The sequence below is a fragment of the Kosakonia sp. MUSA4 genome (genome assembly GCF_013085925.1).
Lineage (GTDB): Bacteria > Pseudomonadota > Gammaproteobacteria > Enterobacterales > Enterobacteriaceae > Kosakonia > Kosakonia sacchari_B.
In genome coordinates, this window is sequence record NZ_CP025697.1 from 3295200 (window position 1) to 3352870 (window position 57671).

The 57671-nt window shown below is 55.9% G+C and carries 46 protein-coding genes, 2 tRNA genes and 1 pseudogene (2 of these 49 cut by a window edge); 14 read left to right on the top strand and 35 right to left on the bottom strand.

What is annotated here, in order from left to right:
- On the top strand, nucleotides 1-1338 hold the 3' portion of the coding sequence (locus C0557_RS15640; protein WP_208659317.1) for a cytosine permease. Its footprint begins 6 nt before the window's first position; the window shows 1338 of its 1344 coding nt (coding positions 7-1344); the start codon falls outside the window, past its left edge; its stop codon occupies nucleotides 1336-1338.
- 226 nt (nucleotides 1339-1564) lie between these two features.
- Here C0557_RS15640 and C0557_RS15645 read toward each other — a convergent pair whose 3' ends face one another.
- The 9 genes from C0557_RS15645 to C0557_RS15685 form a co-directional block, all read right to left on the bottom strand.
- Nucleotides 1565-2746: an acetyl-CoA C-acetyltransferase gene (locus C0557_RS15645; RefSeq protein WP_208659319.1), complete on the bottom strand. Its 1182-nt coding sequence runs from the start codon at nucleotides 2744-2746 to the stop codon at nucleotides 1565-1567.
- The gene (locus C0557_RS15650; RefSeq protein WP_208659323.1) at nucleotides 2736-4043 is read right to left on the bottom strand and encodes a nitrate/nitrite transporter; all 1308 of its coding nucleotides are present in this window, start codon (nucleotides 4041-4043) and stop codon (nucleotides 2736-2738) included. Before C0557_RS15650 ends, C0557_RS15645 begins: the two co-directional genes overlap by 11 nt.
- Before the next feature lie 52 nt (nucleotides 4044-4095).
- Entirely contained in the window at nucleotides 4096-4740 is a 645-nt protein-coding gene (locus tag C0557_RS15655) for a 3-oxoacid CoA-transferase subunit B (protein WP_074779699.1), read from the bottom strand.
- On the bottom strand, nucleotides 4737-5399 hold the full coding sequence (locus C0557_RS15660) for a CoA transferase subunit A (protein WP_208659328.1): 663 nt from the start codon (nucleotides 5397-5399) through the stop codon (nucleotides 4737-4739). Before C0557_RS15660 ends, C0557_RS15655 begins: the two co-directional genes overlap by 4 nt.
- Nucleotides 5400-5402: 3 nt before the next feature.
- Complete coding sequence (locus C0557_RS15665; RefSeq protein WP_208659332.1) at nucleotides 5403-6572, bottom strand: thiolase family protein; 1170 nt, start codon at nucleotides 6570-6572, stop codon at nucleotides 5403-5405.
- Entirely contained in the window at nucleotides 6569-7420 is an 852-nt protein-coding gene (locus C0557_RS15670) for a 3-keto-5-aminohexanoate cleavage protein (RefSeq protein WP_208659336.1), read from the bottom strand. Before C0557_RS15670 ends, C0557_RS15665 begins: the two co-directional genes overlap by 4 nt.
- Before the next feature lie 133 nt (nucleotides 7421-7553).
- Nucleotides 7554-8549, bottom strand: a complete 996-nt coding sequence (locus C0557_RS15675) for an enoyl-CoA hydratase/isomerase family protein (protein WP_208659338.1) — start codon at nucleotides 8547-8549, stop codon at nucleotides 7554-7556.
- 175 nt (nucleotides 8550-8724) lie between these two features.
- Complete coding sequence (locus tag C0557_RS15680) at nucleotides 8725-9639, bottom strand: LysR family transcriptional regulator (protein ID WP_253073728.1); 915 nt, start codon at nucleotides 9637-9639, stop codon at nucleotides 8725-8727.
- Between the two features lie 28 nt (nucleotides 9640-9667).
- The gene (locus tag C0557_RS15685; RefSeq protein ID WP_208659342.1) at nucleotides 9668-10696 is read right to left on the bottom strand and encodes an FAD:protein FMN transferase; all 1029 of its coding nucleotides are present in this window, start codon (nucleotides 10694-10696) and stop codon (nucleotides 9668-9670) included.
- Nucleotides 10697-10999: 303 nt separating this feature from the next.
- On the opposite strand from C0557_RS15685, the gene C0557_RS15690 reads away from it, so the two are divergent.
- The gene (locus C0557_RS15690; RefSeq protein WP_074779758.1) at nucleotides 11000-11686 is read left to right on the top strand and encodes a 4Fe-4S dicluster domain-containing protein; all 687 of its coding nucleotides are present in this window, start codon (nucleotides 11000-11002) and stop codon (nucleotides 11684-11686) included.
- 18 nt (nucleotides 11687-11704) lie between these two features.
- Entirely contained in the window at nucleotides 11705-12649 is a 945-nt protein-coding gene (gene nrfD, locus C0557_RS15695; RefSeq protein WP_208659345.1) for an NrfD/PsrC family molybdoenzyme membrane anchor subunit, read from the top strand.
- 32 nt (nucleotides 12650-12681) lie between these two features.
- Here the strand turns inward: nrfD and C0557_RS15700 are convergent, their stop codons facing one another.
- The 3 genes from C0557_RS15700 to C0557_RS15710 all read right to left on the bottom strand — a co-directional run bounded on the left by C0557_RS15700 (nucleotide 12682) and on the right by C0557_RS15710 (nucleotide 17600).
- Nucleotides 12682-14052, bottom strand: a complete 1371-nt coding sequence (locus tag C0557_RS15700; RefSeq protein WP_253073729.1) for a carbohydrate porin — start codon at nucleotides 14050-14052, stop codon at nucleotides 12682-12684.
- Nucleotides 14053-14261: 209 nt separating this feature from the next.
- Nucleotides 14262-16139, bottom strand: a complete 1878-nt coding sequence (locus C0557_RS15705) for an FAD-dependent oxidoreductase (protein WP_208659347.1) — start codon at nucleotides 16137-16139, stop codon at nucleotides 14262-14264.
- 45 nt (nucleotides 16140-16184) lie between these two features.
- Nucleotides 16185-17600, bottom strand: a complete 1416-nt coding sequence (locus C0557_RS15710) for an MFS transporter (protein ID WP_208659348.1) — start codon at nucleotides 17598-17600, stop codon at nucleotides 16185-16187.
- 267 nt (nucleotides 17601-17867) lie between these two features.
- On the opposite strand from C0557_RS15710, the gene C0557_RS15720 reads away from it, so the two are divergent.
- Complete coding sequence (locus C0557_RS15720) at nucleotides 17868-19352, top strand: sigma-54-dependent Fis family transcriptional regulator (RefSeq protein ID WP_208659354.1); 1485 nt, start codon at nucleotides 17868-17870, stop codon at nucleotides 19350-19352.
- A 191-nt stretch (nucleotides 19353-19543) separates the two neighbouring features.
- On the opposite strand, the gene araC is transcribed toward C0557_RS15720, so the two are convergent.
- From araC to C0557_RS15750, 6 genes are all read right to left on the bottom strand, one after another.
- Nucleotides 19544-20416: an arabinose operon transcriptional regulator AraC gene (gene araC, locus C0557_RS15725; protein ID WP_208659360.1), complete on the bottom strand. Its 873-nt coding sequence runs from the start codon at nucleotides 20414-20416 to the stop codon at nucleotides 19544-19546.
- Nucleotides 20417-20445: 29 nt separating this feature from the next.
- Entirely contained in the window at nucleotides 20446-22455 is a 2010-nt protein-coding gene (locus C0557_RS15730) for a beta-galactosidase (RefSeq protein ID WP_208659362.1), read from the bottom strand.
- Between the two features lie 18 nt (nucleotides 22456-22473).
- The gene (locus C0557_RS15735; protein WP_208659364.1) at nucleotides 22474-23697 is read right to left on the bottom strand and encodes an oligosaccharide MFS transporter; all 1224 of its coding nucleotides are present in this window, start codon (nucleotides 23695-23697) and stop codon (nucleotides 22474-22476) included.
- Between the two features lie 334 nt (nucleotides 23698-24031).
- Complete coding sequence (locus C0557_RS15740; RefSeq protein ID WP_208659365.1) at nucleotides 24032-25252, bottom strand: glycosyl transferase; 1221 nt, start codon at nucleotides 25250-25252, stop codon at nucleotides 24032-24034.
- Complete coding sequence (locus C0557_RS15745; RefSeq protein ID WP_208662985.1) at nucleotides 25249-26073, bottom strand: mannosyl-3-phosphoglycerate phosphatase-related protein; 825 nt, start codon at nucleotides 26071-26073, stop codon at nucleotides 25249-25251. Before C0557_RS15745 ends, C0557_RS15740 begins: the two co-directional genes overlap by 4 nt.
- 861 nt (nucleotides 26074-26934) lie before the next feature.
- Nucleotides 26935-28035: an aldo/keto reductase gene (locus C0557_RS15750; protein WP_208659367.1), complete on the bottom strand. Its 1101-nt coding sequence runs from the start codon at nucleotides 28033-28035 to the stop codon at nucleotides 26935-26937.
- 302 nt (nucleotides 28036-28337) lie between these two features.
- On the opposite strand from C0557_RS15750, the gene C0557_RS15755 reads away from it, so the two are divergent.
- From C0557_RS15755 to C0557_RS15775, 5 genes and pseudogenes are all read left to right on the top strand, one after another.
- Nucleotides 28338-28526: a YjfB family protein gene (locus tag C0557_RS15755; RefSeq protein WP_074779671.1), complete on the top strand. Its 189-nt coding sequence runs from the start codon at nucleotides 28338-28340 to the stop codon at nucleotides 28524-28526.
- Between the two features lie 158 nt (nucleotides 28527-28684).
- Nucleotides 28685-29361 (top strand): annotated as a pseudogene (locus C0557_RS15760) (TetR family transcriptional regulator C-terminal domain-containing protein).
- A 30-nt stretch (nucleotides 29362-29391) separates the two neighbouring features.
- Nucleotides 29392-30369: an MDR family oxidoreductase gene (locus C0557_RS15765; RefSeq protein WP_208659371.1), complete on the top strand. Its 978-nt coding sequence runs from the start codon at nucleotides 29392-29394 to the stop codon at nucleotides 30367-30369.
- A 131-nt stretch (nucleotides 30370-30500) separates the two neighbouring features.
- Nucleotides 30501-31955 carry an AMP nucleosidase gene (locus tag C0557_RS15770; RefSeq protein WP_074779665.1) on the top strand — a complete coding sequence of 485 codons (1455 nt, stop codon included), beginning with the start codon at nucleotides 30501-30503 and terminating at the stop codon, nucleotides 31953-31955.
- Between the two features lie 16 nt (nucleotides 31956-31971).
- On the top strand, nucleotides 31972-33747 hold the full coding sequence (locus tag C0557_RS15775; RefSeq protein WP_208659373.1) for an aminopeptidase P family protein: 1776 nt from the start codon (nucleotides 31972-31974) through the stop codon (nucleotides 33745-33747).
- A gap of 84 nt (nucleotides 33748-33831) precedes the next feature.
- On the opposite strand, the gene C0557_RS15780 is transcribed toward C0557_RS15775, so the two are convergent.
- Both C0557_RS15780 and C0557_RS15785 read right to left on the bottom strand, forming a co-directional pair.
- Nucleotides 33832-33907 (bottom strand) — tRNA-Asn (locus C0557_RS15780).
- Nucleotides 33908-33988: 81 nt separating this feature from the next.
- Nucleotides 33989-35440: an EmmdR/YeeO family multidrug/toxin efflux MATE transporter gene (locus tag C0557_RS15785; protein ID WP_253073838.1), complete on the bottom strand. Its 1452-nt coding sequence runs from the start codon at nucleotides 35438-35440 to the stop codon at nucleotides 33989-33991.
- A gap of 188 nt (nucleotides 35441-35628) precedes the next feature.
- Here C0557_RS15785 and C0557_RS15790 point away from each other — a divergent pair.
- Nucleotides 35629-35704 (top strand) — tRNA-Asn (locus tag C0557_RS15790).
- 149 nt (nucleotides 35705-35853) lie between these two features.
- Entirely contained in the window at nucleotides 35854-36186 is a 333-nt protein-coding gene (locus C0557_RS15795; protein WP_208659375.1) for a gamma-glutamylcyclotransferase, read from the top strand.
- 274 nt (nucleotides 36187-36460) lie between these two features.
- Here the strand turns inward: C0557_RS15795 and C0557_RS15800 are convergent, their stop codons facing one another.
- The 8 genes from C0557_RS15800 to C0557_RS15835 all read right to left on the bottom strand — a co-directional run bounded on the left by C0557_RS15800 (nucleotide 36461) and on the right by C0557_RS15835 (nucleotide 45364).
- Nucleotides 36461-37069 carry an ANTAR domain-containing response regulator gene (locus tag C0557_RS15800; RefSeq protein WP_208659377.1) on the bottom strand — a complete coding sequence of 203 codons (609 nt, stop codon included), beginning with the start codon at nucleotides 37067-37069 and terminating at the stop codon, nucleotides 36461-36463.
- Nucleotides 37066-38223, bottom strand: a complete 1158-nt coding sequence (locus C0557_RS15805; RefSeq protein ID WP_208659379.1) for a transporter substrate-binding domain-containing protein — start codon at nucleotides 38221-38223, stop codon at nucleotides 37066-37068. The genes C0557_RS15800 and C0557_RS15805 overlap by 4 nt, the downstream gene beginning before the upstream one ends.
- 43 nt (nucleotides 38224-38266) lie before the next feature.
- A complete protein-coding gene (locus C0557_RS15810; protein ID WP_208659382.1) occupies nucleotides 38267-39973 on the bottom strand; it encodes a nitrilase-related carbon-nitrogen hydrolase in 1707 nt (568 codons plus the stop codon).
- Complete coding sequence (locus C0557_RS15815) at nucleotides 39973-41466, bottom strand: cytosine permease (protein ID WP_208659383.1); 1494 nt, start codon at nucleotides 41464-41466, stop codon at nucleotides 39973-39975. Before C0557_RS15815 ends, C0557_RS15810 begins: the two co-directional genes overlap by 1 nt.
- Before the next feature lie 351 nt (nucleotides 41467-41817).
- The gene (locus tag C0557_RS15820; RefSeq protein WP_074779651.1) at nucleotides 41818-42192 is read right to left on the bottom strand and encodes a helix-turn-helix domain-containing protein; all 375 of its coding nucleotides are present in this window, start codon (nucleotides 42190-42192) and stop codon (nucleotides 41818-41820) included.
- A gap of 40 nt (nucleotides 42193-42232) precedes the next feature.
- Nucleotides 42233-43096, bottom strand: a complete 864-nt coding sequence (locus C0557_RS15825) for an HlyD family secretion protein (RefSeq protein WP_208659385.1) — start codon at nucleotides 43094-43096, stop codon at nucleotides 42233-42235.
- Complete coding sequence (locus C0557_RS15830; RefSeq protein WP_208659386.1) at nucleotides 43093-43311, bottom strand: DUF1656 domain-containing protein; 219 nt, start codon at nucleotides 43309-43311, stop codon at nucleotides 43093-43095. The genes C0557_RS15825 and C0557_RS15830 overlap by 4 nt, the downstream gene beginning before the upstream one ends.
- The gene (locus tag C0557_RS15835; protein WP_208659387.1) at nucleotides 43301-45364 is read right to left on the bottom strand and encodes an FUSC family protein; all 2064 of its coding nucleotides are present in this window, start codon (nucleotides 45362-45364) and stop codon (nucleotides 43301-43303) included. The genes C0557_RS15830 and C0557_RS15835 overlap by 11 nt, the downstream gene beginning before the upstream one ends.
- A 76-nt stretch (nucleotides 45365-45440) precedes the next feature.
- Here C0557_RS15835 and C0557_RS15840 point away from each other — a divergent pair, with 76 nt between their 5' ends.
- Nucleotides 45441-46235 (top strand): helix-turn-helix transcriptional regulator, encoded by a 795-nt coding sequence (locus tag C0557_RS15840; RefSeq protein ID WP_208659388.1) that lies wholly within the window; start codon nucleotides 45441-45443, stop codon nucleotides 46233-46235.
- Here C0557_RS15840 and C0557_RS15845 read toward each other — a convergent pair.
- Nucleotides 46227-47246 (bottom strand): NADP-dependent oxidoreductase, encoded by a 1020-nt coding sequence (locus C0557_RS15845; RefSeq protein ID WP_208659390.1) that lies wholly within the window; start codon nucleotides 47244-47246, stop codon nucleotides 46227-46229. The genes C0557_RS15840 and C0557_RS15845 overlap by 9 nt on opposite strands.
- Nucleotides 47247-47336: 90 nt before the next feature.
- On the opposite strand from C0557_RS15845, the gene C0557_RS15850 reads away from it, so the two are divergent.
- A complete protein-coding gene (locus C0557_RS15850; RefSeq protein WP_208659393.1) occupies nucleotides 47337-48239 on the top strand; it encodes a LysR family transcriptional regulator in 903 nt (300 codons plus the stop codon).
- Between the two features lie 110 nt (nucleotides 48240-48349).
- On the opposite strand, the gene C0557_RS15855 is transcribed toward C0557_RS15850, so the two are convergent.
- From C0557_RS15855 to fusA, 5 genes are all read right to left on the bottom strand, one after another.
- Complete coding sequence (locus C0557_RS15855) at nucleotides 48350-49972, bottom strand: carbohydrate porin (protein ID WP_208659395.1); 1623 nt, start codon at nucleotides 49970-49972, stop codon at nucleotides 48350-48352.
- A 518-nt stretch (nucleotides 49973-50490) separates the two neighbouring features.
- On the bottom strand, nucleotides 50491-51516 hold the full coding sequence (locus C0557_RS15860) for an LLM class flavin-dependent oxidoreductase (RefSeq protein WP_208659397.1): 1026 nt from the start codon (nucleotides 51514-51516) through the stop codon (nucleotides 50491-50493).
- A 152-nt stretch (nucleotides 51517-51668) separates the two neighbouring features.
- Nucleotides 51669-53084, bottom strand: a complete 1416-nt coding sequence (locus C0557_RS15865; RefSeq protein ID WP_253073731.1) for an efflux transporter outer membrane subunit — start codon at nucleotides 53082-53084, stop codon at nucleotides 51669-51671.
- Between the two features lie 244 nt (nucleotides 53085-53328).
- Complete coding sequence (gene ldtA, locus C0557_RS15870; protein ID WP_208659402.1) at nucleotides 53329-54273, bottom strand: L,D-transpeptidase; 945 nt, start codon at nucleotides 54271-54273, stop codon at nucleotides 53329-53331.
- A gap of 173 nt (nucleotides 54274-54446) precedes the next feature.
- The gene (gene fusA, locus C0557_RS15875) at nucleotides 54447-56549 is read right to left on the bottom strand and encodes an elongation factor G (RefSeq protein ID WP_208659404.1); all 2103 of its coding nucleotides are present in this window, start codon (nucleotides 56547-56549) and stop codon (nucleotides 54447-54449) included.
- 221 nt (nucleotides 56550-56770) lie between these two features.
- Here fusA and C0557_RS15880 point away from each other — a divergent pair, with 221 nt between their 5' ends.
- Nucleotides 56771-57082: a helix-turn-helix transcriptional regulator gene (locus C0557_RS15880; RefSeq protein WP_043953096.1), complete on the top strand. Its 312-nt coding sequence runs from the start codon at nucleotides 56771-56773 to the stop codon at nucleotides 57080-57082.
- A 91-nt stretch (nucleotides 57083-57173) separates the two neighbouring features.
- Here the strand turns inward: C0557_RS15880 and cobT are convergent, their stop codons facing one another.
- Nucleotides 57174-57671, bottom strand: partial view of a nicotinate-nucleotide--dimethylbenzimidazole phosphoribosyltransferase gene (gene cobT / locus C0557_RS15885; RefSeq protein WP_208659406.1) — the 3' end only. 561 nt of this gene lie beyond the right edge of the window; the window shows 498 of its 1059 coding nt (coding positions 562-1059); the start codon falls outside the window, past its right edge; the stop codon is at nucleotides 57174-57176.

A 57671-nucleotide genomic window follows, 5' to 3' on the forward strand; every position in this document is an offset into this window, starting at 1 on the left:
TCAGCTCCACAATCCCGCTCGGCGGAAAATGTTGGTCAGTCAGCGCTGCCGGAGCCGGCGCGCATGGGGAAATTCTCCCTGACCATGGCGTGGTGGGCGGTGTGCAGCGCCGTGTTTTACATTGTGGTTGGCGCGTCTTTGGCGCTGGCCTACGGGGCGATTAACGCCATTATCGGTATGGCGTTATCCGTTATTTCCTATGGTTTGATTAATGGCGTGATCAGTCGTTTTGCCATTCGCAGCGGCTTGTCTGTCGCCCAGTTCTCACGCCGCCTGTTCGGGCGGATGGGGGCATCGCTGGCGACGCTGATCTTCTTCTCCACGGCGATTTATTACGCCGTGTTCGAAGGCTCGGTGATCGCCTTCGCCCTCAACCACTTGTTCCCGGGTATGGTCTACTGGGCAGCGGCGGCACTGGTGGTGATATACAGCGTGCCGCTTATTTTCGGTAGCGTTCAGCACTGGCTGGATAAATTCAACGGTGTACTGCTGCCGTTTTACCTGGTGGGGTTGCTGGCGACGATCGTTGTTTCTGTGATGCATTACGGCTACCAGGCAAACTGGCTTGAGTATGGCCCGGCCAACCCTTCAGTGTGGGGCTGGTGGAACTGCTTCACCTATTACATGGGCGTGTGGGTTCTGATGATGTACACCTTCGACTACGCCCGCTTTGGCCGTGAGGAAGACAGCCAGTATCACGCACGCTTTAACTTTGGTATGCCATTTTATCTGGTCACCTTTTTCCTGAATGGCGTAGCGGGAATTTACCTCGCCAGCAGTCTGCACGACAGTGGGGCGCTCAGTGAAACCGCCGTTGTAGTGGCGATATTAAATCTGCTGGGCATTGCCGGGCTGGGGTTTGTCTGGGTGACACAGACACGGATCAACACTGCCAACTATTACCTGGCTACCGTCAATATGCAGGTCTTCTTCCACAGCTTGTTTAACCTCAAATTACCGAAACTGGTCTGGGCCTGTGTGGTCGGTGTGGTGGTGTACATTCTGATGCTGGCGGATGTGTTCGCCTGGCTATTGCAGGCGCTGGCTTACCAGGGGGTATTTGTAGTGGCATGGGTAGGCGTGGCGCTGGCCGGGATTGCCCACAATGTACCGCACGACCATGAGCATGTGGCAATTAATCCGCCAGGCGTGGGCGCGTGGTTTATCAGCGTGGCGCTGGGGATTGTGCTGATGCAGGGGCCTGCGTCACTGGCCTCGTTCTCGGCGGTGGCAACCTTTGTCTCGGCCTGCGGTTTGTACACGCTGTTCAGCCAGTGGGCGCGGATAAGTGAAAATAAACTGCTCAAGCCCCGGCGCTCAGCCAGCGTCCGCCGCTGACAACATCGGAAAGCAGAAAAGCAAAAAGCCCGCTAAAAAGCGGGTTTTTTGCTTTTCTGCATTTATCAGTAATATCCAGGCATCAGCTCAGAATAGCGTCCAGGCTGGCTCCAGACAAAATCCAGGATAAAAGTCGCGCTTATTCAGGCAGCCTGTTTTGCGTTGCCGTTTCTGCGAAGGCTGCCCAATGACACCGAATGACCTCCCGTCTGGCAGCGACTGAGCCTCAACAACGCTCAACGATCATCGCGACACCTTGCCCACCGCCAACGCACAGCGTGGCCAGCCCCAGCGTGCTATCTCTGGCTTTTAGCGCGTGCAGTAACGTAACCAGAATACGCGCGCCTGAAGCGCCAATCGGGTGACCGAGGGCTATAGCGCCGCCGTTTACATTGGTACGTTCCCAGTCCAGATCCAGTTCCCGACCGACAGCGACACATTGCGCGGCAAAGGCTTCATTGGCCTCGATCAGATCGAGGTCAGCGACCGTCAGCCCCGCCCGTTGCAGCGCCTGCCGGGTTGCCGGTACCGGCCCCAGCCCCATCAGCGCCGGATCGACACCGCATGCCGCATAGCCACGCAGGCGAGCCAGCGGTTTTATACCCAGTGCCCGCGCCCGCTTGCCGCTCATTAACAGTAACGCTGCCGCGCCATCGTTAATGCCAGAAGAGTTGCCCGCCGTCACCGTTCCATTAGGGGCAAAAGCTGGCGCCAGTCGCGCCAGATCCTCCATAGTTACTCCGCGGCGTGGATGCTCATCGACGGCGAAAATCACCTCCCCTCTTTTGCCGGGCACGGTTATCGGGACAATCTCCTGGCGAAATGCCCCGTTATCAATTGCGGCCACGGCGCGTTGCTGGGAGAGCAGCGCCAGCTGATCCTGGTGTTGGCGACTGATGCCGCACTGGCGCGCGACGTTTTCCGCCGTTATCCCCATATGGTAATGATTGATGGCGCAAGAGAGGCCATCATTGACCACGCTGTCAACCACGCGCTGATCGCCCATGCGGTAACCCCAGCGCGCGTTATCCAGCAAATAGGGTGCTGCCGACATATTTTCCATACCGCCTGCCAGCACCACCTCTGCCCCACCGGCGGCAATGGTTTCGGCGGCAAAAATAAGGCTCTGTAAGCCGGAACCGCAGACCATATTGATGCTGGTCGCGGAAGTTTCCTGCGGCAACCCGGCTTCAAGCATGGCCTGGCGCGCCGGATTCTGGCCCAGCCCGGCTTGCAACACGTTGCCGAAAATCACCTGCTCGATCAGCGCCGGATCGACATTCGCGCGTTGCAGCACCGCCGTCATAATTTGTGCGCCGAGCGTGGGGGCCGCGACCGTACTCAGGCCACCGCCAAATTTACCTATCGCGGTTCGTACTGCACTGACAATCACGATTTCAGTGTTCAATTTCCTTCTCCTTATCCATCGGCGAGATGTTGGTACACCACAGCAAAGCCAACGTGATGCCCCCCACTGCCACTAAGAGTTGATACGCGCCGGTATAGCCGCCGAGCCAGGAGAGGCCGAAAGAGAGAATCAGGAAGGCGCAGCAACGCACTACCGACTGGATCGGCATCACGATGGCGATGGCGCGAATGTAATGTTGACGAGGAAACTTGGCGGCAATCAGCGCAGTACTGAGATTGGTCGCACCGGGCATGCATAAACCGATCATCAGTAGCGACAGCCACAACATAAAGCCCTGCTGTGCGAACATGTTGACGATGATGGCAACGACCCAGCACAGGGTATACAGCAGAATGGTACGCTTAACGCCCAGCCGGTGATTGAGCCAACCCCAGCCATAAGCGCCCGGCGCGCCAATCAATGCCGCTACCGTCATATAAAAAATGGCGGTGCTTTGCGGATACCCCATCGCCATGATCCTGGGGACAAACTGACCAACGACGCCGACCAGCATGATATAGATGCCGCCAGTGGCGATGCCGATCAGCCATACGTCGCGCATTCTCAACAGTTGGCGGATGCTAATATCGCTCACGTAACCACGGGGCTTGTGCGTTCCTGCATTCAATGGTTCGTTGTCCGGTGTCAGTCCCACATCTTCCGGTTTATTGGCGATAAACACCCCTGCCCAGACGGCCATGATCAGCATCATCGCCGAGATACCCCAAAAGCCGTAACGCACCCCCAGCCAGACGAACAGCGCCGCCAGCGCGGGGACATAAAAGGCACTCGACAGCGTCTGACCAATCGCGCACCAGCCCAGCGCCAGGCCTTGCTTACGTACAAACCAGTTGGCTATCAGCGCGGTTCCGCCGACATACGCAAAGCCGGTGCCGAAAAAACTCACTGCGCCGAACAGCAGTACAAAACTGAGAAATGAGGAGCTGTAACCCAGGGCACCGAAACAGAGGGCGCAGCCAATTAAACAGACAATAATGTTGAATTTGACGCCCCGCTTTTCGCACAGCCACGCACAAGCCGGACTGGCAAAAATGGAGGCCCATGAAGCGGGCGTCGCCAGCGCCAGCAACGTGCTGTAATCCAGACCGTAGAGTCCGGAGAGCGTGGGTAATACGACATTCAGTCCATGGGTTACCGTGCCTGCGGCAATCCAGAACAGGAGTCCCTGAAAGATAATGACGTTCCAGCCCTGCGCGCCGAAGTGGTGCCTGCCGCGTTTTTCTGCGGCGACATCAGCGTGGTTGTTCAGCAGTGGGGAACTTTGCTGTTCGATCATAATGTGACATCTCCGGAAGAAACTGCGGCAGAACAGAGAAAACACCGACCACTCAGGCCGGCATCAATTTCGGTGGCGCAAGGACAATCAGGGTGGGTTCAACCTGGCGTTGAATATCCTGCGGCGTCAGTCCGTCCAGCAGTTCGGCAAGCACCAGCCCATCGGGGGTGACATCAATGACGCACTGCTCGGTGACGATATGATCGACGCAACGCTGGCCGGTCAGCGGGTAGCTACAGGTATTCACCACTTTCGGTTTGCCGTCTTTGGTGCACAGCTCCATGGTGACAATCACCTTGCGGGCGCCGCTTACCAGATCCATTGCGCCCCCCATGCCGAAAATACGGCCAGGCTGAGCCCAGTTGGCGAGGTCGCCATTCTCAGCAACTTGCAAACCGCCTAAAACTGTCGCCGCCAGCTTGCCGCTGCGCACCAGCGCGAAGGATTCCGCACTGTCGAATGCACTGGCTCCGGGGACGGGAGCAAAACGTAGCGCCGTAGCATTGGAAAACCCCTCAACCGCCAGCACGCCCTCCACCAGTGGCCCCATGCCGACTAAACCGTTCTCGGTATGGAACATCACCCCTGGCGGAGCGTAATCGCTACACAAACTGGGAATGCCAATCCCCAGGTTGATGACATCGCCGTCGGAAAAATAACCCGCAGCGCGGCGGGCAATACGTTCGCGAGCATTCATCGCAGTTCTCCTTGCCGGACCAGGATTTTGTCGACGTAAACGCCCGGCGTGACAATGCTGTCGAGCGCTAACTCGTCGACATCCACCAGCCGGTCGGCGTCCACCAGCGTCAGGCGGGTGGCTTTCGCCACCAGCGGGTTAAAATTGCGCATCGTGCCGCGATAGGTCAGATTGCCCAGCGGATCGGCAGTGCGCGCACGCACCAGCCCAATGTCGGCGCGCAGCGGCGTTTCCAGCAGCCACTCTTCGCCATTCACCACCATGTGCGGCTTGTCTTTGTCGACCAGCGTGCCAAGCCCCGTACGCGTCAGCACGCCGCCCAGCCCTGCTCCACCGCAGCGCATCCGTTCCGCCAGGCTACCCTGCGGCACCAGCTCCAGCTCGATTTTGGCTTCGGCAACCAGCGCGACGGTTTCGGTATTGCGTCCAATGTGCGAGGCGATCAACTTATCTACCAGGCCGTGGTGGATCAGGCGGCCAATTGTCAGATCGGCATCGCCGCTGTCATTCGAAATCAGCGTCAGATGACGTGCGCCGCTGGCAATCACGCAGTCAATTAACCGGTTAGGTACGCCATGGTTGGCGAACCCGCCGCACATCAGCGTCTGCCCATCGTGAAACAGCGCGATGATCTCTTCGGGTAACGCGAATTTGTTCATCGTTTACTCCCTCGTCAGCAGGACCGCCACGCCCTGGCCGCCGCCAACGCAGAAGGTGATGACGGCGTTATCTAACTGGCGCTGCTGCATGTCATACACCGCTTTCGTGGCAAGGATCGCCCCGCTACCGGCTAACGGATGGCCGAGCGCAATGGCGCCGCCGTTGGGGTTAACCCGGTTCAGTTCCATGCCGATTTCCTGAATGCAGGCCAGCGACTGGGCAGCGAACGCTTCGTTCAATTCCCACAGCGCGATATCCTCGACACGCAGCCCGGTCTGACGCAGCAATTTGGCACAGGCCGGTACCGGTCCCATGCCCATATAGTTGGGATCGACCCCGGCCACCGCGTAACCACGGAATACGGCCAGCGGCTTAAGCCCACGGCGCTGAGCCAGCGAGCGCTCCATGATCACCAGCGCACCGGCTCCGTCGCTCATCGGTGAACTGTTTCCAGCGGTGACCAGACCATCGGGGAGAAAGCTGGGACGCAGCGCCGCCAGCCCGTCGGCTGAACAATCCGGGCGTACAGATTCGTCATGAGCCAACTGGCTGGGTTGCCCTTTACGTTCCGGCAACGGCACCGGCACAATCTGTTGAGCAAAGCGCCCGGCCTGCCAGGCCGCGTTGGCAAGACGATGGCTGCGCAGCGCAAAGTCATCCAGTTGTCGACGGCTGAAGTTGTAGCGTGTGGCAATATTCTCGGCGGTGATGCCCATTGGCGGGTTACCCACCTCATCCGGCGCGGTGTGAATGTGCGCAAAGCGCGGTGGCTGCACCGACCACGCGGTGTCGGTTTTTTCCAGCGTCCAGGTGCGGCGCGAGTCACTCTCAACGCCCCCGGCGACGATCGTGTCGGCAAATCCTGCCATCACCTGGATCGCCCCGTACGCCAGCGCATTGAGCGAAGCGGCGCACTGTCTGTCGAGCGTGATGCCCGGCACGGAAGTGGGTAACCCGGCTTCCAGCGCCACCATGCGTCCCATATTGTTGATTTCATGGTTCATCAGATTGGCGAAGATGACATCGTCAATGCGCTCTGGTTCGATACCGGCACGCCGCACGGCTTCTTTTACTGCCAGCGCGCCCAACTGATGCGCCGGTACGCTGGCCAGTGCGCCACGACAGCGACCAATGGGCGTGCGGGCCGCGGAGACAATCACTGCTTCTTTCATCGTGTGCCTCCCGGTTGCGGCAGGCCCAATATTTTCCGGGCGACGGCTGGCGTGGCGACCCGTTTACCAAACAGTTTCACCGCCTGCGCTGCCCGTTCGACCAACTGGCTGTTCGTTGCTTTCACGCCCCGGCTGAAATAAACGTTATCCTCCAGCCCCACACGGATATGGCCGTTTAGCGCCAGCGAGGCGAACATGATGGGCAGATGGTGTTTTCCCACGCCGAAGGCAGACCAGGTGGAGCCGGCAGGCAGCTTCTGCGTGATGTAAACCAGGTTCTCTACGGTGGCGGGCATGCCGCCGGGGATGCCGAGACAGAACTGATAATGCAACGGTGCGCGCAGTTTGCCTTGTTCGACGAAATAGTCGGCAATACCCAGCATGCCGCTGTCGAAAATTTCGATTTCGGGCTTGATACCGCGAGCGGTCAGGATCTCGCCTAACTGGCCGAGAAAAGCCGGGGAATTGACGAATACGCCAGCGGGCATCCAGTTAAACGAACCCGCGTCCCAGGAGGCCATCTCAATATCGTCCAGCGTAGAAACATGCGCCATGCGCTGTGCATCGCTGGCCAGGCTGTCGCCAGAGGTAGTGCAATTGATGATCACGTCGCAATCGCGGTGAGCACGCAGCAGACGCAGCGTTTCGGCAAACCGCTCGCGGGACATGGTACCCAGACCGTTTTCGTCACGCATATGCAGGTGTACGACTGCCGCACCCGCCTGCCAGCATCGATAAGCATCGTCTGCTATTTCCTGCGGCGTCAGTGGAATATGTTCATTAATATCTTTTGGCGTTACTGCGCCGGTCAGGGCGGCGGAAATAATAACGTCGTCTGCGGTATTCATGGACCAGCCTCCGTTCGCTATATCCTTTATTGCCATGCCATTAAATGACATAAGCTATTTATTACGACGCGCGCCATTATGGCGACGCGTCACATGCAGCTAAAAACAAAAAGATAATTAAAAGTGCGTTACGTTATTTAATTTCCAGCTCTTCATTCCCTCCGCCAATACGCGGCCGGACAACTTTGCCTTTTTTCTCCGCCGCTTTAACTAATTCGGCTTCTTCATGCGCCCAGTTCCAGTAATTAATTTCATGCGGAGAGTGTTCAGTGGCGGTCACATACATTTCGGTAGCAAAAGAGTTGCGTAATTCGTTGGCAATATCTTCTTTCCACGCTTTACGCAGTTGCTGCGTGGTGATACGTCGCGTCACGCGGGTACCGGTACGCATAATCAGCTCGGCGATTTCCCATGCGCGGTTATAGCAGGACTCGGTGTCATCGCAGATTTCATTGACCATGCCCAGCGCCAGCGCTTTGCGCGCGGTGATGATCTCCCCGGTCAACTCGGCATAGGCGTAGCGTTTGCGCCCCATCAGTTCACGCCAGGCAATCTGGATGCCATCCCCCGGCACCATGTTGACGCGATAGTGCATTTCGGTGGTCCAGGCATCTTCGGTGCAAAGCGTAATGTCGCTGAACAATACCAGATCGGTATGAAATGCCGCGCCGTTCCACACGCCGATGGTCGGTACTTCCACATCGAAGACCTGCCCTTCGATATCATTCGTGCCGTCATAGTATTGATATTCATACATTTTCCAGGCTTCAGACGGCGCGGAAGCAAACTCGGTGGCGGGTTGCCAGCGGCCCTGTTCATCCAGACGCCCGATGCCCGCCATAAAATCTTCGCCGCTGCCGCCAAGGATAATCACCTCATTTTCCGGGTCGCGACCGGCCCAGTCGAAGAAATAATGTAGCCCCTGATGCGCGGGTGCTCCCCATTGCAGACTGCCGCCGTTGGTATGCAGGCGAGCTTCGAGGATGCCGTTTTTACGCTTCATGGTGAAGCAGTGTTTCAGCCGTTCTGAATATTCTTCAAAAGGCATATGCGGTATCGTGCCTAACTCTTTGTGGGACATTTCTTTACGTTTATCGTGATCGGATTCAAAGTTCGCTTTAATCACCATGATGTGCTCCTTAAATAATAGGGTGATATTTCCAGGGGTGTATCTTCGTTAATTCTCAGCCTATAAGTGAATACTGCCAGGCAGAAATTCTTTTTATTTTTTCGGCTATGTTATTTATGCATAACCAGGGCAATAAAATAAGCCGCATTATTTTTTAATAATAAAAAAGAAAATATTATGCAGTCGTCGCGCGGCTGGCCAGATAATGGCTGAACGCCTGGCTAAAAAGCATCACGCAGGGGTTGCGATTGCGCAGTGACCAGACCAGTTCCAGGCTAAACCAGCAATCCTTCTCGGCCAGCGACAGCAACATACTGTTGTCGCCCAATAGATAGCCGCGATGGCGCGGCATCAGCAGTACCGCCCGCTGGTTCAGCTCCAGATCGAAACAGCAGGACTTAAGATTCGGAAACTCTTTGTAGAGATTAAAATCGATACCGCGCGCGCTTAAAAAACGGGTGCTGTACTGCTCGGAAAGGGAGAACTCACGCGGATCAACACGGATAATGGGCCATTGTGCGGCGTCCCGTAGCGATACCGTTGCCCGCTGCGCCAGCGGATGCAGGCGATTGACCGCCACGCACAAATCATCCGTCTGGAACGGCAGCGCGCCAAAACCGGGACGTTGCGGCATAAAGTTAGGGCGGATCAAAAAACCGACGTCGCATTCACCCGCGTCCAGCAGCGAGAGCACTTCCTCCAGTTCGCAATCGCGACATTCCACCACCACATCATTTTGTTGCTGGCGAAAATCCTCCACCAGCGTCACCAGCGGCTGGCGTATTGCTTCGCCCAGAAAGGCAATGGATAAGCGCCGTCGGCTGTTGCCGGTGAAAGTCCGCACGGCGGTCATGCTCTCATCGTATTGATGCAATATTTTGCGTACTTCGCTGGCCAGCCGGTAACCGGCACTGGTCAGTGTGACCTGATGCGTATCGCGCAGAAACAGCGGTGCGCCTACGTGTTCCTCCAGCTCTTTCATATGCCGACTTAAAACCGGCTGAGTGATATGCAGCTTTTGTGCTGCCCGGGTGAAATTAAGTCGTTCGGAAAGCAATAAAAACTCACGCAGCAGTTCTATTTTCATCATGCTTCTCGCTTGTCCGCTGAGCGGCAACTTAATGAGCGGTGGCGCCAACCAGATACCGGGCAAAAGCGGGGGATTGCCAGGAGATGAACCCGTTATCGCTGGCGATAATCAGATACACCGCCAGCCCTTCGCGTAACGCCAGCGCTTTCGCGCGTTCAGGCCCCAGTACCATTAACCCGGTATCCCAGGCATCGGCCTGTAAGGCGGTGTTGGCGATCACTGTCGCCGACACCAGATGGTGGCTGATCGGCTGCCCACTGGCCGGATCGATGATGTGCGACAGGCGACGCCCGTCGCGCTGGTAATAATTGCGATAGCTCCCGGCGGTACTGATGCCATGCCCCTGCAAATCAACGATAGCTTCAATGCGGGTCTGCTTATCCGTCGGTTGCTGGATAGCAACCTTCCATGGCTGCCCGGAGGCCGACTTGCCGCGTGTCACTACGGCTCCGCCTACCGAGACCAGATAATTCGTGATGCCGTGACGCGCCATCAGCGCAGCCAGGCGATCGGCGGCATAGCCTTCGCCAACCGTGGACAAGTCCACATAGAGCGACGGCAGATCTTTTTGCAGCCAGGCCTTACCGTCGCGTTCGGACAGATGCAAGTGCCGCCAGCCGACCTGCTGGCGGGCGGCAGCGATGGCGGCGGCATCCGGCGTGTGTGTCGGTACGCCGCCCGGCCCAAACCCCCACAGGTTCACCAGTGGGCCGACGGTGATATCCATCGCCCCCTGGGTCTTTTCCGCCACCTGCAACGCCGTGCGTATAACCAAAGCCATACCTTCGGGGATCGGTTGCGCCTGAGTACCGGCATAACCATTAAAACGCGACAGAGTACTGTCGGGCCGCCAGGTTGAGAGCAGCGTATTGTCCTGCGCCAGCCCCTGTTCAATCTCATTCTTCAGGCCATCCAGCGCCTGGTCAGGCGTATACGCCACCTTGACCTGATACCAGGTCCCCATGGTTTTACCGCCCGTTTCCCATGTTGTCGCGGCTGCCGCGGCACCTGCCCCGACCATCAACGCGATCAATCCTGCCAGCATTGCCTGCTTCATATGATGTGTCCGTCTGTGTCCATAACGTCTGGCAGACGGAATGCAGGATCCAGGCCAGCCTGAAGCCGGGCCTGCGGTGTGGGTTAGCGGGCAATTCGGGATGAATTACGCCACACAGCGATACATAAATGCATCACCGCGATAGCAATATGGATTGCCGCTGCGTCTCTCCGTCATGGCAGGCAAGGATAAAAGATAAAGAATTAAAAAAATCAGGTAGTTAGGTGAGAAGATCTCTCTGGCGCGCTAATTGCTATGTCTTCGCAGCATCACCCGAAACATTTCAATAAAAAAGGCAATGTCATGAGTTATACACGACGTAAATTAATTCAACGCCTCGGCGCCTGCTCTGTGTTACTGCTTACCGATCCTCCCCTGCATTTATTGCTGGCCAGCGAAAATATCGCCACCGGTGTGCGCTACGCGATGTTGCATGACGAGACCCGCTGTATTGGCTGTCAGGCCTGCGTGGCGGCCTGCCGCAAAGCGAACCGGGTTCCTGAAGGGGTGACCCGCTTGCAGGTTTTGCCCAATCCGGCTCCCGGGGACAACGGTAACACCCGGCAGTTTTTCCGCCGTTCATGTCAGCACTGCGATAACCCGCCTTGCGTGAGCGCCTGCCCGACGGGGGCCTCCTACAAAGATCCGGCCACCGGCATCGTTGATGTCAATCACCAGCGCTGTATTGGTTGTCGCTATTGTCTGGCGGCCTGCCCTTACCATGTGCGCTTTATCAATCCGGTCAGTCTGACCGCCGACAAATGCAACTTCTGCCGGGACAGCGAACTGGCGCAGGGGCGGCTACCTGCCTGCGTACAAATCTGCCCGATGAAGGCGCTGACCTTCGGCAACCTCAACGATCCCGACAGCGCCATTTCGCAGGCTATTCGCAGCAAAGTGGTCTATCGCAGCAAGCTCTATCTTGGCACCGGCCCCAATGTCTACCGTGTGGCTGGCAAGCAGGGCGAAATTAATCCCAACCGTACCTGACATCTCAGCGAGGAGATCATGACAACGCATCCTTTTCAATTCGACACGCTGGTCTGGGACTGGCCGATAGCGCTGTATCTTTTTGTGTTAGGCATTGCCTCTGGCCTGGTGCTGGTGGCTCTGGGCCTGCAACGCGTGTTGCCTCCAGCGCAGCGCCGCTGGTTCGCGTGGCGCGCCGCTATTGGTGCGCCGTTGATGGTGGCGGTGGGGCTAACGGTGCTGGTTTTTCACCTTACCCACCCGCTCTCTTTCTGGTACGTGATGGTGTTTTACAATCCACACTCGGTGATGTCACTCGGGGTGATGCTGTTCCAGCTCTTCTTCCTGGCACTGGCTTTATGGTGGCTGCGGCTGGGCTATATGTGGCTGAACGCGCGCGCGCAGCAGTACCCGCAGGGCGCGGTGGGTGCGTTGTTACGCCTGCTGGTGCGTGTGGGGCGGTGGTTGTCGCAGCATTATCGCGGGCATAACGTCATTCTTGGCCTGCTGGCGGTGCTGCTGGGCGTTTACACCGGATTTTTACTCTCGACGTTAAAAGGTTACCCGTTACTGAACAACGGCGTGTTGCCGCTGCTGTTTCTCAATTCCGGGCTGGTCTCAGCGCTGGCAGTATTGTCGTTGTTCCCCTCGCTAAGCCGCAGTGCGCCTGAAGCTATTGCGGTGCTGCATCGTTGGGAAATTGGCTGCGTGTTACTGGAAGTACTGTTGCTGACGGCGTTCTTTTTTAGCCTTTATGTCGGTGGCGGCGCGCAGACAGCGGCGGCGCTTACTGCGTTAAGCGGCTTCTGGGGCACGGTGTTCTGGGTTGGCGTGGTGGGGCTGGGAATTGCGTTACCGTTGTTGATGACACTGCGGCCTGCACATTCACGTAGCGCTGGCGTGGCACTGGCCTGTGTGGCGCTGCTCAGCGTATTGTTGTTCCGCTTCTTTATTCTCTATGCCGGTCAAATGGTAATAGCGTAAAAAAAGGCGGGGGATCGCCCCGCCTGGTCCATTTACAGCCCGAGCAACTTATCCACAAAAACCGTGGCCTGTAGCCAGAAGGTGTAGCCATTTTCCGGCTTCACGCTGCTGTAGACGTATTGCCAGTTGGTGTTGTTCCAGGTACGCGCACCGCTCAATTTCACATTCAGCGCCGGAGTAATGGCGAAAGCGGCATCAATACTGAGCTGATACTCGTTGCGCGGAACCTGCCAGCCGCTGCCGCCTTGTGCGTTGAACATATCCTGCAAATAGCGCTGCTCACTGGCGGTGAAACGCCCCCAGCGAAAGGTCAGACCGTAACTGTCCAGCGGGCGGCTTTGCCACGGCCCCTGCCAGATAAGCCCGGTGTCGGCAAGCGTTGAGATACCGGTGTAGGCATCCGATTGCAGCGTTTGCGTCACGCTGGCATGCAGGCTGATGGCGCTGGGTGCAGGATTCGTGCTGTCTGCGCCGCCATCGCGCCGCCAGATGGCTTTTTTCGCCGTCAGGTAGAAGCCGGACACGCCATGATGGCTGCGCACAGTCGAGCTGGTATCCGTCACTTTCGAGGTACCGTTAACGGTGTAGTAGACATCGTCGTAGTCGAGATTGTTGTAGAAACCCAGCGCTTCCCAGGTGAGCGGCCAGGCTTCTTGCTGCCAGGATACGCGCCGCGCAATATTAGCGACCCATAACGTGCTGCCGCTGTCATAATCGTCGTCCCAGCGTTCCCATCCATTGGTGAACGGGAAGGCATGGTACGTACGCCACGCGCCGATATTGGATTCCAGTTGATTCGTTATGTGCCAGCTGGCGATAGCTCCCCAACCGGCGTAAGGCGCCGGACCAAACACGGCGGTTTTATTCAGTACCGTGTTGACACAACTTTCCGCCACGTTGCAGTTGCTGAACCCCATAAACTGCCCCGGGTTGCTCTTACCCACTTCAAACGACAAACGGTCATTGAGGAATTTCTGCTGATAACTAAAACGCAGCAGGTGCGCGACTTTGGGAATGTACGGCGGCGGATCGCCCGCCAGCATGCCGCCAGCGCTGTTGCCATAGCCCAGGTTGCTGCTAAATGGCACCCATAGCTGCATAAAGTGGATGCTGCCGCCGGGAATCGCGCCCATCTTCTCTAAATCAAAATCGGCACCGGCGAACAACATGGTATAGCTTTGCTGCTCATTGGTGCTGGTACCGGCGCTGGGGTTACCCAGCCAGAACTGCGTGGCCATAATATGCGGCGTCACGCCATGCGTTTTCAGCCATGCGCCAGCATCCGACAGCGGCAGCTCACTGGTATCCGGTTCAACCGCCTGCGCATCGGTGCTAACAAGTCCACTGAGTAATGCGCCGGAAAATAACATTCTTATCCAGATATTGCGGGGTGTAATTTTCATGATTCTGTCTCATTACCAACAATGAGACGCAAACAACCGGTCAGCGTTGACCGAAAACGTCCGAGTGCTTCTTTAATTTTTTTCTGACTGTTCCAGAGGGTGAAAAAAATCAAAACTCATTTCGATAATCCCATCGCCCACAGCGTTGGTTTCCGTCTCTGAGGATCTCTGTCACGGCGCACGCATGACGGGCGCCGTGTATTTTATAATCAGCGTTGTTTGACGAACTGCGCAGCATGTTCGCCAGCGATACGACCTGAGTTATAGGCAAAGCCCAGCGCCAGCCCCTGATAAGGGGGATACGCCGGGGAACCGAAGAAGCCGCCCGCGTTGTTGCCCACCACGTACAGACCGGGGATGGGCTGCATATTCTGATCGGTGGCTTCGAGTTGCTCATTCACCCGTACGCCGCCCGTGGAGCTGAGGCTGACAACTTCGGACGCCAGCGCGTAATAAGGGCCACTGGCGACGTTAAACGCGAGGAACGACGGTTTTTTGCCAAATTCATTGTCTTTTTTGGCTTTGATGGCGGCGTTATAGCGTTCGACGGACGCTTTCAGACGCGATGCCTGCATGCCGCTACTGGCGGCTAATTCATCCAGCGTTGCGCCTTTATAGATCGTGCCATTTTTCACTCCCTGCTCGACCAGCGCGACAAAATCGCCATTGCCGGTCGGGTTAGGTGCGCCCGCACCGGAGACTTCAAACGGTAGCTTACCTTTGCTGAAGGCTTGCAGCGTGGGCGTGTCCACCACAATGAAATAGTTACCGCCTACCGAATAAGCCGAGTTTGCCCACAGCGCAGTGTCATACACCAGCGACTCGTCGACAAAACGCTCCCCGGAACGATCCAGCCACAGCAGCGGCGTTTTCAACACGCGGATCAATAAGCTGTCGTTGAAACCGGTCGCTTTGGTCGGATCCACGCCCACCAGTTTGGTGGCATGCAGCAATGCTGACTGCGTTTCCCATTTCGCGGCACCCGCTTCCCATGCCATTTTCACGCCTTCTCCCTGATTGGCCCATGCCAGCGATGAGATATTGCTGGTCAGCATGTTGCTGGTCAGCATTTTCATGTTCGCGCCGTACCCGCCGGTAGCGACAATGACCGCTTTCGCATGGACCGTCAGTTTGCCGCCATCGGCCGTTTCGGCGATCAGGCCAACAACTCTGCCCTGCTCATCCTTCAGCAGCGCTTTGCCGGTGGTACGCGTCATCAGTTGCCCGCCCATCTCCTCCAGATGCTTGTACATATTGGTGAAGGCGGCGGCGCTGTCTTTATAGTGGTGATAGATGCGCCACTTGATGGGATCGGCGTTATGCGCCTGCTGGGTATTTTCGTCGGAGAGATACAGATCCACACCGTATTTCATCAGCCAGTCGACGGTTGAGGCCGACTTATCCACCACCGCGCGGGTGAGCGGGCCGTTGGTTAAATAGTGGTTGTAATCCACCAGCCGGTGGAAGAGTTCATCCGTTGTAAAGGTGAGCTTTTTCTGGCGCTCCAGCGAGGAACCGACGGCGAACAAACCGCTGGCAATTTTACCTGCGCCGCCGACGGCGGGCGCTTTTTCTACCACCAGCACTTTCGCGCCGGATTCCGCCGCCGCGAGAGCCGCCGCCGTGCCGGATGCGCCGCCGCCCACCACCACCACATCGGTAGTGATGCTCTGATCGGCGACCGCCGCTTTCGCTTTAGCCTGGCTATAGGCACCCGGATCTGCGCCCGCCTGCGTCAGCGCTGCCGCTGCGGCTTTTTTCACCGCGTTGCTGGTTTCCGTTGCGCCGGTCATGCCGTCCACATTCAGGCTCTGTTGTTCGAGAATGGCTTTGCCGACCTCTTTTCCTGCCACGCCGCCCAGTTCTGGCGTTTCATGGGAGGCGTCCACCGTTAGCTGTGTGATTTTGCCGTCTTTGTCAACGCTCAGCGTGACATTAACCGGGCTCTCTTTACCCTGTGCCGAAGCACTGTATTCCCCCGGGACGATGTCGGCCCACGCCGTGCTGGCAAAGGTCAGTAGCGACAGTCCCAGCCAAAGACCCGCCACGCAGGGCCACCGTTTTTGTAGTACGTTTTGATGTTCCATATTTCTACCTTTATGCGTTATTCCAGTGATACAAAACTCTCTTACTCACCGTCGGGCTGTGGCCTGACGGCGGATCCCTTGCGCTTTATCCAGTCGGCTAAACAACGCGGCGCTCAGCGCCAGGCCGCACGCCATCAAACGAAACAGGGCGCCATAACCTCCGGACACGTGTTGTGGTTGGGCAACGTTGTGATATGCGAGAAAAGCAAAACTGATAGCGATGCCCAGCATCATTGACAGCAACTGCACCAGCGTCAGCAGGCTGTTGCCCGCCCCGTAGCTCTCGTCATTCAGCGCGGAAAACGCCAGCGTGTTCAGACAGCAGTAAATCGCCGAACTGGTCACGCCCAGGCCAAAGGACAGGCCCAGGACAAACATCAATGTCTGGTCAAATCCCGGTGTGGAGAGTGCTGCCAGTAGTGCTGCGCCCACTAAGCAGCCGTGGGTTAATAGCCGACGATAACCAAACCGTTCCAGTGCCCGGTTGAGAAACAGACGCACGCTGAGCGCGCCACCTGCGAAGCACAGCAGCGCCAGCGAAGCGGCTGTGGTGGTGGCACCGTACGGTGTTGTCTGTATGCACATTGACAACAGCAGCGGCGTTGAGGAGAGGCAAATTCGCACCAGTACGTTACCCGCCAGGCTGATGCGATAGTCGCGGTGCGCCAGCAGGGCACTGTCGAACAGCCCGCCTTGCGGTCGCTGCGCAAGACGCCATAACGTGATGGCAGTCAGCCCTCCGATCATCACCGTTATTGGCAGCCAACCGACCGGTGCCAGTAGCTCGCGGCCCACCGGGGTAATCACCCCCAGACAGAGCAATAACGCGGGAGCACTCAGCAGGTAACTGCCAAGATCGAAAGGCGCTTCAGAAGGCGCTCCGTCGATGGCGACAGACCGGCAACTGAGCAGACACAACAGGCACAATGGCAGCGGCAGTAAAAAGAGGCCGCGCCAGGGCATCAGCGCCAGACTAATTCCACCGCATACCGGGCCTAATAGCGTCCCCAGAAGTCCAATAGCGGTGACACGATTGAGTTGCCGCGCCTGCTGATCTTCCGCTACGGTTTTGAGCAGCAGTACCCGTGCGGCCGCCACCATCAATGCCCCGCCGCTTCCTTGCGCCAGTCGCCACAAGCACAAAGCCGGGAGACTGGCGGCGCGTGAGCAACCGAGCGCCGCCAGCATAAATACGCACAAAGCCAGCAGATAAACTTTCCTCTCACCATAACGGGCCATCAGCCACGGGCTACACGGTGTCGCGAGCACCACAGCGGCCAGGTAACTGAGCACCAGCCCATCCATCGCACGTAGCGGCACGTGCAACGCCTGGGCAATTGTCGGCAATGACAAATAGAGCAAGGAGGTGTCGCTGGACTGGATCAGAAAAGTGAGAGCCGTCAGCAAAGGGATATAGCCAACAGATGACCGCTGCTGAATGAATGGCACAGCTTCTCGCATTGCTTTCCCCTTTCGCTGGTGTTTTAGCGGTGAAAGCAATCCCTATGCCGTTTATGCATAATGAAATTAAAACTATAAATATCAGGAATTTAAAAATAGAAATTGCAAAAAGGAAGTCATCAGGCAGGAAAAGAGGGGGAAACCGATGCGATTTTGTATCAATGTTTATGTGGTTATTTCATGCAGTACTTAACATTCCTGCCTCCCACATTGGCGATACAGTGCGCTATCAGTAATACGGTTCTGTTTCTAAGCGGGGGAAAGAGGATGAACGTAACGCTGGATAACCATTCGGACATCAATTATAAGGAAATTCTCGACCACCTCGAATGCCCCATCTATGTAACCGACTCACACGGCGTTACGCGTTACGTCAATCTCGCCTATCTGGCGGAAAATCCCATTGTCGACAGAGAGAAACTGATTGGTCGCAGCGTGGGCGACATTATTAAAGAGGGCAAATATTTCAATCAGGCCATCACCATGCGCGTGCTGCATGAGCAGCGGGAAGCGATTGAGGTGCTCAGCCACCATCTGCTTCCGGACAAGAGCGCATTTGTCTCCGGACGGCCCATCTACGATGCCCAGCATAGCGTGAAGAATGTCGTCTCTATTATGTACGTGGACTCCTTTTTTCAGCGTCTGAACCGGCATTTTGACTACCCTCTGCGCCCGCTCTCCTCTTTTGTTCGTTCGCCGGTGAATCGTAGCGAGCCGCTGCCCTCTCCGGTTACGCCAGTGCCGTTGATTGGCGCCAGCGAAGCGATGGTGAAGCTGAAACGGCTGATTATAAAAGTCGCGCCGATTGATGCATCGGTGTTGATCACCGGTGAGTCCGGTACCGGTAAAGATGTGGTCGCCACCATGCTGCAACAGCTCAGCCCGCGTCGCGATAAGCCCTTCGTGAAAATTAACTGCGCGGCCATTCCTGCCACGCTGCTGGAGAGCGAGCTGTTTGGTTATGAAAAAGGCGCCTTTACCGGCGCTCTGGCACGCGGCAAACCGGGCGTGTTTGAGCAAGCCAACGGCGGTACGCTATTTCTGGACGAAATTGGCGAAATGTCCTGGGAGGCGCAATCGAAATTGCTGCGGGTATTGCAGGATAAAGTGGTGCAACGTGTAGGGGGAATGGGAACGCTGCAACTTGATGTACGAATCATTGCGGCTACCAACGTCGATCTACAGGAAAAGATCCGCAAAGGGACGTTCCGTAAAGACCTCTATTACCGCCTCAACTTAATCCCGATGCAGACACCCGCGCTGCGCCATCGCCGCGATGATATTCCTTTGCTGCTGGATTTCTATTCGCGGGAATTCGACAAACACTATCGGCGGATTATTCGCTTCGACGATGCGGGCATTGCGCAGCTTGCTGCGTACGACTGGCCAGGCAACGTGCGCGAATTGCGTAACTTTCTGGAATATATGTATATCTGCCAGGATGATAATTTCGTTGATACAGCGACTGTTAACAGTTGGCTTGCACAAAATGACACCACGCCTCAACAAGACCCCTTGCCCGCAGCAGGTTTGCCCGGTGAAGATGTGTTGAACAGTTGGTGTCGTGCCCAGTTGCAAACAGGTTCTACGCTTAAAAGTATGCTTGCGCAGGTAGAACGAAACGTGTTGCGGCTTGCGCGCGAGCAGCATAAAACGACTTATTCAATTGCCATCCGGCTTGGCGTGGCGCAACCAACGATAGTCCGCAAACTGCAAGCGCACGGTTTTAAATCGGACCGCACCGTCGATTGAAGTGATTCATTGCCGGTGTAACCGCGATGCGGCCTTATGCGGAACCCTATATCACTGTCTGTGTGAAGGTCCGACAGAAATATCTACTCTTTTACCGTCTATTTCTCACAAGGTTGTGTACCACTTCTGTGGATAATCAACGTCAACTAACCGTGATGACCCGGTGGTCGTTTGTCTCCGCCAAATGCAGTTTAGCCCTTCATCGCCGCATAGCGTTTGCGGTACTCCCCAGGGGGAATGCCGTTATGCTTGCGGAACACCCGCGTGAAATAGACGGGATCGCTATAGCCTACCGACGCAGCCACCTTGCTTAGCGGCAGCATCGTAGACTGAACCAGCCATTTTGCCCGGTTAACCCGCTGCATCTCGCGCCAGGCGTAGATGGTTTGCCCCAGCTCGTTTTTAAACAAATGCGCCAGCCGCGAGGGCGACAGAAAAACCATCGCCGCCAGCGTCTCAATCTTCATCTCCTGGGCAATGTTTTCGTTCAGGTAGTCACAGACAGCGTTGATGCGTGGATCGTGGGTATGACGGTTGCTGATTGGCTGTAACTGAAAGCAATTTAAAATCAGCCGTTCCAGCGCATTCATCGCCAGCGCTTCGGAGAGCGGCGCCGGATCGTTATGATGGCGAATCACTTCATAAAACAGATCGCGCAGGGTCTGCTGCTGCTGCGGATCGTTCACCGTGGTTTTGCCAATACCGTGCGTGGTGCGGTCCCATTTCAGCCAGTCGACCCACCAGGGCCGCGGTATAAAGTAGATCCACAGGTGATCCCAGTACTCGCTATGCTCATCGCGCCCGTAGTGGTGAGGCACGCCGGGCGGAAACAGCAGCAGCTCGTTTTCGCGAAACAGCAGCGCCCCCTCACCCGCTTTGGCCCGCGCCTGGCCGCGCAGAGTCAGGTTGATAATATACCCTTTCATGCCCTGCGGGCGGTTAATGTAGTAGTCGAGCTTTGAGCCACGGGTGATGGGGGTAAAACCGGCAACCACCCAGGCGTTGAAAGTGAAAGTTTTAATCAATGGCGAGAAGTGCAAAAGCTCATTGAAATCCAGTTCCATATGTTCTCCGCCCGAGTGTCGTGTCGCCGTTAACTTTCGATGATACTAAAGTCCCAACCTTTGAGGCGCAATGGCTCGCCGCGGGCGACCGTTTTACCGCTCAGCAGCGCCGTGCCTGCTATTTCCGCGAACGCCTCATGACTCTCGTCGCTGTAATTAAACAGGAAGTGGATATGCTTGCCGTCGCGGTTGCGCATCGTTCTGGCGATCAGCGGATAGCGGTAGGCTGAGGTGCGTGAACGTAAGGCCAGACCGTCGGTCAGCGTGTCAAACAATTGGCCGATCAGCGACTTGTGCGGCAGGAAGCCGATGTATAGCGCCCGCCCTTTCCCGTAGTTTGCTTCGGTGGCCGCCGCGTATTCCCCCCAGGCCGGATGCTGGTAGCGCAGCAGCGTGCGGGTACCCGGCGCAGGCGTCAGCAGTTCCATCCACAGTTCGGCGTCGCAGTGTTCGCGGCAATCGAGCGCTGGCGTACAGGCAACAACGGTCACCGCCTCTGGCAGCGCAAACTGGCTGTAGCTCACGCCGCAGGCCTGGTGCAGAATGCCCGGCTGCGTGCTACTGCGCACCTTCACATTCTCGTCGCTAAAGCCGGACTTAAAGCTAATCAACGCCCGTCCGCCTTGCTCAACGTAGCGGTTTATACGCGCCAGCAACCCGTCGTCAGCGGCGTAAAGCGCGGGAACAATTAGCGCCTTATAGCGTGAGGTCTCGTCAGTGACGTCATTGATGATATCCAGCGCAATGTTGTGATCGTACAGCGCGTCGTGGAAGCGACGGAAGATATCGTTATAGACATTGCCCTGGGCATCATCGGGGCGGAACTGGTTAAGCGCGTCCATCGCTTCGTTATCGATTAGCAGCGCGACGTCGTTCTCCGCACGCAGCCCGGCAAGCTTAGGCGCGAGACGGGCGAAATCGGCACCGATGGTCGTCGCTTCCTGCCAGGTGGCATTGCGCGAAAAGTCATGACTCAGCAACCCTTTCCAGTAGGTTTCAAAAGAGTTGTGAATGGAATGCCAGTGCCAGTAGGAAACCATTGCCGCACCGGCGGCCACGTGGCTGAAGGCCTGTAGCCGTAACTGGCCGGGAAAGGGTGTCCACTGGGCGAAGCCCTGCGCCTGCGTTTCCAGCACGAAATAGTTATTTCCCCCTTTCAGCGCACGAGTAATGGCACCACCGAAGGCAATTTCCCGCCCGGTCAGGTGTTTTTGGCTGGGGTGATAGATGTCAACCCCGGCGATATCCAGCGCTTTCGCGGCGGCAAAGTGGTCAACCCGTGGCTGCATACCGAACGAGTAGCCGCGCCACTCGAAATCAAAGTTATGGGTCACGAACTGTTGCGGTCGGGCGTACTCCCGCACGATTTCCGCCTGCCAGGCCAGATATTCCGTCACCTGCTGGCGCTGATAGCGCGAAAAAGCACAGGCGAGGCTGGCGTTGATGGTGTTTTCTAGCGGTGGGAAATCATCCCAGCTATCAATGCGGTTGCTCCAGTAGTCGAGGCCAAAATCTTGATTCAACTGGTCGAGGCTGGTGTATTTCTCCCGCAGGCTGCGCACGAATCCCGTCTGCATATAGCGCCCGACATTATCGTAGTGCTTGGTTTCGTTATCCAGTTGCCAGCCGATAATGGCCGGATGGTGCTGCACGTGCGCCATCAGGGTACGGATAACTTTTTCCGCATAGCGGCGAAAAGTGGGATTAACAATATCCATAATCTGCCGCGGGCCGTACTTCTGCTGCCCACTGACGGTGGTGACCAGAATATCCGGATGTTTTGCGGCAAGCCATGCGGGTACGGCGTAGGTGGGCGTGCCGATAATCACGGCTATGCCCGCGTCGAACATCGCGTTCAGTACGCGGTCAATGTGATAAAAATTGTATTCCCCTTCTTGCGGCTCCAGCGTGCTCCAGGTGGATTCCGCAATACGCACCACGTTAATACCCGTTTCACGCATCAGCGCGATATCCTTCGCCAGGCGATCCTCCGGCATATATTCGTCGTAATAAGCGACACCGTAATATAAATCAGACATGCAGATTACCTCGTGAAATTAGTGTGCGGCTGCGGGCTGAGGAGCGAAAAACCGCGCTTTATCCAGCGTGATAAAGGAGATCAGAGTGAAGCACAGGGCGATACTGCCAAGTACCACGTAGCTGCTGGTGAAGCCCATGCTCTGGTACATATGGCCAATGCCGGTGGAGAGAAAAATGGAGCTGAAGCTCTTGGCGAACTGAAAGCCAATCAGATAAACGGTGGCGGAGAGCAAAGGGTTGAAGTTTGCGGCGATGTATTTCAGTGCGGCGACCAGCAGCACCGAGCTTTCGAAGCCGTGCAGCAGCTTTATCAGGCTGATGGAGACCGGGCCAATCGCCCAGGCCGAGCCGATAATACGCAGGCTCATGATTATGCCGCAGTACAGTAGCGCGTTTTTCGGGCCGATTTTGTTGACGAACCAGGGTGCGAAGAACATCACCAGCGCATCAAGGAAGATCTGACCGGTCGTCAGGTAACCGAAGACTTCCGCGCCGCGCGCCTTGCTCCCGAAGAAGTGGCTGTAGTAGATAGCGAACTGCTGGTCGTAGGTTTCATAAACTGCGCCGACGCCAATCATATAGATGGCGAAGAACCAGAATTTTTTCATCTTCAACAGGGCGACAGCATCTTTAAAAGTCACAGGTGTGGCTTTGCTCTGTGGCTGCGCCCCGACAGGAGGGGTGCCGACCTGAGTTTTCCAGACAATAAACAGCAGGCAGACACCGGCGGCGCTGGCCAGCCAGAAAATCATGTTCTGATCGATGCCATAGAGCTTACCTGCGGCAAACGTGCCAATAGCGGCGCCAATCCCGCCGAACATACGCGCCCGACCAAACTCAAAGCCGGAGGCGCGGCTGACCTTATCAATATAGGCTTCGCAGATACCGCAACCAGCGCCATAGGCCATGCCGATATAGATCCCGCCCGCCAGCGCGCCAAGGATCACGTTGTATTTCAGCAGCGGTGCGAAAACGTAAATCCACCAGGGGGCAAACAGCGTGATGATGATGGCCAGCATCCACATCAGGTGTTTGCGATAGACCAGTTTGTCGGAGATAAAGCCAAACAGCGGCTGCACGCAAACCGCGATGATGGCGGTAAACGAATAAACCAGGCCGACATCGGTATAGCTGATGCCAATGGTTTCCGTCAGCCAAAGCGACAGATAGGGATAACAGCAGCCCCAGCCGATGAAGAAGAACAGGAAAAACAGGCAACTGATAGAGTAATTCTTATTCATGAGACCCTCGTTTCCTCACACAGGAATCTTGATGTAGAGACGCGAGCAACGTTACCGTTTTGCGCTACGGGGAGTCATAATCGTTTCGCTACCGAGCAGTAATAATCTGCTGTGGCGGAACGAGCGTGAGCGGCTTCACATTCTGCGGCGAAGGGGGTTCAGCCGGTGCAGGCCTGTTCAGAAATTTAGGTATCTAGCTGATTTTGATCCCGTCAACGCGGGCGCTCCCGGGATAAAACAATGACCCGCCCAAAACGATAGCCCTTCGCCGGAAGCGGGTTTTTGATGCCTGCTCCATAAGGAACAGAGGATGCGTTATCGCTCGCGTGGAAGATCAGACATTCCCTCTATTATCCTCTTCCACTGCCTGCCTGATACGTTGCAGGATATCCGGAAAAGCAGACTGAACACGGCTCCAGCTGGGGATGAAGGGTTTCTCGTTCGGCCGTTTAATAAATGACTCCCCTGCATCAAGGATTGCCTGGGTGAACATTTCCACCGCCGCCTCTTCAACATGCCGATCAAAACTGAGGCCATTCATTATCGCTTCGTGGTTGTAGATCTCCATCATATCCAGCGCATTGCGATAGTACGTCGCTTTCAGCACGCGAAACGAATCGCCGGTAAGTGGTACCCCCATGGTTGCCAGCTTGCGCAGCAGCGACTGCACAATGTCATTACTCATGCGCTTTAGCCCGCCGGTGCCATCTTCCTCCGCCAATGGCTGATGCTTGTGATCGTAATTATCGGTGATTTCGACCTGGCAAGTCTGACGTGTGGTGTAGTTCCTGTAGATCTCTGATAACACGCCAATCTCTAATCCCCAGTCGCCGGGGATCCTGATGCCGTTCAGCACGCGTGTGCGCATGGCGAACTCACCGGACAGCGGATAACGGAAACTGGTGAGGTAGTCCAGGTATTCGGAATGGCCATACACTTTTTGCAGTGAACGCAAAAGCGGACCAACGAGCAAACGACCGACGCGCCCATTCAGTTTGCCGCCCTCAGCCCGGGCGTAAAACCCCTTGCAGAACTCATACTGAAACGCCGGGTTAGCCAGCGGATACAGCAGGCGCGCCAGCATTCCGCGCTCGTAGGTGGTGATGTCGCAATCATGCAATGCTACACAGTGCGAGCGATCGGAAGCCAGCGTATAACCCGCACAGAACCAGACGTTGCATCCTTTGCCTGGCTGTACTGGTGCCAGACCTTCTTTGCCCAGTTCGTCAGCCAGGCGCTTAAGGCGGGGGCCGTCATTCCACAGAATGCGATGCCGCTGCGGTAGCCGGGAGAAAAACTCGCGCGCAAAGAGGAACTGCTGGCGATCGGCGCGATCAAGGCCAATCACAATTTCTTCCAGCCAGGGGACTTTCGCCAGCTCACTGACGATATTATCCATAGCCGGGCCCTCCAGCTCTGAGAATAGCGCAGGCAGAATCAGCCCCATTTTTCGTTTTTGGGCAAAGCGAACCATCTCCTCTTCCAGGGATTCGACACTCCGGCGGGTAAGATTGTGAAAGTTAGTCAGTACACCATTCTGGTAAAAATCACTCATTGTTTATCCTCCGGTCTGGCGCCCATTGCAGGGTTTAATAAAAAATAATCCAGCCCCTCACGCCAGCCTTCCGGACCAGCAAGGGTGGTGTAATAAACGTGTTCTTCGTCAGCGCGCGGCAAAACCACAGGTTTTGTGCCCGCGCCTTTAATCACTACCGCATAATCGACGCGCGCCAGCATGGGTACATCGTTCGGCCCATCGCCTAAACCAATCGTGATCCGCGGTTTGCCCTCCTGCTGTTCAAGCTGTTGCTGCAACCGGAGCAGTGCATGGCCTTTGTCACAGCCTTCGGGCATGACATGCCAGAAACGTCCGCCGCGGGTTAAGGCAAGCCCATGCCCTGCCAGCGCAATACGAAAATCCTCAAGCCGTTGTTCATCATCTCGCCATAGCAGCACTTCCGACGCAGCGCGCAGACGGCTCAGACGTGCCTCCGCCAGCGTCAGGCCTGTACAGTCAGCGACATCCGCATCGCTTAGCTCATGAAAACCGGTAAAACAGAACCGGCTCCTGAGCGCTTCCAGGTTCCGGCATAGCCCACGGTACTCCTCACCTGGAGTATCGGCTCCTGTGGCCTCCCCCGTCATCACGACACGTGCACCGTTTTCAGCAATAAACGGCGAACCCGCGATACCGAGCTGTTCCTGTAGTGGCACGATCTCTGCTGCAGTTTTACTGGAGCAAATGATTAGCGGGATGCGAAATTGTTTCAGGCGTGCGAGCCACTGGCGAGCAGCATTCCAGTTGTAGTCATGGTGATCCAGTAATGAACCGTCAAGGTCACTTATAATCAGCAGGGAGGAATTAAGGCCGATCATCATTACTCCTTCTGGCATACCCAGAGAAAACGAGTTAACGCGATATCATCGGGTGGCAGTCTGTCTGTCAGCTGCCAGAGGTTGTGTTGAAATCAGGGCATAACATTGTCTGCCTCCTCTTCTCTTGCGTGAATGGAACATCAGTACAAAAGTGTAGAGTGTCTGGTATTAAACGGTCTGTTACAGGAAAGAATCATTAAAACAAGAAAATCCTGCCCCGTATACTCAGTAAAAGTTACCAATAAACGCGCTTTAAATTTTAGACCGATTATTATCATCAAATCATGAAAATAAATATTCAGTTACAATCACTGTCATCATTTTCCGACCCATATAGTACGCGACGCGCTCTTATGGCTGTGTGTGGCCTTCTTATATTCCGGTGAGTTAACTCCCGGCTGTGCTGGTCAGTTTTACAATACGGGCGCACGCTGAATATAATGTACCCCCCTCGCTTAGGATAAATCCCATTATTAGATTAATATAATTTCTTTTATACGAAGGCGGTTCTTTATTAAACGAAAGTATGGCATACGGATTAGCCAGCACACTATTTTTAATATGCTAAAAACCTTTCCATCTGCACCAGAGCGGTCTTTCAGAGTGTAGATTCGTTGTTACGGATAATGCATATACGCGGTAGTTACGACACCGTGAGCGTTTTTTATTTACATCGTGGTCTACATCGAAAAATGTGGTTCTAATAACGAATATTTAATTTCTTAGCCACTTACTGGTAAAGCCGCTCCCGGTCAGTGAAGCCAAATTTAAGAAGCCTGCTTATGAGCAGGCTTTTTGCTTTTCATCACAGGCAATCTCCCTGCCGCCTTCGTTGAAATTTATTCGAACAGCAACGTTGCGTTATTGTATCGCTTTCGCCAGCAGCGCAAAATCTTCCGCGCTCAGCACTAATTCGACCGCAGCCGCTGCTACCTGCTCTTCTTCACCTTCAATGGAAGGTTCATCAATAATCAGCGGCGTAACCACGCCTGGCTGATTCATTAACCACGCCAGCGCCACCGATGCAGGAGGAACCGTATGTTTTGCGGTAATAATGTCAAGCGCACTAAGCGTCGCAAAGCCGCGCGGGGTAAAATAGCTGGCAAGCTCTGCTGAGAGCGGGTTATCAATAAGGGAGTCAAGAGTTCGATATTTCCCGGTCAGAAACCCCGACGCCAGGCCGGTGTAAGGCATTGCGGCGATGTTTTCCTTTACCACCAGATCCTGTAAAGCGCCTTCGTAAAGGGATCGATCATAAAGGTTATAATTCACCGCTAAAACCTGATAGCCAGGAAGCCCTTTCGCCTTCGCGACGTTGAGGATGTTTGTTAATTCAGCCGCGCCAAGATCCATGCCGCCAAGCGCAAGAATTTTCCCTTCTTTCAGTAAGCTGGCATAGGCGCCCAGCGTTTCGTCAACGAGGGTCTCGCTGGTTGGCCAGGAGAAGAAACCAACATCAAAGTGATCCGTTTGCGATGTGTTCAGCAGGCTATCAATGTCCTGGATAATCTGCGCGGCCGGGTAGGTATTCTTTCCCGTGGCATCCAGTGTCGCCGCATCCTGTAGCGCAAATTTCATCGGCGTCACCATGGCGCTAAACGGGTTCTGTAATGTTGAATTGTCTTTCGCCTTTCGCTGTGTCAAAGAGAGATCGGCTGCAGAGGCTTGTTTCCCGTAATACTGAGGATATTGACGTCTCATCCTTGCTATGAAGTTCGCCTCGTATTGGCGTTTTGCTTCCGCGCGCTCAGCCGGGGTAAGACGTGGGCCGGTCGCCCCAACGCCATTCCTGGTAAATGCTCTACCGCTATCAGATGTGGTGGGAATTGGAGACATAACAGTGATTCCTCGTTTTTTGTGCAAAGAAAATGACCCGCAATGGCGCGCTGAATATGCGCCTTGTGGCCAGGCAGCACCTTCTGCACAGCCGGAAAGGTGCTGCGCCGTATCGAAACCAATCACAGCGGGCGATGAACGCGAAACGTTCGGCCAGTTGTCACTGTTTCATTACGGTCTGCACTCAAAAAATAACCATTCGCATTTCCGGCATCAACGAAAAAGCCCGGTATTCAGACGACTCACGTCTGTTTATAAAATGACCACCTTTCAGTGTTTTCCCAATTGATTGCGGAGAAAAAAGGGGTATTTAGCCCTGCGTTATCCGCGCTGCGCCTAAAGATTCACCACCTGTTGCCGATAAATTCTGTGCAGTTATATTCACAACTGTTCTTTAGTTGTTTTTTCTACAACATAGGATGATCGAAATGGACCCGATACAAATTGCCTCTCTGGCCAGCAGCCTGGACTCTTATCAGCTTGATAGCCAGGTCAGTACGCTGGTGCTCAAAAAGGCGCTGGATGCTCAGAAGTCAATGGCTTCCGATATCATTCAGCAGATCCCGCAGTTACCATCCAACCCGGCAATTGGTCGTAATATCAATACCACGGCCTAATCCGGTCTACCCGCGGGCGCGAAAAGGAAGCCACTGCGCCGGTCGGTAAAATACCTCTGCAAGGCCCGTCATTGTGCGGGCCTTTTTCATGCTCTTCGCTTGCTTAGCCTTCACAATCGGCGTAGCCTACAGCGAATTAAAACCGATCGGTCTAAATTATGAATAGCGAAACGGCAGCGCTGGCAAAGCCCCGACGTGGGCGGCCGCCAAAGGTGGAACGCGACTTCACGGATACCCGCCAGGAGCTGATTCGTTCCGGCCTCGAAGTGCTCACCGAAACCGGCTATTTGTCGGCCGGAATTGATGCGGTGATCAAAAATATCGCCGTGCCAAAGGGCTCGTTCTACCACTGCTTCAAGAGCAAGCAGGAATTCGGTATCGCGGTGATCGACGCCTATGGCCGCTTTTTCGCGCATAAACTCGACAAGTTTTTACTTGATACACAACTCGCCCCGCTGCAACGGATAGAGGCCTTCGTGCTGCATGCCGGTCAGGGGATGGCGAAATACGATTTCCGCCGCGGCTGCCTGGTCGGCAACCTGCTACAGGAAACACCGCTTTTACCGGAAACCTTCCCCGAACGCCTGCAGACGATCCTTGAAGCGTGGGAAAGCCGCGTCGCACGCTGCCTGGACGAGGCAAAGCTGCGCGGCGAGCTGGCGACAGATGCGCCGGCCAATGAACTGGCGCGCCAGTTCTGGTCCGGCTGGGAAGGCGCAGTGATGCGCGCCAAACTGTTCCGCTCTGTGGATCCCCTCAACCAGTTCTGGACGTTCTTCCGGCACAGTATTACAGCTAAATAACACCTGCACAGGACGGCAAAACTGCCGAATAATCAACGTTATCCGACGAGGAAAACGCAGTCATGAAAGCATTAGTTCTGGAACAGCTTGAGAATAAAACCCTGGCAGAAGTCAAAGACGTGGCGCTGCCCGCGCTGGCCGAGGGCGATGTCCGGGTCGACATTGACTGGTCCAGTCTCAACTACAAAGACGCGCTGGCCATCACCGGTAAAGGCAAAATCATTCGCCAGTTCCCGATGGTGCCGGGCATCGATTTTTCCGGCCGCGTCAGCGAAAGCCGCGACCCGCGCTTTGTGCCGGGCCAGGCGGTCATTCTCACCGGCTGGGGCGTGGGTGAAAACCACTGGGGCGGCCTTGCGGCGCAGGCCTGCGTGAAAGGCGACTGGCTGGTTCCTCTGCCGGAAAGTTTAAGCGCGCGTCAGGCGATGATCATCGGCACCGCTGGTTTTACCGCCATGCTGTGCGTCATGGCCTTACAGGAAGCCGGGGTGAAACCGCAAGACGGCACGGTGCTCGTCACCGGCGCCAGCGGCGGCGTGGGCAGCACCGCCGTGGTACTGCTGAAAGCGCTGGGTTATACCGTTGCCGCCGTTACCGGCCGCGAATCGACCCACGATTTCCTGCGCCAGTTGGGTGCTGACGAGATCCTGCCGCGCAGCGATTTCGAACAAACACGCCCGCTGGAGAAACAACTGTGGGCCGGTGCGGTCGACACCGTCGGCAGCCAGGTACTGGCAAAAGTGCTGGCGCAGACTAACTATCGCGGTTGCGTGGCGGCCTGCGGTCTGGCGGGCGGTTTCGATCTGCCGACCACCGTGATGCCGTTTATCCTGCGCAACGTGCGCCTGCAAGGCGTGGATTCGGTCATGGTGCCGACGGCGCAACGTCCGGCAGTATGGGAAAATCTCGCCCGTATCCTGCCGCAGAGCTACTACCAGCAGGCGGCGACTGAAATCGCGCTGGAACAGGCAGCGGCGACCGCCGCCGATTTCCTGCAAAACAAAATCCAGGGCCGCACGCTGGTGAAAATCAGCGGCTAACCCCTTTCCCGGCGCGCACTGCCGCGCCGGGCGCTTCCCCCCGTTTCCTCTGAATCCCCGCCCGTACGGCTTTTGTTTCACATTCCTGTGACATACTATCGGGAACCGCCGCAGAAGCAGACAAGGAGATAATGATGAATAAAGGTGCACACCTGACACCGGAGCAGGCGCTGGATCAACTGGAGGCGCTGTATGACCGCTCGGTCAACGCACTGCGCCACGCCATTGGCCGCTATATTGAAAACGGTGAGCTCCCGGCGGCTGAAGCCCGCGCGCAAGGGTTGTTCGTCTACCCATCGCTGTCGGTAAGCTGGAACGGTAGCGCGACGAAACCACCAAAAACCCGCGCTTATGCCCGCTTCACCCACTCCGGCTGCTACACCACCACCGTCACCCGCCCTGCACTGTTTCGTGCCTATTTACTCGAACAATTGACGTTACTGTGCCAGGACTACGGCGCGCAGATCGAAGTGGGCCTTTCAGCCCATGAGATCCCCTACCCGTATGTGATTGATGGTTCCGAGCTGACGCTGGATCGCTCGATGAGCGCTGGTCTGACGCGCCACTTCCCGACCACCGAGCTGGCGCAGATTGGCGATGAAACCGCTGATGGCCTGTTCCACCCGACCGAGCTGTATCCGCTGTCGCACTTTGATGCCCGCCGCGTGGATTTTTCGCTGGCGCGCCTGCGCCACTACACCGGCACGCCGGTCGAGCATTTCCAGCCGTTTGTGCTGTTCACCAACTACACCCGCTATGTGGATGAGTTTGTGCGCTGGGGTTGCAACCAGATCCTCGATCCAGAAAGCCCCTATGTCGCGCTCTCCTGCGCGGGCGGGCACTGGATCACCGCCGATACCGAAGCGCCGGAGCAGGCGATTTCCGATCTGGCGTGGAAAAAACATCAGATGCCGGCCTGGCACCTGGTGACCGCAGACGGCCAGGGGATCACGCTGGTGAATATTGGTGTCGGGCCGTCAAACGCCAAAACCATCTGCGATCACCTCGCTGTACTGCGCCCGGATGTCTGGCTGATGATTGGCCACTGCGGCGGATTGCGTGAAAGCCAGGAGATTGGCGATTACGTGCTGGCGCACGCCTATCTGCGCGACGACCACGTGCTGGATGCGGTACTGCCGCCGGATATCCCGATCCCGAGCATCGCCGAAGTACAACGCGCATTGTACGACGCCACCAAAGCGGTGAGCGAGATGCCTGGCGAAGAGGTCAAACAGCGCCTGCGTACCGGTACTGTCGTGACCACCGACGATCGTAACTGGGAACTGCGCTATTCCGCCTCGGCGCTGCGTTTTAACCTGAGCCGCGCCGTGGCGATTGATATGGAAAGCGCCACCATTGCCGCACAGGGTTACCGCTTCCGTGTACCTTATGGCACGCTGCTGTGCGTGTCGGATAAACCGCTACACGGCGAGATCAAACTGCCCGGCCAGGCGAACCGTTTTTATGAAGGGGCAATTTCCGAGCACCTGCAAATTGGTATTCGGGCGATTGATCTGCTGCGGGCGGAGGGCGATCGCCTGCACTCGCGTAAGCTGCGCACCTTCAACGAACCGCCGTTCAGATAAGAAAAAAGGACTCACTATGCAAACCCCAACACCGTTACAGGCGCTACGCGACCAGCTCGTCGCGCTGGAACTTGACGGTATCATTGTGCCGCGCGCCGATGCGCATCAAAGCGAAGACTGTGCCCCGCACGATAATAAATTGCAGTGGCTCACCGGCTTTACCGGCTCGGCCGGGCTGGCGCTGGTACTGCGCGATCGCGCGTTAATGTTTGTCGATGGTCGCTACCAGGTACAGGTGCGCAGCGAAGTGGATCTGCATGCCTTTGAAATCCATCACCTGCACAACGAGCCGCTGGATCAAGTTCTTGCGTCGTTGCCTGCGGGCAGCCGCATCGGTTTCGAACCGCTGCTGATGGTCAACAGCCAGTTCACCGCCCTTGACGCCACGCATTGCGAACTGGTGGCGCTGGCGCACGATCCATTCGATGCCATCTGGCGCGATCGCCCGGCAGCGCCCTGCGGCGTGATCCGTGAAATGCCCGTCACCATCAGCGGAGAAAGCAGTGCCGATAAACGTGCGCGTATTGCGCAAGTGCTGGCGGCGAAAGCGGCGGATTATCTCGCCATCACCCTGCCGGATAATATTGCCTGGCTGCTGAATATTCGCGGCTCCGACATTGCGATGAACCCGGTGGCGCACTCTTTTGCCCTGCTGAGCCGTGATGGCGCGCTGGAGTGGTTTGTTGATCCGCGCAAAACAGCGGCGCTGTCTGCTGAGCTGAAGGCCACGCTGACGCTGAGCGATTTCGACGCCTTTCTGCCGCGCTGCCAGCAGGTTGCGCCGGGCAAACGGATCCTGCTCGACGGCGATTTTGCCCCCGTCGCACTGCGTTTTGCCATCGAACAACAGGGCGGCGAAGTGCTGTGGGACGCAGATCCGATCACCTTTATCAAAGCGCATAAAAATCCGGTGGAGCTGGCGGGCTACCGCGAAAGCCACCAGCAGGATGGCGCGGCATGGGTGAATTTTCTGGTGTGGCTGGCGCAGGAAGTTCCGGCGCGTGAAGCCGCTGGCAACCCGGTCACCGAACTGGAAGCCCAGCAGAAGCAACTGGCATTTCGCCAGCAGCAGGCCGGGTTTATCGAGCAGAGTTTCAGTACCATTTCGGCCTCTGCCAGCAACGCCGCCATGTGCCACTATCACAGCAGCGAAAAAACCAACCAAGCCATCACCCGCGCGAACTTCTACCTGAATGATTCCGGCGGCCAATACCAGAACGGCACCACGGACGCCACGCGTACCCTGTCGTTTGGCCCGCTGGACGCGCAGCAGCGCCTGCACTACACCGCCGTGCTGAAAGGCTTCCTGTCGATGTTTACCCTGCAATTCCCTGCCGGTACGCACGGCCATCAGCTTGATGCTTTTGCCCGCCGTGCGCTGTGGGATCTGGGGCTGGATTTCGATCACGGCACCGGACACGGCGTCGGTCACCAGTTGCTGATCCACGAACAGCCGCAGCGCATTGCGAAAAAGGTCAACCCCTGGCCGCTCAGCGCCGGTAATATTATGACCATCGAACCGGGTTACTATCTGGCGGATCGCTACGGTATTCGTATCGAAAATCAGGTGGAAGTGGTGGAAAGCCAGCCCGGTTTCTGCCGCTTTTCGTCCCTGACGCTGATCCCCATCGATTTGAGCCTGGTGGAGTGGAACCTGCTGAGCGAACAGGAGAAACAGTGGCTGGATGATTATCACCAGCGGGTGCGTGAAACGCTGTCGCCGCGGGTCAACAGCGACGCCCGCGAGTGGCTGATTGCCGCCACCGCGCCGCTGCGTATGCAGGCAGGTTAACTCACCGCGCCGGGGCAACCTGGCGCTGATGGTTGCTGAACGCAGAAAAGCAAAAAGCCTGCTCGAAAGCAGGCTTCTTAAATTTGGCTCCTCTGACTGGACTCGAACCAGTGACATACGGATTAACAGTCCGCCGTTCTACCGACTGAACTACAGAGGAATCGTGTGAACGGGGCGAATATTAACGACGCCCCTGGGCCTTGTCAAAGCCTGATTTGTCTTTTTCGGCGCGTTTGCCGAATTATTCTCCAGCTTGTGCAGAAATGGCGCCTTTCTGCGGCTTTGGATACTTCCACAGCCATCTGCCGCTCGCCATGCGCCAGTAGAAAAAGACGCCGCGTACCGCCCAGTCGAGGAACATTCCGAGCCAGACGCCAATCACGCCCATTCCGAGCATGATCCCCAGCGTATACCCTGCCACCACCCGGCAACCCCACATTCCAAGCATAGAAACCCACATGGCGAAACGGGCGTCGCGCGCGCCTTTCAGGCCTGCAGGCAGCACCCACGACGCCGCCCAAATCGGCATAAACGCCGCATTGAGCCACAGAAGCACTTTAACCACCTCTTTTACATCCTCTTCCTGGGTATAAAAGGCGGCGAACAGCCCGGCAAAAGGCGCTGTCCCCCAGGCAATGGCCGTCAGCATCAGCGTCGAAAGCCAGAAGACATGGCGTAGCTGGCGTTCTGCCTGGCCAATCTGCCCTTTACCGAGGCGCTTACCGGTAATAATGGTAGACGCAGAGCCCAGCGCGTTACCCGGCAGGTTAATCAGTGCCGCCACGGAGAAGGCGATAAAGTTACCGGCGATGACGTTAGTACCCATGCCCGCGACAAACATTTGCGTCAACAGCTTGCCGCCATTAAACAGCACCGACTCGATACTGGCCGGAATGCCGATCCCCATCACTTCCCAGATAATGGAGAAGTTGAGTTTCTCGAAGTAGCTTTTCAGCGAGATACGCAGCGCCGGATTAAAACCAATCATCAGCACCCAGATAATCGCCACCGCGCCAATATAGCGGGAAATGGTCAACCCCAGCCCTGCACCAGCAAAACCCATGCCCTTCCAGCCCCAGAGGCCATAAATCAGGATGCTGCTGATAATGATATTGAGGATATTCATCCCGCCATTAATCAACAGCGGGATTTTGGTATTGCCCGCGCCGCGCAGCGCGCCGCTGCCAATCAGCGCAATCGCCGCCGCCGGGTAGCTGATAACGGTGAGTTCAAGGTAGGTCAGCGCCAGCGCTTTAACTTCGGCCGTCGCCGCACCGGCGATAAAGTCGATGATTTGCGTGCCAAAGTAGTGGATCACCGCCGCCAGCATAATGGCAAACAACGTCATGATCACCAGCGACTGCCGCGTTGCCGCCCTCGCCCGCTCACTATCCAGTTTGCCGAGGCTGAAGGCCACGACCACCGTCGTCCCTAAATCAATGGCGGCAAAAAAAGACATCACCACCATATTGAAGCTGTCCGCCAGGCCGACGCCCGCCATCGCTTCTTTACCCAGCCAGCTCACCAGAAACGTGCTGAGCACGCCCATCATCAAAACACAGGTGTTTTCCAGGAAGATAGGTACGGCAAGTGGGGTGATTTCTCGCCAGAATAAGACACGGTAACTTTTACGTTTTCTGTACCAGGGCGTACGCATGACGGCCTGGCGTAAGGGAGTGACGAGGTTCAAAATGGTCCTTAGCCGCGAAAGGTGAAATCACATTTCAAATGATGAGGGAGAAACCCTGAACCTGCAAAGTATTTACGCCAAAATCGGTGTTTATTAGATCAATCTGACGAGGGATTCAGCAGTCAGGTCGTCATCGCTAAAATGAGGTTTGACAAAAGATTTTTCGCCGCTAAGATAAGCCTCCACACGATTCCTCTGTAGTTCAGTCGGTAGAACGGCGGACTGTTAATCCGTATGTCACTGGTTCGAGTCCAGTCAGAGGAGCCATATTTAAGAAGCCTGCTTTCGAGCAGGCTTTTTGCTTTTCGGCGTTTACCACGCACCGCACTTGCAGACAGTTGCGAACCTCATCACAAAACCGTATTTTGAATACTCTTCGCCCGTCGGGTGTTTATCGCTTTGATTGTTGAGGGAAAATGGAATCGTTATTTGTCTACGGCACGCTGCGTCCCGGCTGCTCTAATGCACATATTCTGGAAAACATCGGCGGTGAATGGCTGCCGGGCTACGTCACCGGTACGTTTTACGTGCGTGGCTGGGGAGCCGCCGCCGATTTTCCTGGCATCGTACTGGATAAAAACGGCGCGCAGGTACACGGTTACCTGTTTTTGTCCGACAACCTTACTGCGCACTGGCCAATGCTGGATGAATTTGAAGAGGGCTACGACCGCGTTTTGGTCGAGGTCACCACCGCTGAGGGCAAGCGCGTCAGCGCATGGATTTACCAGCTGCAGCCACGAGCCGCATAACCTGCTGAGCAAGATAACGCGCCGCTGAGATCGTGCGCCGCTCAGGGGAAAAATATCTCGCCAGCCTGCGTTAAGAGCATGTTTGCCGCTGCCAGCAGGTTTACGGCAACAGATGCCCGGCTTCGGCGATAATATGCAGGGTCGCTTGCGGGATGCGCTGCAGAAGCTCGGCCTCCAGCACCGGGCGGCGTTCCACGCGAAGCCGCGCGGAAAAGAACAGGCACGGTCCTCGGTTCGCGATGCGCGGGTGAAAGCAACGCCTATGCGCAGCACACTATTCCACCAGCAGTGATTTCAACCGGTTAAGCCAGGACTCCGTGTCGTTCAGCAACTCACAACTGAGGTTTTCAATGGTCATGTGTTGCGCCATTGAAGCGCGACGCAGCAAGCTGTAGGCATCGTCCTCCTCCAGCCGTAGCGCATGCATAACCCGCAGTTGCGCGGAAAACAGAAACTTACGCGCGCGCAATCGCTCCTCCTGCCGCCGGAGTTGCGCTTCGAGCTGGTTGATGTGCGCGGCATGATTAAGCGCCAGCGTAAATGCGGTCATCACACCATCAAAACGTACCGGTTTGCGCATGTAGCTGTCGATCTTCTGCTCGGCAATCCACTGTAAACGCGATGGCGTTTCAATGGCGGTAAGCGCAATCTTTGGCAGCGCGGGCCAGGGTAGCAGGTTGGTGGGGTGAAACAGGGTGGAGTTATCGCCGTCGAACACCAGGAGCTGTTGGTCAGCCAGCTGGCTCTCGTCAGGAAACGTCGCACAGAACAAGCCCTCAATTCCTATGCGGCTAAACTGCTGCGCCAGATGGTGATTATCACGATCGGAACAGCCGATCACACACACTTTTAATCCGCGCATCTGCACGTTTTTTCGGCTCATGCGCTGCCTCCGCGATGCGTGAGGCTCGCGAGATCCACCCAGGCCAGCCAGGGATCGGGCTTCACCGCGGCATCAGCCTGCCAGAAACTCTCCAGCCTGCCGTTGTGACAGCGCGCCAGATGCGGGGTCAACCAGCAGTGATTATTGTCGGCGTCGAGGCGAATCCGCCCGGCTGGCGAATCCATTTCATCCTGCAATACCGCATTGCGCACGCCTTCAACGTCAGCATTGCCGTGGCGCGCAATGGCTCTCGCCAGCAAATGTCCGGCCAGCCAGGCGCTCTCGCTATCCACGGACGGCGAAACATGCTCGCCAAAGCGCTGGCGATAGCTGCTCAGAAAACGCCGGTTGGCGGCGCTGTCAATTGACTGAAACCAGCTTGCAGAGACCAGATACCCCTCTAATGCCTCTGCGCCAATTAACTGCACTTCCGGCTCACACAGCGTCAGGCTCAGCTTCAGCACCTCGTTTAACCACGGTTGCTGCTGGCAGGCCTGGTGCCAGGCGCGGTAAAAACTGTAGGCGCTTTTACCAACCATAGTATTCAGGAGCACTTTCGGGCGGCAGGCGATAATATCAGCGATTAACGTTTCTACATTTTCGTCGCCCAGCGGCAGTAATTTGCTCTGCACCACGCTGCCGCCCGCAGGAATCACGGCTTCACGGGTGATGCGATCCATCTCCCAGGACCAGACATAGTTAGAACCGATGTGATAGATCTCCGCCGCCTGCTGCTGTAACAGCCAACTAAGCATCGGCAAGATATGCTGATTGGGCGTGGCGCCAAGGTAAATCACGCTGTTGCTGCTCTCAAACCCTTCATAGCGCGCGGAGTGCCACAGCAGCGCATTTGCGCCTTCGATCAATGGCAGAATGGTTTTACGCGCCGCGGATGTGTAGCAGCCGATCACATGACGTACGCCGTGGCGATAGAGTAAGTCGTGGCAATATTCGTAGTAGAGATCCAGCGAACCCTGCGGATCGCGGATCACGGGAGCAAGGGTAAATTGATGGGCGGGATTTGCGTTTATCTCCTCGATCGCCAACAGAATGCCGTTGAGCATCTCGCGCCCGATAACCGCATAATCGCCTGAAACAGAATAGAGAATACCGACCGGAATAACGCGTTTAGGCAGCGGCTGAGTGGCAGACATAATAACTCCTGAATCAACGCGGCCCCCAGGCCGCGTCTGTGGTTCATCGCGGCGGTTGAGCAACCAGCGCAGTGTAGTAATGCGGCTGACGCATCAGCACCAGGTCTTTACGTCTTACCACATGATCGGGGTAGGTGGTATCGGCTGAACCCGTGGAAATATCCAGCACCGCCAGCCCTTTCGCACCGGTAGCTTTCGCTTCCTTACGCGGAAAAGCAAACGTATCCGGGCCGAATACTCCGCTCAGACCAAAGCTTTCTCCTTCCGCGGCTGGCCAGTTGGCAAACGCCAGCCAGACATTATTCTCACCCGCGCGAACGCGCGGCAGCAGCCAGTGGTAAGGATCGGCACCGCGCGGAATCGGCCAGACATGGGGGATCGCCGTGCCCGTGTGCGCCATTGGCGCAGGTGAATGAAGCTGCGCCGGGCACGCAATGATGTCGCAGCCTTCCAGCGCCAGAATCCTTGCGGCCTCTGGCACCAGCAGATCTTCGCCCAGCAAAATACCGACCCGTCCGCAGGGCAAATCGCAGGTCACCCACTGATTACCTGCACAGGCCCATTGCCGATCCTGCTCGCTAAGATGAATCTGCCGATAGTGCGCGCTCAGTCCACCGCTGCTCACCAGCACCGCGCTGTTATAGCACTGCTCCCCTTCCCGCTCGGCGAACCCCGCGAGCAGCGCGATATCCAGCTCCATCGCCAGCGCGATCAGCGCCTGTACGGGCGCATCATCCAGCGTCAGCGCATTGCGGCTACCGTCACTGCCGGTCAACGCGCGTTCCGGCAATACCAGCAGTTCCGCGCCGCCCGATTTCGCCTGTTCGGCCCAGTGCCGAATCTGTGCCAGATTGGCATCAACATCGTTTTGCGGGCGAAACTGCGCCACCGCAATACGGGACGCTTTGCCGTCGGGCAGCGGATTACGTCCGTATAAGCCAAAAAAGTCCTTTGGATTCCATAACAAAGTGTTGGTCATCAAACGCTGATACAGCTCAGGCCGACGCTTATTCAGTTGCGGATTCTCCTCAGGCAGTGGTAATTCAGCGCTGAGTACCCGGTCGCCGCTGTCGCAACTGGCCAGCAGATTCCCGTGGCTATCGACAATGCAGCTGCCGCCGCTGAACTGCACGCCCCGCTCCCAGCCCCAGCGGTTACTTTCGATCAGCGCGCAGCCGTTCTCCCAACCGCGCGTGAGCCAGTAAGGCGCAGGCGTGCGTTCAGCCAGCCAGTTGCTGATGTGGCAGATAATTTGCGCGCCGCCCAGCGCAACCAGCCGGGCGGTTTCAATAAAGTGAATATCCATACAGATCAACAGCGCGATATTGCCGATCTCAGTGTGAAATACCTGATGTCCGCCGTCGCCGTTAGCTGCCCATTTCGGTTCCGAGATATAAGGGTGCGTTTTACGGTGGACGCCAATCACGCCCTGCGGCCCGACCAGAACGGCGCTGTTATAGTAGAGGTCGGTTACCGGGTCCCGCTCCGGCATGCCAAAGACCAAAAAGCAGTTAAACTCGCGTGCAACGGCAGCAAATGCCTGGCTGGTGGCTCCGTCCGCCGTTTCAACATAAGGGGCAACTTCCGCGCGATCCAGCCAACAGTAGCCGGTGGTCGCCATTTCCGGCATAACGATTAAGCGCGCGCCATCACGCGCGGCCTGGGTTGCTAATGCCAGCAGACGCGTGACGTTCTCCTCTTTTCTGAACAGCGTCGGTTCAAACTGGATGGTGGCAACGTTGATGCGCATTATTCTGCCTCCTTGCTCAGTAACGGATTAAATACCGGTTTCGGTCCCTGATAAGCGTCGGAGGGTTTCCAGTTGGTTTGCATATCCTCAGGGAAGATTTTGAAGTAATAACTGCCGCGGGTAGCGACGCTGATAGCAACGTGCAGCACCGGGCCAACCAGCATGGCGATAAACGAGGCGTACACCATCGGATACAGGCCCAACACGCCGGCTGCGCCTATCGCAACCGCGACGCACAACGCAATCACGCCGGACGGGTTCCACATACGCAGATACTCTTTGCGGAACTCCACGAAATCGGATGGCGCAAGGTGCAGCACTTTGCGGCAGATAAAGTAATCAGCAAGGATAATAAACACCCAGGTGTTGGTGAGAATGCCGGTAATGGAGAGGAACGTGCCGGTATACTGCAAAATATTGCAGATATAGAACACCACGCCGAGCAACCAGACCAGCAACATCCACCACTGACGTCCCGGGCGATAGTTAAACGCCATATCCATGGTATTCGACAGCGCAATCGAACCCGAGTAGAGATTGAGCACGTTGATGCGGATCTGGGTAATCACCGCAAATAGCACGCCGGTCAGACCAATAATCAGCGGGAAGACGAAACCCGGATCGAGCGCCAGCGACCAGACATCTTCTCCCTGAATATGCGGCATCAAGGTGTAGGCCATAAACGCGCCAAACAGCATGACCACCACAATCGGGATCAGCATCCCCAGCATGATGGTGGCGGTGCCTTTATGGCTGATGCCCGGACGGGCAAAACGACCGTAATCGGTGGCCATCAATCCCTGAAAGACAATCTGCCCATTGGCCATATTCATCACCAGCCACAGTGCGTTACTGTCGATCTCCCCTTTTGGCTGCCAGCCGCTAAAGCTGACCGCCGGATAGTGGTGCGTTAATTGCCAGATACAAAAGCCAAACAGCACAACGAAAATGGGAACGCCCCAGGTTTGCAGAAATTGCATTGATGACATGCCTTTCCAGACAAACCAGATGGCGGCCAGCCCCATGAGTGCAAAGATGGCGACGCCCGTAAATGAGTTGACCGGCACGCCCGCATAGTTGGCGATGGCGTGAGACACGATGGTGCCTTCAAACAGGAAATAGAAGATGAAATTCACGGCGTAAATCAGCGAGGTGAAGGCTGAGCCCATATAGCCGAATCCCAGCCCGCGCGTCATCAAATTGAGTGAAAGCCCCTCTTTACTCGCCATCTTCATAATGCACGAGCCAATTAAGGTGGCAAACACCACCATATAACCCATCGGCAGTAGCAACATGGGCCAGCCGACCTGGTAGCTCATGTCCGCGCCAAGGCTGAACCAGAACATGGCGGTAGAGTTGCCGAGCAGCACCAGAATAATGGCCGGAATGGGCCAGCGATAGTGCGACGGCACGCGGCCAACCGCGTAATCCTCAACGGCTTCTGCTTCGGTGATATCTTGTGGACCCTGAAACCATGCTTTTAACTTGCTCATAGATTTACTCCAAAAAAAAGCCCCGCCGACAGCATTGCCGGCAGGGCTTCTTCGCCTGAAATCGATGTACTGGAGTGGCGATTCGCCACAAGCCGCTTGCCAGGCTACGGTGCCTGTTCCTGCCAGGCAGGATGCGGTACCTTTGAGCAAGCAATTGATGTGCCAGCTTTTAAAAACCGCAGAGGACGCGGGTAAACGGGCAGGATGGCGAGATTAAAGCGCATTATGCCAGTGCAGCGCGCACCATCCTGGTACAAAGGCGCATTATTCCGGCAAGGCGCCCTGCTTTTTAAATGGATATCCCTGAATCACCAACCGGCCCGGCAACAGAACACTCACCGCAACTATTAATTATTTCCGTGGTTTTACGTCGAGATGAAAATCATCGAAATGCTGACGGAAAAATGTCTTTCTGTATTTATGCGGCGGCAGTTGATATTTTTTGTGAAATGCCCGGGTTAATGATTGCTGAGAATCAAAGCCGTATTTCATTGCCAGACTGATTAATGATTCATTGGAGGTAATCAATTGCTCGGCAATTAAACTGAGCTTTCTCTCCCTGATAAACTGCCCCAGATTCTGGCCCGTTTCCGCAAAAAACAGTCGCTGTAAGTGCCATTTTGAATAGCCGGACTTGGCTGCGACATCATCAATTTTCATTGGCGACTGGATATTGCGATTAATCCACGCGATGACGTTGATGATAAGTTCTTTTCTGTGATTCATAGCGTTAAACCCAAAGTGTGCGGAACAGTGACCAGAAACGTTATGGCGTAATCAACACGCTCGCGGACAAACCAGCCACCAGATCAATTCCCGCCGGTAAGGTGTCGATATGAATGCGCACCGGAATACGCTGCGCGAGCCGCACCCAGCTAAATGTCGGTTCCACGTCCGGCAGCCCCAGCCCGCCCGTCTCGTCATTGCTGTCACCGATCCCGTGCCCGATACTCTCAACATGGCCGGTGATGGCAGGCTCAAACCCCATCAACGCTATCTGCGCACTGTTTCCCACACGAATATGGCGCAGTTTGGTCTCCTCGAAATAACCCACAACCCAGAAACTGTTCGCATCGACGATGGCCACTTTTGTTTCGCCAGCGCTGGCATAGTCGCCCGCGCGAAGCCGCAGATGCGTGACATAACCCGCAACCGGCGAGCGCACGGTGGCATGGGATAAATTAAGCTGAGCCAGTTCCAGCGCGGCCAGCGCGCCATGGTAGTTCGCCACCGCGACGTTCGCCGCACTGTCTGTTTGCTGCAAATCCTCGCTGGAGATCACGCCCTTGATGCGTGAACGTCGTGTCGCCGCATCCTGGCGCATTAACATCTCATGGCGTTTAGCCTCGACGTCAGCCTGCGCGCTGGCCACGGCCAGCTTCAACCAGCGCGGATCGATCGTATAGAGCACATCGCCACGATTAACCCACTGATTATCTTTGACTTCCACACTGCTCACCGGCCCGGAAACTTCAGGCGCAATCTGCACCACATCCGCACGCACCCGGCCATCGCGGGTCCAGGGTATTTGCGCATAGTGTTTCCACATCATAAAAGCCAGCAGTGTTGCCACCGCCACGGCACTTAATGTCAGCGCGTAGCGTCCAAACAGAGAGAGAAACGATTTCATACGAATAACCACCCCAGCGCATTCAGCCCCTGGATAAGCAGGGAAAAGGTAACGATATAGATTGAGAAACCCATCAGCGGGCGATAAGGCAAACGCCGGTAAAACCTGCTGAAAGAGAAAAGCGGCACGCACAGCAAGGTAAAGACCAGGGCCAGAAGCGCGACGATCAAAAGGCCAGGGAAAAAGACACCGCCAATATTCATGTCATTGATCATCTGCTTGCTCCCTGTTCTGCTCCTGCAATGCACAGTACAAATCAACCAACCTGCCAATGAATTGCTGCGAGTGTTGAGGCCCGGCAGGCAAACAGCGGCCAATCATGGCGGCTATACGCTGGCGCAAGATGGCGGTATCTGTCGCGCGGCTAAGCAGGTAAAACAGCTCATTAAGCGCTTTACCCGTCTCGCCTCCCGCCGGGGAATAACCCCGGCGCAAATGCATCACGCCGAGGCCAATCCGCAAATAGTGCAGCATCTGGTTAAGCGCCTGCGCTGGCGATTGCCCGCTACGCTGCAAGCGCGGCAGTAACAAGGCCGTCCTGTCGATCATTAAATTGGTCCAGTGCGTCTCGTCGGAGGTAAACGCCCCTTTCACGCTGCGTCGTATATCGCGACGGCAACGCTTCAGCAGACGGTTTATCGCCGAGTCTGCCTGCACGGTTTGCAGCAAGCTCATCCCGATCACGGCAAAACCGGTCGCGGCAAATAAGGCGATGGCAGTGTTAACCGCCACGGCGAAGTCTCCGCTGTAGTGGGGACCCAGCTCGCACAACACCGGCAGCGTGAGGGTGATCCCCATGGCCATAAACGTGGTGGGCGGCCGCGCCTGGAGCGATCCGGCCAACAGGTATGCCGGTGCAAACACCGCAACCAGCACGGTGAATTCGGTGACATGGGGAAGAAGGGCAAAGCTGTAGATCAGGCTTATCAATACGCCCCAGAAGGAGCCAATAATGTATTTCACAATATGCGGAGCCGGCGCGTCGAAACTGCCAAATAACGTACAGCAGACGCCAAGGATAGAAACTGCCGTGCCGCCATCAGGCCAGGCCGAGAAAATCCATACCAGACAGCCGCTCACGATTATCACGAACGCCCCCAGCGCAGTGCGTGCAGCGACAAGATGATCGCGATGGAAAACATAGCCTTTCACCGGCTGGTCCTGCGCCTGCACTGGCGCGGGTTTCGCGTGATGGATGGCCCCGGCAAGACGCTCGCATTGCTGTATAAGGAGGATCGCTTCTGTCAGATGACGGGCAAAGCTCGCTTGCACGGCATCTTGCAACGTCAGCGCGTGCTTCGCCTGCTGCGCCGTTAACTGCTCGCAGCGTATTCTGAGCATTTCTGCCGTGATTTTCCGTTCCCGCTCATCCTCACAGGCGAGCCAGTGCTGAACATCGCCCAGCAGTTTTTGCAGATCGTCCGGTATCGCCTCAATCATCTGTATGCGATCGCGTAATTCGCAGATCACGATTAACAAGCGGGCCAGCTTGTCATGCAGGGCGTTTCTGGCGTGTCGGATCGGCACCGAGAGAGCAAAGTCATAGGGAATGTGATGGCTGACGCCCTGAAGATATTGCAACGCCAGCGCCAGATGCAGACTGTTTGCAGCCTCGTCGGATTTGCCTGCTAACGCGTCGGCAAGAGTTTGTCGCGCCGAGCGCAGCGTTTCCGATAATTTGCTGTTGAACAGGCCGGATATCCGTTTTGGCAGCACATAGCGGTGAAGAAGCGACGCGCAGAGGATGCCAATCACGATCTCCTGCACCCGGACGATGGCGGTGTCAAAAATCGCGCCGGGATGCATTACCGCAGGAAAACCAATCAGGCTCGCGGTGTAACCGGCCAGGACAAAAGCGTAAGCGCGGGGTGTACGTTCAAGCAGGGATAAATAAAGGCAGAAGGTGATCCAGCCGGTAAGCACCACGCTGCACACGATCGGCATATTGACGAAAGTGGGCACAATCAACACAGTCGCCGCAGCGCCAATGACGGTTCCGGCCAGGCGATAAAGGGAGCGGCTGAGTGAAGCGCCAACCGAGGTCTGCGAAACAATATAAACGGTAATGATTGCCCAGGAAGGTTTTTCAAGACCGATCGATAAGGCGATGTAATAAGCGAGCATCGCTGCTGCAAAGCTCTTGATGGAATAGAGCAACGCATTGGCGTCATTTTGCAGCGTCAATGAAGCCATTACGACGCCTGCACGGTGGAACACGTTAGATATAGCCCGCCCAAAGCGGCAGTGACAGAAGTTTATTTTGTTCATGCCGGGATTATTGCCGACTTGCACACTCGCTTAAATACTCTATTCTGTCAAAAAATCCCTAAATGTTGCCAATGCTATGAAGACCAATGATGCCACGCAAGTGTTTGATCCTGACGCCACACCGTGCCCGGCCGTGGCACGTCATCTCGAGTTCGTTGATTACGCCGCCGAAGTGCCCATGCATACGCACCGTAAAGGGCAACTGATTATTGCGCTGTATGGCGCCGTTATCTGTCGCGCGGAAAATGACATCTGGATCGTGCCGCCGCACTGCGCCGTCTGGATCCCGGGCGGGATCCCGCACAGCGCCAAAGCGACCTGGAACGCGCATCTCAATTATTTATTCATCGAACCCGGCGCCGTAGCACTGCCGGAGAAGTGTTGCACGCTGGCGATTTCGCAGTTGATTAAAGAATTAGTTGACCGCTTAACCCGCGAGGGCATTGATTACCCGGCGGATAGCCACGTTGCCAGGCTCACCCGGGTGACGCTCGACGAATTAGCCACCATGCCGCAGCAGAAACTGAGCCTGCCGGTCTCTTCGAATCCCAAAATACGGACCATGGCCGATACGCTGGTAAGCCAGCCGGAAGATCGCAGCACATTTAAAGAGTGGGCGAAACGGCTGGCGATAAGCGAACGTTCGCTGGCGCGCTTGATGCTGCGCGAGACGGGGCTGACCTTTGGTCGATGGCGCCAGCAACTCCATTTGATTATTGCGCTACAGGAGTTAGCCAGCGGCGTATCCGTGCAAAACGTCGCGGCTAAATTGGGGTATGAGTCCGTGAATGCCTTCATCACTATGTTCAGAAAAACGATGGGCAGCACGCCTGCCCACTATTTTGCCGAACGGAAAATAAGCTCACACTAAGTTTGTCAGCACAATTTTGCCCTGAATACTTCCCATCGCAGCACGCTGATGGGCAGCCGATGCCATGGCTAATGGCCAGGTGCTATCAATGACCACCCGGATAATGCCTTCTTCCAGCAGATGACCGGCTTCTGCTAATTGCGCACCACTGGAGCGAACTTGCGTGGATGACACCGTAATCTCTTTTTTGGCGGCCTCACTCCATGCGGAAAACCCCAGCGGGTTAACCAGAAATAATGCACCGCCGGGCCTTATACAACGCAGAAAGCGCGCCATATTTGCGCCGCCAACCGCATCAAGCACCAGATCAACATTGCTTACTACGCTCTCGGGTGCTGTTTTGGTGTAATCGATAAACTCATCCGCCCCCAGATCGCGTAACAGCGCCTCATTGCGGGAAGAGGCCACGGCAATAACCCGCGCCCCTTTCCAGCGGGCAATCTGCACCGCAAGGTGTCCTACGCCTCCCCCTGCGCCATTGACCAGCACGGTCCGGCCTTTTAATGGAACGGCCTTATGAGGAAAAGTCTGGAAAGGATTCGGTGCGTCATGCCCCGTTTCGACAAGAAACTGCCAGGCCGTGAGGAGTGACATCGGTGCCCCTGCTGCCTGAACATGGTCAATTCCCCGGGGTTTTAATGCCAGCCCGGATGCAGGAACGCTGACATATTGCGCATAGCCGCCACTGCCCTCCATCAACCTTTGCGGAAAGCGCACCATCGAATAGACCTCATCACCGGTGCTGAACCCGGTAACATTTTCACCGACTTCAGCGACGACACCTGATACGTCAGTTCCCAAAATGAGCGGAAAAGCGGGTTCCGGCCACCATTCAGGCGGAAGTGCACGATAACCGTCACGCAGATACCAGTCTGGCGGGTTAAGTCCAGCGGCCTGCACATGCACAAGCACCTCGTCGCTGCCCGCTACCGGCCTCGGGGTCTCTTCATACCGCAGGTTTTCCGGCCCGCCAAACGCATGGAGTTGTACTGCTTTCATCATTTCAGTCATCACAATCTCGCTCTAAAAGTGCTCAGGTGTCAGAGCATATGATGAATATTCAGGATTGATAATGAGGCTGAATTTCGCTTTAATTATGCCATGAAGGAACAAATAGCTTTTGAACGACTCACCGGTCTCATTGCATTCGCTCGTGCTGGCGCGCTGGGCAGCTATACTGCGGCAGCCCGCTCGCTTTCCGTTTCGCCTTCCGCCATCAGTAAAAGTATTCAGCGGCTGGAGAAGCACCTCGGCATCACCCTGTTCACGCGAACGACGCGTTCGCTGGTTTTGACTGCCGAAGGCCGCGAACTGCACGAACGGGCGTTGCGGTTGTTACGGGATGCGGAAGAGATCGAACAGGTAGCCAAACGTACGCGCGCAGAACCCGCAGGTATATTACGCATCGCGGCGTCGTTACCCATTGGCATTCATTTGATTGCCCCTGTTCTGCCACAGTTTTGCGCGCTTCACCCCAAAGTGAAGATTGACCTGCGCTTAAGCGACCACATGGTAAGCCTTGTTGATGAGCATATTGATATTGCCATTCGAATGGGTGAGCTTGCGGACTCCAGTCTGCTGTCGCGTCGCCTGGCGCCCTATCAGATAGGTTGTTATGCCTCGCCTGAATATTTAGCCCGTTGCGCACCTCCGGAACATCCCAATGGCTTAGCCGGGCATCAAACGATTAATCTGCGTTACCAGAATACGGGGCAACTTTTTCGCTGGCCGTTCCGCGTCGGAGAGCGGGAAATTGAGATTGTGCCTTCGTCAACGATCATTGTTGACGCAAGCGAAGCCGTCATCGCCGCCATTGCTGCCGGGGCCGGAATAGGCATGGCCGCGAATTTTATGGTGGCTTCCCTGGTGAGGGATAAAAAGTTAGTGCCCGTACTGTCAGATTTTGCGGTAGAGCGAGGCAATATTTCGGCTGTCTGGCATGAAAGCCGTCGTTCCAATCCTGCGGTACGCGCGTTTCTCGATCATATGCTTAAACATTTTTAAATGACCGGAAGCCGATGATTGCTGATTATATACCCGCAGAGCCGCTTTTATATTTCGCACGGCCACCAATATAAAAGCCTGCTGTGCGCAGGCTCTGAATTTTTAAGTTATTACCACCACACTTCCGCCTGGACGCCGACGGTGAACTGGTCGCTTTTCGCATCGGCAAATTCAAACTGGCTGATGCCATTCTCATTCACCTTCAGATACGTCCCATAGAAACGAATTTCCGGGCGCGAGGTCAACAGGCTGGTATCCACTTTCAGCGCGTGATAGAGCGTCGTTTTATAACCGGATTCATGGTATTCATTGCCGCCGGTTTTATTTTTCTGATCGAACCAGGCCAGCTCCACGCCGGTTTGATTAAAGTTATCCCAGATATACGCCGGACGAACCACCGCACGAACGGAATTAAAATCAGTATGCGCACCGGTATTGTAGTCATAAATATCATTACCGTGCGCATAGACCAGCGCATGCGCCATAATCACATCCGGACGTAAATAGTTCTCGCCCTGAGAAATCACGCGGAAGGCTTTGCCGTAACTATGCTCGCCATAATACTGGTCGTTATAACCGTATGTCGGGTTAGAATCTGAAATTAACGCAAAGCCGCTGGCGATGGAATTATCCGCTCCCTGGAGCGTTAATTCGTTAAATCCGCCGCCGTTAAACTTATGCCGCAGAATTAAACCGCCATGCCAGGCATCTTTGACGCTGTAATAGCTGCCGTTATCTTCATTTTTATGGTTGCTATCGGTTTCATTAGGCATCGCATAGCGCGCAAACACTTCCAGCGTGGCTTTCTCCCACAGCGGAATATCTTTATAGCGCACCTCGGCGCTGTTGGCGTTAACCTGCTGCGTATTGCCCGATGTCGCATAATCGACCGCGTGGGCGTTAACATCTTCTCGCGTGACGGCCATATTCAGCTTACCGGGGCCAAGCTGCCAGTTCTCGATGCCGAGGCCAGAACCGGCATTCGTGCGATGGCTTTTCCAGTCCAGCATCTGAATTTCATACACCGGCAGGTTATGTTTACCAACCCAAAAATCCGCTTCCGGCGCAAACGGCAAGAAACCTTTGGTTGTCAGATAGATATCCGAGAATTGCAGGAGGTTTTCCGAGGTGCTGTCAAACCAGCCCGAGCTATATTGCTGGCCAACGTTGCCATCCAGCATGACCACGGCTTTCGCCACCTTGCCGCCGGCATCGTAGACTTTCTGCGACAATTGCAGATCGAACCAGGCGCTGTTTTCCTGGCCGAATCGCCCCAGAGAACCAATAGCATAAGACTTCGGCGCGCCGCGCGTTCCGGTCGACCAGCCGGAGCGGAAGTAGCCGGTATAACTGAAGCCGAGATCGTTTTTCACATATTTACTGATGTCCGCCAGCGTCACCTCTTGTGCCGGTGTCGCGCCGGTGACCGCTGCAGAATGCGCTGGCGTAGCGTCGCCAGGCGCAGATGTTGCCGCATGCGTTTTATCGACGGGTGTATGACTGGCGACAGCGTCCGTTTCACGGGCAGGAACCGGTTGCCTGTCGAAGCGGGTTTTATATTGCCGCAGCTCTTGCTTCGTGGCCTGTAATTCCTGTTGGTTTTCCGCCAGTGCTTTTTCCAGTAATTCCAGACGCTGTTCAACAGAGAGTTTTGCAGCGGCGGCGCTAGCGGAAAACAGCGCAGAGGATATTAAGAGCGCAATCCATTTCAGTTGATGCTTTTTATTGATCATCTTTTTGTTCCTGTTACCCCTGGTAATAAATGGGTTGATTAACATGAGCTGGATAGATATTCAGGCAATACAACTCCGCCTGATGAATTGAATCGACATCAGGTAATTAATTATCTGTACCCGTAAAATGAACGACGGGTTATTTTCCGCAAATGACACATAGCGAAAATCATTCACTGCGGAAACCAGCGCCGCTCGTGAAATATCCCACAGCGACTATCAGGGCATTTCACGTTTTACCTGAACTGACAGGCTATCGGTATTTTTACGTGCTCACTCCTCCTGAGGAAAATCCGATATCATTGCAAAACTCCAAAAAAAAACCTGAACCACTTTTCCAGGCAGTAAATGCTCAGAAAAACGATTCAGGTTTTGCCCGTATTGGTCAGAGAATAATACGGTAGCAATCCAGTTTGTCCTGCGACAGGATACTGGCTTTTAATTCACTGACAAGCGACGAATCACTCCGTCGCGTTATTTTGTGAACTCACGCAATATTTCACGCCTGTTTTTTCATATTAATCGCGCCAGCCCATAGCCGGGGCCACATATTTAAGAATCGATTCGATAACATGCACGTTGTAATCAACGCCCAACTGATTCGGCACGGTCAACAATAACGTATCGGCTTCGGCAATCGCCTCGTCCTGTTTCAACATTTCAACCAGTTTTTCCGGCTCTGCCGCGTAGCTACGGCCAAAGATCGCGCGGGTTTTCTCATCAAGGAAACCCACTTTGTCCTGATCGTTCCGGCTGCTGCCGAAATAAGCGCGGTCGCGATCGTCCATCAGCGCAAAAATGCTGCGACTCACGGAAACGCGCGGCGTGCGCTGGTGACCCGCTTCCGCCCAGGTCGCACGATACGCGCGGATCTGCTGCGCCTGCTGAATGTGGAACGGCTCGCCGGTTTCATCATCTTTCAGCGTCGAGCTTTGCAAATTCATCCCCAGTTTTGCTGCCCACACCGCGGTCGCATTCGAACCTGCCCCCCACCAGACGCGCTCGCGCAAGCCCGCAGAGTAAGGCTCCAGACGTAAAAGCCCCGGCGGATTCGGAAACATCGGCTGCGGATTTGGCGTGGCGAACTCTTCACCCTTCAGGATCTCCAGCAGCGTTTCGGTGCGATGACGCGCCATGTCGGCCTCGCTTTCGCCTTCGGCCGGTTGATAACCAAAATAGCGCCAGCCATCAATCACCTGCTCCGGCGAACCCCGGCTTATTCCCAGTTGCAGGCGACCGCCGGAAATGAGATCCGCCGCGCCTGCGTCTTCGGCCATATAGAGCGGGTTTTCATAGCGCATATCAATAACACCGGTGCCGATCTCGATATTGCGGGTTTTGGCACCGATGGCGGCCAGCAGCGGGAAAGGAGAACTGAGCTGGCGGGCGAAATGGTGGACACGGAAATAGGCGCCGTCCGCGCCCAGCTCTTCAGCGGCAACCGCCAGATCGATGGATTGCAACAGTGCATCAGCGGCTGAGCGAGTGGCGGATTGCGCTGAAGGCGTCCAGTGACCAAAGGTCAAAAATCCGATCTTTTTCATGGCTTCGGGGATCCTTTTAGGAAAAACGTGGCAGGCGGAATATATTTACGTCGCATACCAATATATGCGCCGCTTAACCTGCCTTTGACTCCCCCTACTCTACGCAGTATCTGATACAAATAAATATCATTTATTTAACATTAAGCATCAAATTAATTGATGGCCTTTGCGGGCTGGGCAATTAACCCGCCGCCAAGCTGTTCAATCAGCAAAATATTCTGATCCATCATGTCGGCTTGCAGCTGCGCGACACTGCGATCTGAAGCCAGCAGTTGATCCTGTAATGAGAGGACGTCCAGCCACGGTCGCAATCCGGCTTTAAACTGGGCGGAAACGTCGTCCCACGCGCTGTGCGCGAGTTTATCGGCATCTTCCGTTTGTACAATCTGCTGCTCCAGCGATTTCAGATTCACAATCGAGGTGCTGATATCGCCCAGTGAGGAAATCAGCAGGCTGTTATAGTGAGCAACCGCCAGATCCCACTCTGCGTTGCTGCCCGCCAGATCCGCCCGCCGTTTCCCGCCGTCGAAAATCGGCAGCGAAAGCGTCGGCCCGACATTGAAAAACCGACTCGGCGCGCCGACAAACGCATCGCCAAGAAGATTGCGCGTACCGGCTTCGGCGACGAGGTTGATATTGGGGTAGAACTCGGTTTTCGTGGCTTTAATCTGTTTTTCCGCCGCTTCAACGCGCCAGCGCGCAGCCACCACATCCGGCCTGCGCCCGACTAACTCCGCCGGAATCGTCGACGGCAGTGTCGTTTGCATTGCCGGGTTGCCCTCGGACGGTTTCAGATGGTGCCAATAATCCGGTCCCTTGCCGACCAGCGTGGATAACTTAATCCCCGCAGCAGTAACATTTTCTTGCGCCTGTAATAATGCGGTCTGCGCATCTTTATCGTTAGCCATTGCCTGTTTATATTGATATTCCGGTGAAATACCACCGTGATAAAACTGACGCTGGATGTCGCTTATTTTTGCCAGGCGTTCGGCATTGGCGGCCGCTATTTTTTCTAATTTCCAGGCGACATTTAAACTATTCCATGCGCGGGCAATATTGGCCGACAAACTGAGCGCGGCGGCTTGTTTATCCAGCTCCGCCGCTTTGGCATTACCTAATGCCGCCTGCCAGGCCGCTTTCTTGCCGCCCCATAAATCCAGCGTGTAGCTGGTGCCGAGTGAGGCAGTGCGCAGCGTGCTGTAAGTTTTGCCCACCAGCAAAGGATCATCAACGCGTGCGACGCGGGAACGGGTAATGCTGGCATCCATATTAATATCAGGCAGTTGCTCTGCTCTGGCGCTGACTACCATGGCATTGGCCTGGTCCGCACGGGCGTTCACTTCCTGCAAACTGGGGCTGGACGCCAGCCCGTCGCGGATCAGCGCATCAAGTTGCGGATCGTTAAAACGCGCCCACCAGTTGCCTTCGGGCCAGTTTGCCGGGCTTAACGTGACCTGCGACAGCGTATTTTTCGCCGCCAGCGAATCCGGATTTAATATTTTATTGTGCGTGTGAAGCCCTTCAGAGGTGGCGCAACTGGTTAATACCAGAGAAGCCAGTAAAGTCATGGCTTGTTTATTTACTGCCGGAGTTCTCATTATTTTATTGCCCTGCTGCCGGAACACGAATAATCAGGATAGGAAGGATTATCCTACCGTCCGGCCGCAGCGCACCCTATTGACATTCCGTGCGTTGAAATAAAACGAAATAACAAAATCACTATTCAACAAAAATAAAAACACAAATAACCCACACTCACCTCATTTTGTGGATTTTATTTTTCAGGATATTTCGCCAATAAAACAGCGCCGCTTACAGGCGCTGTTTATCGATCTGCCCGGGCTGGCTACTGATATTCACCGGCATTCCCGAACGGCGTTCAAGCTCGGCAGACGCCCGGCTGACATTGACCTCATCGCCCTTCATCAGCGCATGCAGCACCGGCGTGGCCGGTAGCGGAACTTTATTGCTGGATTCAAATTCCATGCGATTGCGCGAGAGCGGTTCGTGCACTTCCAGCCAGCGGCTGCCGTCTGGCTCGGTGGTCATTTTCACCGGTTGATCGATAACCTGCACGCGCGTCCCGAGCGGAACGTTATCAAACAGATATTTGATATCCGCATTACGCAGGCGAATACAGCCCTGGCTGACGCGTAAACCGATACCGAAATTGGCATTGGTACCGTGAATGGCATACAGCTTGCCGATATAGATAGCGTACAGCCCCATCGGGTTGTCCGGCCCGGCGGGCACAAAAGCGGGCAAGGTTTTCCCCTCTGCGGCATAGGCTTTACGGGTGTTTGGCGTCGGCGTCCAGGTCGGCCCTTCTTGTTTACGTTCCACCGCGGTAACCCAGTTGCGCGGCGTTTCACGCCCCGCCTGACCAATGCCAATCGGCAGGATCTCCACCGTGTTGCTCTCTTTCGGGTAGTAATAGAGGCGCATCTCGGCAACGTTGATGACAATGCCTTCACGCACCGTATCGGGCAAGATGATCTGCTGCGGAATAATCAGTTGTGAACCCGCTTTCGGCAGGAACGGATCGGCATCGGGATTCGCTTCCAGCAAATTGCTCAGCCCCTGTCCGTATTTCGCGGCAAAGGCTTCCAGCGGCAACGTATTGCCCTGCTCGATAGTGATGGTTTGCGGGCTTCCCACCAGCCGGCTGCCCTCGGGCGGCAAAGGGTAGCTGACCGCCAGCGCAGCGCGGGTTGAGAGCAGGGCAAGCAGGCAGCAAAGCAGTTTTACGCGGCGCATAGCGGCATTCCTTAAAAGCGGCGGAGACAGGTTAAGCATAGCCCGTTTTGCGCATTTTCTGCTTTTTTACAGCACGTTATGACGCAACGAGAAAAACGTGTGCTCGCGGTTTATCGCGTATGGCGAACACGAAAAACCCCGCCGCAGCGGGGTTTGGGTTCAGAACATTACGGTCAGGCTTTGGCGCGGCTGGCGATGATCTCGTCCGCCACATTGCGCGGCGCTTCCGCGTAGTGGTGGAACTCCATGCTGTAGGTTGCACGCCCCTGCGACATAGAACGCAGCGTGGTGGAGTAACCGAACATCTCGGCCAGCGGCACGTCAGCGCGGATGATCTGGCTGCCGAAGCGCTCTTCCATGCCCTGCACCATACCGCGACGGGAAGAGAGATCGCCCATAATGTTACCGGCGTACTCTTCCGGCGTTTCCACTTCCACATGCATCACCGGCTCCAGAATTGCCGGGTCCGCTTTGCGCGCGCCCTCTTTGAAACCAAAGATCGCCGCCATGCGGAACGCCATTTCCGACGAGTCGACATCGTGGTAGGAACCGAATGTCAGCGTCGCTTTCACATCCACCACCGGATAACCAGCCAGCACGCCGCTGTTCATGGCTTCGCGTAGCCCTTTTTCCACGGAGGGAATGTACTCGCGCGGCACCACGCCGCCTTTGGTGGCGTCTTCAAAGACAAAGCCGCTACCCGGCTCCAGCGGTTCGAGCGTCAGTACCACGTGGCCATACTGCCCTTTCCCACCGGACTGGCGAACAAACTTGCCTTCAATGTCTTTCACCGTTTTACGCAGCGTTTCACGGTAAGTCACCTGCGGGCGACCGATGTTCGCTTCCACACCGAATTCACGTTTCATACGGTCAACGATAATCTCCAGGTGCAGTTCGCCCATACCGGAGATGATCGTCTGGCCGGACTCTTCATCCGTGTGCAGACGGAACGACGGGTCTTCAGAGGCCAGCCGTTGCAGCGCAATACCCATTTTTTCCTGGTCCGCTTTGGTTTTCGGCTCGATAGCCAGCGAAATCACCGGTTCCGGGAACTCCATACGTTCCAGCGTGATCACCGCATCCGGGTCACTTAAGGTATCGCCGGTGGTGACATCTTTCAGCCCGACACAGGCCGCGATATCGCCAGCGCGCAGTTCATCCACTTCATGGCGATCGTTGGCATGCATCTGCACGATACGCCCGATACGCTCTTTCTTCCCTTTCACCGGGTTGTAGACCGCATCGCCTTTTTTCAGCACGCCGGAATAGACGCGGATAAAAGTGAGCTGGCCAACATACGGGTCGGTCATCAGTTTAAACGCCAGCGCCGAGAACGGTTCCTCATCACTCGGATGACGTTCCGCTGGCTGGCCTTTTTCATCCACGCCCTGAATGGCAGGAATATCCAGCGGCGACGGCATCAGTTCGACAACCGCATCAAGCATGCGCTGCACGCCTTTGTTTTTAAAGGCGCTGCCGCACAGCATCGGCTGGATCTCCCCGGCGATCGTGCGTTTGCGCAGACCGGCAATAATATCGGTTTCGTCCAGCGAACCGGTTTCCAGATATTTATCCATCAGCTCTTCGCTGGCTTCCGCCGCCGCAGAGACCATTTTTTCCCGCCACTCCAGTGCGGTTGCCTGTAACTCTTCCGGCACCGGCGCGTAGCTGAAAACCATACCCTGCGTGGCGTCATCCCAGATGATTTCACGCATTTTGATCAAATCCACGACGCCGGTGAAATGCTCTTCCGCGCCAATCGGGATGACGATCGGCACCGGGTTGGCTTTCAGACGATCGATCATCATCTGCACCACGCGGAAGAAATCCGCACCGGGGCGGTCCATCTTGTTGACGAAGGCCAGACGCGGCACGTGATATTTGTTGGCCTGGCGCCAGACGGTTTCCGATTGCGGCTGCACGCCGCCTACCGAGTCATACACCATTACTGCGCCGTCGAGTACGCGCATGGAACGTTCCACTTCAATGGTGAAATCCACGTGCCCGGGGGTGTCGATAATGTTGATGCGGTGCGGCTCATAACTTCTGTCCATACCGGGCCAGAAGCAGCTCACTGCCGCGGAAGTAATGGTGATCCCGCGCTCCTGCTCCTGCGCCATCCAGTCGGTTGTTGCCGCGCCATCGTGTACTTCCCCCAGTTTGTGGCTCATCCCGGTGTAAAACAGGATGCGCTCGGTGGTGGTGGTTTTACCGGCATCGATATGCGCGGAGATACCGATGTTGCGATAACGTTCGAGGGGGATGGGTCGGGGCATGATGCGTCCTTAGTCATTTGACTATCTGTTCGTGGCCGGAATTGGCCGCGATTCATTGGCATGTATCATAGTACAACTGTACGAGTATATTCGAACTATTTTTGCTATTATTACGATTGGTTGGGTCACGATTGAGGTCGTGGCTTTAAAAATCGAGTTTGCGTATAGTACCGGCCCGGCCGTGACTTTCTTAAGCCAGACCATCGCCACACAGGAATATTATGATCGCTAACCACCCAGAACGTGAGCAATTCCGCCTGGAAAATGTGCTCTTCGCCCTTGGCAACCCGCTGCGCCTGGCGATGATCAAACGGCTCGCCGATGGTGCTGAACTGAGCTGCAATACGTTGCGCCCGCAAGATGTGGCGAAATCGACCATGACGCATCACTGGCGCGTATTGCGCGACAGCGGCGTGGTCTGGCAGCGCCCGCAAGGGCGGGAAAATATGATTTCGCTGCGCCGGGAAGATCTGGACGCCTGCTTCCCGGGGCTGCTGGATACGCTGTTGCAGGTGATGCGACAGGAAGGGTGAGTTGCCGGATGGCGGCTTCGCCTTATCCAGCCTACGGTAAGCGAACCCGGTTCACTGGCTGGATAAGCGTTTAGCGCCATCCGGCAAAAATCTATTTCGTCTCCGGCAGCACAATATTGCTCGCCGCCAGCGTGCCCATCTTGTTGTAAATCGCGCAGGCCGCATCCACTAATTGCATCGCCAGCGCCGCGCCGCTGCCCTCACCCAGTCGCATACCCATATTGAAATACGGCTCCAGGCCTAAATGTTCGAGCGCAATGCGCGCGCCTTTTTCCGCCGAAAGATGCGAGGGAATAAGATACGGTTTCACCTGCGGCGCAATGCGACAGGCGGCCAGCGCCGAGGCGTAAGAGAGGAACCCGTCGAGCACCACCGGCAAACCGCAGGTGGCTGCACCCAGGATCACCCCGGTCATGCCGAGCAGGTCGTAACCACCCACTTTCGCCAGCACGTCGAGACCATCGGCAACATCCGGCTGATTCACCGCAATGGCTCTGCGCACTACCTGCGCTTTATGCCCGAGCAGCGTTTCCGGCAGATTGGCGCCGATCCCGACCACCGATTCCGGCGCTTCGCCGGTCAGCACGCT

Coding starts and splice junctions, on each gene's coding strand:
- C0557_RS15650 (WP_208659323.1), bottom strand. CDS start 4,043: ATGATCGAACAGCAAAGTTCCCCACTGCTGAACAACCACGCTGATGTC.
- C0557_RS15655 (WP_074779699.1), bottom strand. CDS start 4,740: ATGAATGCTCGCGAACGTATTGCCCGCCGCGCTGCGGGTTATTTTTCC.
- C0557_RS15660 (WP_208659328.1), bottom strand. CDS start 5,399: ATGAACAAATTCGCGTTACCCGAAGAGATCATCGCGCTGTTTCACGAT.
- C0557_RS15665 (WP_208659332.1), bottom strand. CDS start 6,572: ATGAAAGAAGCAGTGATTGTCTCCGCGGCCCGCACGCCCATTGGTCGC.
- C0557_RS15670 (WP_208659336.1), bottom strand. CDS start 7,420: ATGAATACCGCAGACGACGTTATTATTTCCGCCGCCCTGACCGGCGCA.
- C0557_RS15675 (WP_208659338.1), bottom strand. CDS start 8,549: ATGGTGATTAAAGCGAACTTTGAATCCGATCACGATAAACGTAAAGAA.
- C0557_RS15680 (WP_253073728.1), bottom strand. CDS start 9,639: ATGATGAAAATAGAACTGCTGCGTGAGTTTTTATTGCTTTCCGAACGA.
- C0557_RS15685 (WP_208659342.1), bottom strand. CDS start 10,696: ATGAAGCAGGCAATGCTGGCAGGATTGATCGCGTTGATGGTCGGGGCA.
- C0557_RS15690 (WP_074779758.1), top strand. CDS start 11,000: ATGAGTTATACACGACGTAAATTAATTCAACGCCTCGGCGCCTGCTCT.
- nrfD (WP_208659345.1), top strand. CDS start 11,705: ATGACAACGCATCCTTTTCAATTCGACACGCTGGTCTGGGACTGGCCG.
- C0557_RS15700 (WP_253073729.1), bottom strand. CDS start 14,052: ATGAAAATTACACCCCGCAATATCTGGATAAGAATGTTATTTTCCGGC.
- C0557_RS15705 (WP_208659347.1), bottom strand. CDS start 16,139: ATGGAACATCAAAACGTACTACAAAAACGGTGGCCCTGCGTGGCGGGT.
- C0557_RS15710 (WP_208659348.1), bottom strand. CDS start 17,600: ATGCGAGAAGCTGTGCCATTCATTCAGCAGCGGTCATCTGTTGGCTAT.
- C0557_RS15720 (WP_208659354.1), top strand. CDS start 17,868: ATGAACGTAACGCTGGATAACCATTCGGACATCAATTATAAGGAAATT.
- araC (WP_208659360.1), bottom strand. CDS start 20,416: ATGGAACTGGATTTCAATGAGCTTTTGCACTTCTCGCCATTGATTAAA.
- C0557_RS15730 (WP_208659362.1), bottom strand. CDS start 22,455: ATGTCTGATTTATATTACGGTGTCGCTTATTACGACGAATATATGCCG.
- C0557_RS15735 (WP_208659364.1), bottom strand. CDS start 23,697: ATGAATAAGAATTACTCTATCAGTTGCCTGTTTTTCCTGTTCTTCTTC.
- C0557_RS15740 (WP_208659365.1), bottom strand. CDS start 25,252: ATGAGTGATTTTTACCAGAATGGTGTACTGACTAACTTTCACAATCTT.
- C0557_RS15745 (WP_208662985.1), bottom strand. CDS start 26,073: ATGATCGGCCTTAATTCCTCCCTGCTGATTATAAGTGACCTTGACGGT.
- C0557_RS15755 (WP_074779671.1), top strand. CDS start 28,338: ATGGACCCGATACAAATTGCCTCTCTGGCCAGCAGCCTGGACTCTTAT.
- C0557_RS15765 (WP_208659371.1), top strand. CDS start 29,392: ATGAAAGCATTAGTTCTGGAACAGCTTGAGAATAAAACCCTGGCAGAA.
- C0557_RS15770 (WP_074779665.1), top strand. CDS start 30,501: ATGATGAATAAAGGTGCACACCTGACACCGGAGCAGGCGCTGGATCAA.
- C0557_RS15775 (WP_208659373.1), top strand. CDS start 31,972: ATGCAAACCCCAACACCGTTACAGGCGCTACGCGACCAGCTCGTCGCG.
- C0557_RS15795 (WP_208659375.1), top strand. CDS start 35,854: ATGGAATCGTTATTTGTCTACGGCACGCTGCGTCCCGGCTGCTCTAAT.
- C0557_RS15800 (WP_208659377.1), bottom strand. CDS start 37,069: ATGAGCCGAAAAAACGTGCAGATGCGCGGATTAAAAGTGTGTGTGATC.
- C0557_RS15805 (WP_208659379.1), bottom strand. CDS start 38,223: ATGTCTGCCACTCAGCCGCTGCCTAAACGCGTTATTCCGGTCGGTATT.
- C0557_RS15810 (WP_208659382.1), bottom strand. CDS start 39,973: ATGCGCATCAACGTTGCCACCATCCAGTTTGAACCGACGCTGTTCAGA.
- C0557_RS15815 (WP_208659383.1), bottom strand. CDS start 41,466: ATGAGCAAGTTAAAAGCATGGTTTCAGGGTCCACAAGATATCACCGAA.
- C0557_RS15820 (WP_074779651.1), bottom strand. CDS start 42,192: ATGAATCACAGAAAAGAACTTATCATCAACGTCATCGCGTGGATTAAT.
- C0557_RS15825 (WP_208659385.1), bottom strand. CDS start 43,096: ATGAAATCGTTTCTCTCTCTGTTTGGACGCTACGCGCTGACATTAAGT.
- C0557_RS15830 (WP_208659386.1), bottom strand. CDS start 43,311: ATGATCAATGACATGAATATTGGCGGTGTCTTTTTCCCTGGCCTTTTG.
- C0557_RS15835 (WP_208659387.1), bottom strand. CDS start 45,364: ATGAACAAAATAAACTTCTGTCACTGCCGCTTTGGGCGGGCTATATCT.
- C0557_RS15840 (WP_208659388.1), top strand. CDS start 45,441: ATGAAGACCAATGATGCCACGCAAGTGTTTGATCCTGACGCCACACCG.
- C0557_RS15845 (WP_208659390.1), bottom strand. CDS start 47,246: ATGACTGAAATGATGAAAGCAGTACAACTCCATGCGTTTGGCGGGCCG.
- C0557_RS15850 (WP_208659393.1), top strand. CDS start 47,337: ATGAAGGAACAAATAGCTTTTGAACGACTCACCGGTCTCATTGCATTC.
- C0557_RS15855 (WP_208659395.1), bottom strand. CDS start 49,972: ATGATCAATAAAAAGCATCAACTGAAATGGATTGCGCTCTTAATATCC.
- C0557_RS15860 (WP_208659397.1), bottom strand. CDS start 51,516: ATGAAAAAGATCGGATTTTTGACCTTTGGTCACTGGACGCCTTCAGCG.
- C0557_RS15865 (WP_253073731.1), bottom strand. CDS start 53,084: ATGACTTTACTGGCTTCTCTGGTATTAACCAGTTGCGCCACCTCTGAA.
- ldtA (WP_208659402.1), bottom strand. CDS start 54,273: ATGCGCCGCGTAAAACTGCTTTGCTGCCTGCTTGCCCTGCTCTCAACC.
- fusA (WP_208659404.1), bottom strand. CDS start 56,549: ATGCCCCGACCCATCCCCCTCGAACGTTATCGCAACATCGGTATCTCC.
- C0557_RS15880 (WP_043953096.1), top strand. CDS start 56,771: ATGATCGCTAACCACCCAGAACGTGAGCAATTCCGCCTGGAAAATGTG.